Source organism: Pseudomonas sp. AP19, from assembly GCF_001728855.1.
In the GTDB taxonomy this organism is placed as follows: Bacteria; Pseudomonadota; Gammaproteobacteria; order Pseudomonadales; family Pseudomonadaceae; genus Aquipseudomonas; species Aquipseudomonas fluorescens.
On the sequence record NZ_LXJP01000011.1, the window covers coordinates 1 to 57671 of the forward strand.

Annotated in this window: 49 protein-coding genes, 2 tRNA genes and 2 pseudogenes (1 of these 53 running past the window's edge); 30 read left to right on the forward strand and 23 right to left on the reverse strand. The window is 60.3% G+C overall.

Annotation, left to right across the window (positions count from 1 at the left end):
* Window positions 1-130 precede the first annotated feature (130 nt).
* The 3 genes from A7D21_RS10485 to A7D21_RS10495 all read left to right on the forward strand — a co-directional run bounded on the left by A7D21_RS10485 (window position 131) and on the right by A7D21_RS10495 (window position 4832).
* Entirely contained in the window at window positions 131-1894 is a 1764-nt protein-coding gene (locus A7D21_RS10485; protein WP_069551668.1) for an ATP-binding protein, read from the forward strand.
* On the forward strand, window positions 1891-3216 hold the full coding sequence (locus A7D21_RS10490; protein WP_053257787.1) for a sigma-54 dependent transcriptional regulator: 1326 nt from the start codon (window positions 1891-1893) through the stop codon (window positions 3214-3216). Before A7D21_RS10485 ends, A7D21_RS10490 begins: the two co-directional genes overlap by 4 nt.
* Before the next feature lie 296 nt (window positions 3217-3512).
* On the forward strand, window positions 3513-4832 hold the full coding sequence (locus A7D21_RS10495; RefSeq protein WP_053257788.1) for an MFS transporter: 1320 nt from the start codon (window positions 3513-3515) through the stop codon (window positions 4830-4832).
* Between the two features lie 139 nt (window positions 4833-4971).
* On the opposite strand, the gene A7D21_RS10500 is transcribed toward A7D21_RS10495, so the two are convergent.
* Complete coding sequence (locus A7D21_RS10500) at window positions 4972-5727, reverse strand: hypothetical protein (RefSeq protein ID WP_053257789.1); 756 nt, start codon at window positions 5725-5727, stop codon at window positions 4972-4974.
* A gap of 192 nt (window positions 5728-5919) precedes the next feature.
* Here A7D21_RS10500 and A7D21_RS10505 point away from each other — a divergent pair, with 192 nt between their 5' ends.
* Window positions 5920-6552, forward strand: coding sequence for a flavin reductase family protein (locus A7D21_RS10505; protein WP_069551669.1), 633 nt, complete (start codon window positions 5920-5922; stop codon window positions 6550-6552).
* 126 nt (window positions 6553-6678) lie between these two features.
* Here A7D21_RS10505 and A7D21_RS10510 read toward each other — a convergent pair whose 3' ends face one another.
* The gene (locus tag A7D21_RS10510) at window positions 6679-6927 is read right to left on the reverse strand and encodes a hypothetical protein (protein WP_053257791.1); all 249 of its coding nucleotides are present in this window, start codon (window positions 6925-6927) and stop codon (window positions 6679-6681) included.
* Window positions 6928-6970: 43 nt separating this feature from the next.
* Complete coding sequence (locus tag A7D21_RS10515) at window positions 6971-7312, reverse strand: antibiotic biosynthesis monooxygenase family protein (RefSeq protein ID WP_053257792.1); 342 nt, start codon at window positions 7310-7312, stop codon at window positions 6971-6973.
* Window positions 7313-7640: 328 nt separating this feature from the next.
* Between A7D21_RS10515 and A7D21_RS10520 the strand changes: the two genes are divergently transcribed.
* A complete protein-coding gene (locus tag A7D21_RS10520) occupies window positions 7641-8570 on the forward strand; it encodes an AraC family transcriptional regulator (RefSeq protein ID WP_053257793.1) in 930 nt (309 codons plus the stop codon).
* A gap of 125 nt (window positions 8571-8695) precedes the next feature.
* On the opposite strand, the gene A7D21_RS10525 is transcribed toward A7D21_RS10520, so the two are convergent.
* The 4 genes from A7D21_RS10525 to edd form a co-directional block, all read right to left on the reverse strand.
* Window positions 8696-10165, reverse strand: a complete 1470-nt coding sequence (locus A7D21_RS10525) for an ATP-binding protein (protein WP_053257794.1) — start codon at window positions 10163-10165, stop codon at window positions 8696-8698.
* Window positions 10155-10889 carry a response regulator gene (locus A7D21_RS10530; RefSeq protein ID WP_053257795.1) on the reverse strand — a complete coding sequence of 245 codons (735 nt, stop codon included), beginning with the start codon at window positions 10887-10889 and terminating at the stop codon, window positions 10155-10157. Before A7D21_RS10530 ends, A7D21_RS10525 begins: the two co-directional genes overlap by 11 nt.
* Window positions 10890-11024: 135 nt before the next feature.
* Window positions 11025-11981 (reverse strand): glucokinase, encoded by a 957-nt coding sequence (locus A7D21_RS10535; protein WP_053257796.1) that lies wholly within the window; start codon window positions 11979-11981, stop codon window positions 11025-11027.
* The gene (gene edd / locus A7D21_RS10540) at window positions 11978-13804 is read right to left on the reverse strand and encodes a phosphogluconate dehydratase (RefSeq protein WP_069551670.1); all 1827 of its coding nucleotides are present in this window, start codon (window positions 13802-13804) and stop codon (window positions 11978-11980) included. Before edd ends, A7D21_RS10535 begins: the two co-directional genes overlap by 4 nt.
* Before the next feature lie 221 nt (window positions 13805-14025).
* Between edd and gap the strand changes: the two genes are divergently transcribed.
* The 8 genes and pseudogenes from gap to A7D21_RS36615 all read left to right on the forward strand — a co-directional run bounded on the left by gap (window position 14026) and on the right by A7D21_RS36615 (window position 23012).
* A complete protein-coding gene (gap, locus tag A7D21_RS10545; RefSeq protein WP_053257798.1) occupies window positions 14026-15027 on the forward strand; it encodes a type I glyceraldehyde-3-phosphate dehydrogenase in 1002 nt (333 codons plus the stop codon).
* Window positions 15028-15248: 221 nt separating this feature from the next.
* The gene (locus A7D21_RS10550; protein ID WP_053257799.1) at window positions 15249-15767 is read left to right on the forward strand and encodes an RNA polymerase sigma factor; all 519 of its coding nucleotides are present in this window, start codon (window positions 15249-15251) and stop codon (window positions 15765-15767) included.
* Between the two features lie 74 nt (window positions 15768-15841).
* Window positions 15842-16810 carry a FecR domain-containing protein gene (locus A7D21_RS10555; RefSeq protein ID WP_069551671.1) on the forward strand — a complete coding sequence of 323 codons (969 nt, stop codon included), beginning with the start codon at window positions 15842-15844 and terminating at the stop codon, window positions 16808-16810.
* A gap of 116 nt (window positions 16811-16926) precedes the next feature.
* A complete protein-coding gene (locus A7D21_RS10560) occupies window positions 16927-19491 on the forward strand; it encodes a TonB-dependent receptor (RefSeq protein ID WP_069551672.1) in 2565 nt (854 codons plus the stop codon).
* A 138-nt stretch (window positions 19492-19629) separates the two neighbouring features.
* Window positions 19630-20238, forward strand: coding sequence for a biliverdin-producing heme oxygenase (locus A7D21_RS10565; RefSeq protein ID WP_053257802.1), 609 nt, complete (start codon window positions 19630-19632; stop codon window positions 20236-20238).
* A 94-nt stretch (window positions 20239-20332) separates the two neighbouring features.
* Window positions 20333-20734, forward strand: a complete 402-nt coding sequence (locus A7D21_RS10570; RefSeq protein WP_053257803.1) for a YbaN family protein — start codon at window positions 20333-20335, stop codon at window positions 20732-20734.
* 280 nt (window positions 20735-21014) lie between these two features.
* Window positions 21015-22154, forward strand: a pseudogene (locus A7D21_RS36610) (HAMP domain-containing protein); the annotation flags it as partial.
* 102 nt (window positions 22155-22256) lie between these two features.
* On the forward strand, window positions 22257-23012 hold the full coding sequence (locus A7D21_RS36615) for a methyl-accepting chemotaxis protein (RefSeq protein ID WP_371850820.1): 756 nt from the start codon (window positions 22257-22259) through the stop codon (window positions 23010-23012).
* Between the two features lie 139 nt (window positions 23013-23151).
* Here A7D21_RS36615 and A7D21_RS10580 read toward each other — a convergent pair whose 3' ends face one another.
* A complete protein-coding gene (locus tag A7D21_RS10580) occupies window positions 23152-23715 on the reverse strand; it encodes an NAD(P)H nitroreductase (RefSeq protein WP_069551674.1) in 564 nt (187 codons plus the stop codon).
* Window positions 23716-23854: 139 nt separating this feature from the next.
* Here A7D21_RS10580 and A7D21_RS10585 point away from each other — a divergent pair, with 139 nt between their 5' ends.
* Genes A7D21_RS10585 through A7D21_RS10595 form a run of 3 tightly spaced genes read left to right on the forward strand, consistent with a single transcriptional unit; the run spans window position 23855 to window position 27490 of the window.
* Complete coding sequence (locus tag A7D21_RS10585; protein WP_069551675.1) at window positions 23855-25294, forward strand: di-heme oxidoredictase family protein; 1440 nt, start codon at window positions 23855-23857, stop codon at window positions 25292-25294.
* A gap of 31 nt (window positions 25295-25325) precedes the next feature.
* A complete protein-coding gene (locus tag A7D21_RS10590; protein ID WP_053257807.1) occupies window positions 25326-26390 on the forward strand; it encodes an imelysin family protein in 1065 nt (354 codons plus the stop codon).
* Between the two features lie 2 nt (window positions 26391-26392).
* Complete coding sequence (locus tag A7D21_RS10595; protein WP_053257808.1) at window positions 26393-27490, forward strand: DUF1513 domain-containing protein; 1098 nt, start codon at window positions 26393-26395, stop codon at window positions 27488-27490.
* A 140-nt stretch (window positions 27491-27630) separates the two neighbouring features.
* Here A7D21_RS10595 and A7D21_RS10600 read toward each other — a convergent pair whose 3' ends face one another.
* The 5 genes and pseudogenes from A7D21_RS10600 to colR form a co-directional block, all read right to left on the reverse strand.
* Window positions 27631-27858 (reverse strand): hypothetical protein, encoded by a 228-nt coding sequence (locus A7D21_RS10600; RefSeq protein WP_053257809.1) that lies wholly within the window; start codon window positions 27856-27858, stop codon window positions 27631-27633.
* A pseudogene (locus tag A7D21_RS10605) lies at window positions 27855-28574 on the reverse strand (lipopolysaccharide kinase InaA family protein). The gene A7D21_RS10600 and the pseudogene A7D21_RS10605 overlap by 4 nt, the downstream one beginning before the upstream one ends.
* 4 nt (window positions 28575-28578) lie before the next feature.
* Window positions 28579-29259 (reverse strand): class I SAM-dependent methyltransferase, encoded by a 681-nt coding sequence (locus A7D21_RS10610; protein WP_053257811.1) that lies wholly within the window; start codon window positions 29257-29259, stop codon window positions 28579-28581.
* 189 nt (window positions 29260-29448) lie between these two features.
* Window positions 29449-30729, reverse strand: a complete 1281-nt coding sequence (locus tag A7D21_RS10615; RefSeq protein ID WP_053257812.1) for a HAMP domain-containing sensor histidine kinase — start codon at window positions 30727-30729, stop codon at window positions 29449-29451.
* The gene (colR, locus tag A7D21_RS10620; protein ID WP_016975511.1) at window positions 30719-31402 is read right to left on the reverse strand and encodes a two-component system response regulator ColR; all 684 of its coding nucleotides are present in this window, start codon (window positions 31400-31402) and stop codon (window positions 30719-30721) included. Before colR ends, A7D21_RS10615 begins: the two co-directional genes overlap by 11 nt.
* Window positions 31403-31603: 201 nt before the next feature.
* Between colR and A7D21_RS10625 the strand changes: the two genes are divergently transcribed.
* From A7D21_RS10625 to A7D21_RS34295, 4 genes are all read left to right on the forward strand, one after another.
* Window positions 31604-33553 (forward strand): LTA synthase family protein, encoded by a 1950-nt coding sequence (locus A7D21_RS10625; RefSeq protein ID WP_069551676.1) that lies wholly within the window; start codon window positions 31604-31606, stop codon window positions 33551-33553.
* Between the two features lie 75 nt (window positions 33554-33628).
* Complete coding sequence (locus A7D21_RS10630) at window positions 33629-34327, forward strand: response regulator transcription factor (protein WP_069551677.1); 699 nt, start codon at window positions 33629-33631, stop codon at window positions 34325-34327.
* Window positions 34317-35615, forward strand: a complete 1299-nt coding sequence (locus A7D21_RS10635; RefSeq protein ID WP_069551678.1) for a sensor histidine kinase KdpD — start codon at window positions 34317-34319, stop codon at window positions 35613-35615. Before A7D21_RS10630 ends, A7D21_RS10635 begins: the two co-directional genes overlap by 11 nt.
* 83 nt (window positions 35616-35698) lie before the next feature.
* Window positions 35699-36076, forward strand: a complete 378-nt coding sequence (locus tag A7D21_RS34295) for a hypothetical protein (RefSeq protein WP_141718215.1) — start codon at window positions 35699-35701, stop codon at window positions 36074-36076.
* Between the two features lie 77 nt (window positions 36077-36153).
* Here A7D21_RS34295 and groL read toward each other — a convergent pair whose 3' ends face one another.
* The 5 genes from groL to A7D21_RS10660 form a co-directional block, all read right to left on the reverse strand.
* Window positions 36154-37800: a chaperonin GroEL gene (groL, locus tag A7D21_RS10640; RefSeq protein ID WP_053257816.1), complete on the reverse strand. Its 1647-nt coding sequence runs from the start codon at window positions 37798-37800 to the stop codon at window positions 36154-36156.
* 49 nt (window positions 37801-37849) lie between these two features.
* Window positions 37850-38146: a co-chaperone GroES gene (groES, locus tag A7D21_RS10645; RefSeq protein WP_017139748.1), complete on the reverse strand. Its 297-nt coding sequence runs from the start codon at window positions 38144-38146 to the stop codon at window positions 37850-37852.
* Between the two features lie 247 nt (window positions 38147-38393).
* Entirely contained in the window at window positions 38394-38870 is a 477-nt protein-coding gene (locus A7D21_RS10650; protein WP_053257817.1) for an FxsA family protein, read from the reverse strand.
* Window positions 38871-38936: 66 nt separating this feature from the next.
* Window positions 38937-39668 (reverse strand): HugZ family protein, encoded by a 732-nt coding sequence (locus tag A7D21_RS10655; protein ID WP_053257818.1) that lies wholly within the window; start codon window positions 39666-39668, stop codon window positions 38937-38939.
* Window positions 39669-39780: 112 nt separating this feature from the next.
* Window positions 39781-40788 (reverse strand): DUF481 domain-containing protein, encoded by a 1008-nt coding sequence (locus A7D21_RS10660; protein ID WP_069551679.1) that lies wholly within the window; start codon window positions 40786-40788, stop codon window positions 39781-39783.
* Between the two features lie 134 nt (window positions 40789-40922).
* Between A7D21_RS10660 and A7D21_RS10665 the strand changes: the two genes are divergently transcribed.
* The 4 genes from A7D21_RS10665 to A7D21_RS10680 all read left to right on the forward strand — a co-directional run bounded on the left by A7D21_RS10665 (window position 40923) and on the right by A7D21_RS10680 (window position 45681).
* Window positions 40923-41285, forward strand: a complete 363-nt coding sequence (locus tag A7D21_RS10665; RefSeq protein ID WP_053257820.1) for an MGMT family protein — start codon at window positions 40923-40925, stop codon at window positions 41283-41285.
* Window positions 41286-41328: 43 nt separating this feature from the next.
* Complete coding sequence (locus A7D21_RS10670) at window positions 41329-42861, forward strand: AmpG family muropeptide MFS transporter (RefSeq protein ID WP_053257821.1); 1533 nt, start codon at window positions 41329-41331, stop codon at window positions 42859-42861.
* Window positions 42862-42991: 130 nt separating this feature from the next.
* Entirely contained in the window at window positions 42992-44707 is a 1716-nt protein-coding gene (locus A7D21_RS10675; RefSeq protein ID WP_008433579.1) for a proline--tRNA ligase, read from the forward strand.
* Window positions 44708-44727: 20 nt separating this feature from the next.
* Window positions 44728-45681, forward strand: coding sequence for a hypothetical protein (locus A7D21_RS10680; protein WP_053257822.1), 954 nt, complete (start codon window positions 44728-44730; stop codon window positions 45679-45681).
* Between the two features lie 130 nt (window positions 45682-45811).
* Here the strand turns inward: A7D21_RS10680 and dinB are convergent, their stop codons facing one another.
* Window positions 45812-46870: a DNA polymerase IV gene (gene dinB / locus A7D21_RS10685; RefSeq protein WP_053257823.1), complete on the reverse strand. Its 1059-nt coding sequence runs from the start codon at window positions 46868-46870 to the stop codon at window positions 45812-45814.
* 280 nt (window positions 46871-47150) lie between these two features.
* Between dinB and A7D21_RS10690 the strand changes: the two genes are divergently transcribed.
* The 4 genes from A7D21_RS10690 to A7D21_RS10705 all read left to right on the forward strand — a co-directional run bounded on the left by A7D21_RS10690 (window position 47151) and on the right by A7D21_RS10705 (window position 51719).
* A tRNA-Met gene (locus tag A7D21_RS10690) sits at window positions 47151-47227 on the forward strand.
* A gap of 207 nt (window positions 47228-47434) precedes the next feature.
* Window positions 47435-47511: transfer RNA gene (locus A7D21_RS10695), tRNA-Met, on the forward strand.
* Between the two features lie 279 nt (window positions 47512-47790).
* Entirely contained in the window at window positions 47791-50433 is a 2643-nt protein-coding gene (gene mprF, locus A7D21_RS10700) for a bifunctional lysylphosphatidylglycerol flippase/synthetase MprF (RefSeq protein ID WP_053257824.1), read from the forward strand.
* Entirely contained in the window at window positions 50433-51719 is a 1287-nt protein-coding gene (locus A7D21_RS10705) for a virulence factor family protein (RefSeq protein ID WP_053257825.1), read from the forward strand. Before mprF ends, A7D21_RS10705 begins: the two co-directional genes overlap by 1 nt.
* A 137-nt stretch (window positions 51720-51856) precedes the next feature.
* Here A7D21_RS10705 and recJ read toward each other — a convergent pair whose 3' ends face one another.
* Together recJ and A7D21_RS10715 are read right to left on the reverse strand one after the other, a co-directional pair.
* Window positions 51857-53566: a single-stranded-DNA-specific exonuclease RecJ gene (recJ, locus tag A7D21_RS10710; protein ID WP_053257826.1), complete on the reverse strand. Its 1710-nt coding sequence runs from the start codon at window positions 53564-53566 to the stop codon at window positions 51857-51859.
* Between the two features lie 158 nt (window positions 53567-53724).
* Complete coding sequence (locus A7D21_RS10715) at window positions 53725-54267, reverse strand: YaeQ family protein (RefSeq protein WP_053257827.1); 543 nt, start codon at window positions 54265-54267, stop codon at window positions 53725-53727.
* Window positions 54268-54416: 149 nt separating this feature from the next.
* On the opposite strand from A7D21_RS10715, the gene A7D21_RS10720 reads away from it, so the two are divergent.
* Both A7D21_RS10720 and A7D21_RS10725 read left to right on the forward strand, forming a co-directional pair.
* Window positions 54417-55616, forward strand: coding sequence for a CaiB/BaiF CoA-transferase family protein (locus tag A7D21_RS10720; protein WP_069551680.1), 1200 nt, complete (start codon window positions 54417-54419; stop codon window positions 55614-55616).
* Window positions 55616-56500, forward strand: a complete 885-nt coding sequence (locus A7D21_RS10725; protein WP_053257829.1) for a TIGR02285 family protein — start codon at window positions 55616-55618, stop codon at window positions 56498-56500. The genes A7D21_RS10720 and A7D21_RS10725 overlap by 1 nt, the downstream gene beginning before the upstream one ends.
* A 169-nt stretch (window positions 56501-56669) precedes the next feature.
* Here the strand turns inward: A7D21_RS10725 and A7D21_RS10730 are convergent, their stop codons facing one another.
* Together A7D21_RS10730 and thrC are read right to left on the reverse strand one after the other, a co-directional pair.
* Window positions 56670-56954 carry a DUF3509 domain-containing protein gene (locus A7D21_RS10730; protein WP_053257830.1) on the reverse strand — a complete coding sequence of 95 codons (285 nt, stop codon included), beginning with the start codon at window positions 56952-56954 and terminating at the stop codon, window positions 56670-56672.
* A gap of 408 nt (window positions 56955-57362) precedes the next feature.
* A protein-coding gene (gene thrC / locus A7D21_RS10735; protein WP_069551681.1) for a threonine synthase crosses the window boundary here: on the reverse strand, window positions 57363-57671 show its final stretch. The gene runs 1101 nt beyond the window's last position; the window shows 309 of its 1410 coding nt (coding positions 1102-1410); the start codon falls outside the window, past its right edge; it ends in the stop codon at window positions 57363-57365.

The following is a 57671-nucleotide window of genomic DNA, read 5'->3' on the forward strand; positions in this document are numbered from 1 at the left end:
AGTCAATTTAACTGTCACTGAGACACCGCATTCGCGAGCAAGCCCGCTCCCACACAAGCCGCGCTCGCCACAAAATACAGTCCTACTCATGCTATGGTGCTTGCCCCTTACCGCGCCTGTTCATCACCGTATGATCGTGATCCCACGCCCCCTGCGCCTGACCTTCTACTCACTGTTGATCATCGCCGGTGCCGTGCTGGCCGCCGCCTTGGCCACCCGCCATGCCGAGCGCCAGGCCTTGGTGGATGATGCCGCTCGCGCCAATCAGCAACTGGCGCTGTATGCCAATTCCTTGCACACCCTGATCGAACGCTACCGCGCCCTGCCCGCCGTATTGGCGCTGGATTCGGAAATGATCAGCGCCCTGAAAGCCCCGCTGGACACCGCCACCCAGGACGTGCTCAACCGCAAGCTGGAACGCATCAACGGCGCCGCGCAGTCTTCCACCCTGGAACTGATGGACCGCACCGGCCTGGCCGTGGCAGCCAGTAACTGGAACCTGCCCAGCAGTTATGTCGGGCACAACTACGCGTTTCGCCCGTATTTCAGCCAGACCTTGAGCCAGGGCACCGGGCGTTTTTATGCGGTGGGGGTGACCACCGGCATTCCGGGTTACTTCCTCTCCAGCGCAGTGGTCGATGAACACGAACAGTTCCTTGGCGCGATGGTGGTGAAGCTGGAATTTCCCGAACTCGAACGCGAATGGGCCCAGGGCAATGACCTGCTGCTGGTCAGCGACGCACGCGGCATCGTGTTTATCGCCAATCAGCCGGGCTGGCGTTACCGCAACCTGCGTCCGTTGTCGGCCAGCGACCTCACTGAGCTCAAAGCCACCCGCCAATACGACAAGAAACAACTGCGGCCGCTGGACACCCAAACGCTGCAACGCTTTGACGAAAACAGCCACCTGATGCGCGTCAACGGTCCCGACGGCAGCGCCAACTACATCTGGGAATCCCTGCCGCTGAAGGCCGAAGGCTGGACCTTGCACCTATTGCGCAAGCCACAGTTCGCCTTTGAAGACCAACGCAATGCCGGGCTTGCCGCTGCCGGCTCCTGGCTGGCGCTGGTGTTTCTGGTGCTGTTCCTGACTCAACGCTGGCGCCTGGCCCGCTTGCGCCAACGCAGCCGCGAAGAGCTCGAACAGCTGGTAGAGGAGCGCACTCAGGCGCTGCGCACGGCGCAAGATGGCCTGGTGCAATCCGCCAAGCTGGCGGCACTGGGGCAGATGTCTGCCGCCCTCGCCCATGAAATCAACCAGCCGCTGACCGCCCAGCGCATGCAGTTGGCGACCTTGCGACTGCTGCTCGACCATGGCCGCGTGGACGATGCCTACAAGGCACTCACGCCGCTGGACGACATGCTCACGCGCATGGCCGCACTTACCGGCCACCTCAAGACGTTCGCCCGCAAAAGCCCCAGCGGCCTGCGCGAGAGATTGGACCTGGCGACAGTCGTCGACCAATCCTTGCACCTTCTCGACGCACGGTTGCGCGATGAAGCCATCGGTGTGGTGCTGGACCTGACCCGCCCGGCCTGGGTGCGCGGCGATGCGATCCGCCTGGAACAGGTGCTGATCAATCTGTTGCGCAACGCCCTCGACGCCATGGCAGACAAACCGCGCAAACGCCTGGAAATCCGCCTGCACGCCGACCAGCAACTGTGGCAATTGACCGTCAGCGACAGCGGCGGCGGGATTGCCGAAGCGCACTTGAACAGTGTCTTCGATCCGTTTTTTACCACCAAGCCTGTGGGGGATGGGCTTGGCCTCGGGCTGGCGGTGTCCTACGCCATCGTGCACGAACTCGGTGGGCGCCTGCTCGCCGGCAACCGTGGCGACGGCGCGGTGTTTACCCTGACCTTGCCGATTGTGCTGGAGACGCCTGACCTATGATAAATGCGGTGATTGTGGTCGATGACGAAGCCAGCATTCGCACGGCCGTCGAGCAGTGGCTGAGCCTGTCGGGGTTTGCCGTGCAGTTGTTCAGTCGCGCTGAAGAATGCCTGGCGCAATTGCCCAAGGACTTCCCCGGGGTGATCCTGAGCGACGTGCGCATGCCCGGGCTCAGCGGCCTGGAACTGTTGGCCGAAGTGCAGCGCCGCGATGCCGACTTGCCGGTGATCTTGCTCACCGGCCATGGCGATGTGCCGATGGCCGTGGAAGCCATGCGCGACGGTGCCTACGACTTTCTGGAAAAACCCTTCAGCCCGGATGCCTTGCTCAACAGCCTGCGCCGCGCGCTGGACAAACGCGGGCTGATCCTGGAAAACCGTCGCCTGCATCAACAGGCCGACCATCGGGCGCAGCTGGAATCCAGCCTGCTGGGCGTGTCGCGGAGTTTGCAGAACCTGCGGCGCCAGGTGCTCGACCTGGCCAGCTTGCCCGTCAACGTATTGATTCGTGGCGAGACTGGCAGCGGTAAGGAATTGGTCGCCCGCTGCCTGCATGATTGCGGCCCGCGCGCGAAAAAGCCGTTTGTAGCGCTCAACTGCGCGGCGATCCCCGAGCAGCTATTTGAGGCCGAGCTGTTCGGCCACGAAAGCGGCGCGTTCACCGGCGCCCAGGGCAAGCGCATCGGCAAGCTGGAATACGCCCACGGTGGCACGCTGTTCCTCGATGAAATCGAAAGCATGCCGCTGGCTCAGCAGGTGAAACTGCTGCGCGTATTGCAGGAACAGAAACTCGAGCGGCTGGGCTCCAATCAAAGTATCCACGTGGACTTGCGCATCATCGCCGCCACCAAGCCCGACCTGCTCGAAGAGGCCCGCGCCGGGCGTTTTCGCGAAGATTTGGCCTACCGCCTGAACGTAGCGCAACTGCGCCTGCCGCCGTTGCGCGAGCGCCGTGAAGATATTCCGCTACTGTTCGACCACTTTGCACACAGCGCCGCCGAGCGCCTGGGCCGCAGCGCACACCCCTTGAGCGGCGCGCAACTGGGGCGCCTGCTCAGCCATGACTGGCCGGGCAATGTGCGTGAGTTGGCCAACGTCGCCGAACGCCAGGTGCTGGGCCTTGGCGAACCGGAACCGGAAGGTATCGAGGCCGGGCAATCCCTGGCGGCGCAGCAGGAAGCCTTCGAAGCGCATTGCCTGAAAGCGGCGCTGGTACGCCACAAGGGTGATATCAAGGCGGTGCTGGCCGAGTTGCAACTGCCGCGTCGAACCCTCAATGAAAAGATGCAGCGGCATGGGTTGGTGCGGGATACGTTTCTGTAGGCTGAATTTTTTATTGCCTGGCAGGACGCCTTCGCGAGCAAGCCCGCTCCCACATTCGACCGCATCCCTCCAGTTGGAATGGGATCGAATGTGGGAGCGGGTTTGCTCGCGAAGGAGCCAGTAGCCATAAGCGGATTTCCGCTCATCACCCTCAAACCATAAGCGACTTTCCGCTCAGAAAATTCTTCAAACCCTTCTAAACCGGGCCTTCATCTATTTGGCACAGCTCCTGCTATAGCCCGAACCAGGCTGCGCTCGCGCTGCTCCACAAAAACAATTAGATGAAGGATCCTTCAATGGATAACTCCAACGCCCTGCCTCTGGGGTCGGCGGCTGCGCCGGCAAAAGAACGCAGTACTTCCAGCCGCATCAAATCGATTTTCAGTGGTTCGGTCGGCAACATGGTCGAGTGGTATGACTGGTACGTCTACGCCGCCTTCTCCTTGTACTTCGCTAAAGCCTTTTTCCCCAAAGGCGACACCACCGCCCAACTGCTCAACACCGCCGCGATCTTCGCCGTGGGCTTCCTGATGCGCCCGATCGGTGGCTGGCTGATGGGCCTGTATGCTGACCGCGCCGGACGTAAAGCCGCCTTGATGGCCTCGGTACTGTTGATGTGCTTCGGCTCGCTGATCATCGCGTTGAGCCCGGGCTATGAAACCATCGGCGTCGGCGCACCGATCCTGCTGGTGTTCGCACGCCTGCTGCAAGGTTTGTCGGTGGGTGGCGAATACGGCACCTCGGCCACTTACCTGAGTGAAATGGCGACCAAGGAACGACGCGGTTTCTTCTCCAGCTTCCAGTACGTGACGCTGATCTCCGGCCAGCTCATCGCTTTGGCGGTACTGATCGTGTTGCAACAAGTCCTGACGACCGAACAGTTGTATGACTGGGGCTGGCGTATCCCGTTCGCCATCGGCGCCCTGTGCGCAGTGGTCGCGCTGTACCTGCGTCGCGGCATGGAAGAAACCGAGTCGTTCAGCAAGAAGGAAAAAGCCAAGGAAAGCGCCATGCGCACCTTGATGCGCCACCCGAAAGAACTGATGACCGTGGTCGGCCTGACCATGGGCGGCACCCTGGCGTTCTACACCTACACCACCTACATGCAGAAATACCTGGTGAACACGGTCGGCATGAGCATTTCCGACTCCACCACCATTTCGGCGGCAACGCTGTTTCTGTTCATGTGCCTGCAACCGCTCGTCGGTGGGTTATCGGACAAGGTCGGCCGCCGGCCGATCCTGATCGCCTTCGGTATCCTCGGCACTCTGTTTACCGTACCGATCCTCACCACGCTGCACACCATCCAGACCTGGTGGGGCGCGTTTTTCCTGATCATGGCGGCGCTGATCATCGTCAGCGGCTACACCTCGATCAATGCGGTGGTGAAAGCCGAACTGTTCCCTACGGAAATCCGCGCCCTGGGCGTGGGCCTGCCATATGCACTGACCGTTTCGATTTTCGGCGGCACCGCTGAATACATCGCGCTGTGGTTCAAGAGCATCGGCATGGAGACCGGTTACTACTGGTATGTAACCGCGTGCATCGCGGTGTCGCTGGTGGTCTACGTGACCATGAAAGACACCCGCAAGCATTCGCGGATTACCACGGACTAAAGGCTGGGCGCAGTAAAAAATGTGGGCGCGGGCTTGCTCGCGAACGCGGTGGACCAGTCAGTATTTCCGTTGACTGAAACCCTGCATTCGCGAGCAAGCCCGCGCCCACATTTCGTTGCGTAGCGTTTCTTAAACAGTGTCAGGTCAACTCTACGGACTGCTGACGACCATACCGACGCTGCGCATACGACGCTCCGGCAATCATCACCACCAGTACCGCCGCCAACACCGCCGATGAACCGATGGTGCCGAAATCCAGCCCACCCTTTTCATGAGGTTTGGTGAGGAAGTCACCCAAGGTCGCACCAAACGGTCGGGTCAATACAAACGCCACCCAGAACAACAGCACCGACGAGATTTTGGTGAAGTATTTGAGTGCCACTACCACCGCAATAGCCGAGCCGATCAGCAAAGCGCCGCCAGCGAAACCCAACCCGGAATCATCCGCAAGGAAATCACCCAACGCGGTGCCCAAGGTGTTCGAGAACAGAATCGCCATCCAGTAAAACAGTTCGCCCCGAAAGGTCTGAACCTTGTTCACGTTCAGCGAATCACCGCTGACATGCCACAAGGCAAAGATGATCAACAGGATCGCGATCAGGATCATCGAGCCCGTCGCATAGCCAAGGCCCAGGGTACGGTCCATGAAATCCGACATGGTCGTGCCCGCCGTACTGGTGGACAGAATCACGATCCAGTACAGCACCGGGTTGTAGGTTTTCGACCAGAGTTGTGTGACCAGGGTGACGAGAAACACACTGATCAGGATCATCGAGCTGATGGCGTACCCGACATTCAGGGTCATCGACAGCAAATCCCCGGCGGTTTCGCCCAGGGTCGTTGCGCAGATTTTCATGACCCAGAACGCCAGGGTGATCTGAGGAAGTTTGTTCATGGTGCAGAAGGCTCCGAAGCTCAGTCTTTCAATGGGCCGACTTAGAGGGGTGTCGACCTGGCGCGCAGACTGAACGTGGCGCTGTGAAAAATAGGTGGGCACTAAATGAAAATTCCATCCAGCCGATGGAAATCCGCCGCCATGAATTGCAGTATGGCGCCTTCACCGAACCCAACAGCAGGAACCCCGGCCATGTCTGACGCTATCCACTTTTACGAACCCGCCAATGGCCACGGCCTGCCACACGACCCGTTCAATGCCATCGTCGGCCCACGGCCCATCGGCTGGATTTCCTCCCACGACAGCGAAGGCCGTCTGAACCTGGCGCCCTACAGTTTCTTCAATGCGTTCAACTACATCCCGCCGATCATTGGGTTTTCCAGCGTGGGCCGCAAAGACAGCCTGAATAACATCGAACAGACCGGCGAGTTTGTGTGGAACCTGGCCACCCGCCCGCTGGCCGAGCAGATGAACCAGAGTTGCGCAGCGGTATCGCCGGAAGTGAATGAGTTCGAACTGTCCGGCCTGACGCCGGTGGCCTCGAAAATCGTCGGCGTGCCGCGTGTGGGCGAGAGCCCGGTGTCGTTCGAATGCAAGGTGACGCAGATTATTCAGCTGCAGCGCGCCGACAAGCAGTTGGTGCCCAGCTGGCTGGTACTCGGCGAAGTGGTTGCCGTGCACATCGCCAAGTGGCTGCTCAAGGATGGGATTTACGACACCGCCGCCGCCGAGCCGATATTGCGTGGCGGTGGCCCGGCGGATTACTTCCAGTTGGGGCCGGAGGCCCTGTTCAAGATGTATCGCCCAGGCGCCACTGCGCGCTGATTGGAATGCAATAAAAATGCGGGAGCGGGCTTGCTCGCGAAAGCGGTGCGCCAGTCAATATTGCCAGTGACTGACGCTGTGCATTCGCGAGCAAACCCGCTCCCACATTTGGATCGGCCGTGTTGTTTAGTTGGCCGCTGTTTCCCAGCTCAGTTGACCTTCTTCGTCCACATCGACCAGCCGCACCAATTGCGCGGCAGCCGCATCGTCGGCGTCGGAGGCGGTTTTGAACGTCTGTCCATCAAGGATCTTGTGAAAACGCGGGGCGCCCATGCCATCCAGTGCCTTGACGGCAATGGCAGCGCTGTAGCCACCCTCTTCTTCACGCACCAAGGCGGAAACGGCTTCGTGGTGGGCAAACTCTTTACGTGCCATGTTGCAAATCCTGGCCAATGGGAAAGTCGGCCATTCTAAAGCACTAACCGGCCAGTTGCAGGTACTCGCCGTAGGCATGCGCAGCGGACGCCTCGGTAAAGGTCTGGAAGTCCATGCTGCGGACCACCCCGTCGTTCAACAGCTCGGTAAAGATCATCAGGGCCGGCGAACTGAAGTAGGCGCTCATCGCCTGCTCGCTGCTCCAGAAGCCCGAGACCAACCATACATCGGGATCGACCTGGGAATGCTGCAATGAAAACTGCAGGCAACCCTGAGCCTGACGGCCCGGTTCAATCAAACTGCTCAAGCGTGCACCGAGTTCGGTGCTGCACCCGGTGCGGGCGCGGATAAAGGCCATATGGCTCGCGGGAATTGGGGTGGACATGTTCGACTCTCCCGTTGAGAAGTGATGCTCGGCAACCACTGTGGGGGCGTGTTGCCACAGGATCAAAGATAGCGGCGCAGGCGTGGGCGTGGTTAGTCAATTCCTGCAGGCTTATTGCACAATCCTGCGAGAAGCGTAGATAAGACGTTTGGCGCCCGGGATTTATTCCATGCACAGGCTCAGTGTTTCAGGCAGATGACAGGCGTCGTGCTTGCCTGATTCACGACTTATCGCAGGATCAGGCAAGGATTGTGCAGAATCGACGTAACACCTTTTGAAAAGCCACCGCTAAGCTGAGCCCATCAAAGAAGCTTGTAGAGGACACCCCATGTCGTCGCCGCAACATACGTCCATTCCCCTCGATGCCGAGACGGAAAAACAGCGCGTCGAACTCGCCAGCATCGTGCACCGGCATACCTGGGAAGATGGCTCCTACGGCACAGCGGTCACCTCGTTGTTCCTGAACCGCCACAACACGCCGCGCGACTTCATGCCGGTGCTGGTCGAACCGGCGCTGTGCATTCTTGCCAGTGGCAGCAAGGAAGTGCGCCTGGCCGACGAGGTCTTTGCCTACGACCCGCTCAACTATTTGGTGTTTTCGGTTGCCATGCCGGTGGCCGGTCGGGTCATCGACGCGACGCCGCAAGACCCCAACCTGTCGGTGCGGATCAATATCGACCCGGCGCAACTCACGGCGCTGATTGCCGAGGCCGGGCCGATGGGCGTGCCGTCGCGGCCGACGTCTCGCGGCATGTACGTCGACCGTATTGATGCCCAGTTGCTGGATGCCGTGCTGCGCCTGGCGCGCTTGCTGGACACCCCCAAAGACATTGCGATGCTCGCACCGTTGATCAACCGCGAAATCCTCTACCGGTTGCTGCGTGGCCCGCAAGGCTACCGACTGTATGAAATTGCCGTGGCCAACAGTCAGAGCCATCGCGTAAGCCAGGCGATCACCTGGCTGAACGGCAACTATGAACAGCCGCTGCGTATTGATGAGCTGGCCAAGGAAGTGAACCTCAGCGTCTCGACCTTGCACCACCGCTTCAAGGCGATCACCGCCATGAGCCCGTTGCAATACCAGAAGCAGCTGCGTTTGCAGGAGGCGCGGCGGTTGATGATCGCCGAAGGGCTGGAGGCCTCGGCGGCGGGGTATCGGGTGGGGTATGAAAGCCCGTCGCAGTTCAGCCGCGAGTACAGCCGGTTGTTTGGGGCGCCGCCACTGAGAGATTTGGCCCGGTTGCGCCAGAGCATCTGACCCAGAGGCGTTCAAAATGTGGGAGCGGGCTTGCTCGCGAAAGCGGCGGACCAGTCAAAATTTTCGGTGACTGACACTCTGCATTCGCGAGCAAGCCCGCTCCCACATTTGATCCTCTGTGTGCTTTAGTCCAGGGTTCGCGGCAGCTGTAAGGTGACTCGCAAACCACCCTCGCGCAGGTTCTGCAAACTCACTTCACCGCCATGGCTATGGGCGATGTTGCGCGCGATACCCAGGCCCAAACCGTAGCCCTGCTGCTGGCCGGCCAAGCGAAAATGCGGTTCGAAGACTTGCTCCAGCCGCTGCTCCGGCACGCCTGGCCCTTCGTCATCAACGTGCAGAATGAATTCCGCGCCATCGTCCTCGATATGCAAGTGGGCGTTCTGCCCGTACTTCAACGCGTTGTCGATCAGGTTGCCGATGCAGCGTTTAAGCGCCAACGGTTTGCCCGGGTACGGCGCCAGGGCGCGGCCATGCTGGGTGATGCGGCCGTTGCCATTGGGCGCCAGGTACGGCTCGACCAGGCAATCGAGCACGTGATTGAGGTCGACCGGCTCGATGTTTTCATGGATATCAGTGTCTTTCACGCATTGCAGCGCGCCCTTGACCAACAACTCCAGCTCATCCAGGTCACGGCCGAATTTGTTTTGCAGGTTCTCGTCTTCGAGCAGTTCCACACGCAGGCGCAGGCGCGTAATCGGCGTGCGTAAATCGTGGGATATCGCACTGAATAATTGGCTGCGCTCGGTCAGGTAGCGGCTGATGCGTTCACGCATGGCATTGAACGCACGGCCCACTTCCACCACTTCGCTGCCGCCGCCTTCAGCCACCGGCTCCACATCCGCGCCCAGGGACATGTCCCGTGCCGCCCGCGCCAGGCGCTTGAGCGGCCGACTCTGCCAGTGCACCAGCAGGCCGATAAACAACAACAGAAAGCCGCTGGTCAATACGATGAACCACACCTGCTGCGAGGGCAGGCCTTGCTCTTCAAGGCTGGTGTAGGGCTCGGGCAACAGCGAGGCAATATACAACCACTCGCCCGGTGCGAGCTGGATCTGCGTGACCAACACGGGAGGGTTGACCGGTTCAAGCGTCAGCGCGTAATGCGCCCAGGAGCGCGGCAGTTCATCGAGCTTCAAACCGGCATTGAAAATACGCAGGTCCTCGGCGCTGACGAACTCCACCGAAATATGCACGTCGCTGCCCAGGGTCTGGCGCAGCACTTCATCCACCGCTTGCAATACCGCCTGCTTGCGCGGGGTCTGCGGCAATATCTGCATATCCAGCGGGCGGTCGTTGAGCGTCACCACAAAGCGGGTGCCACCCATGCTGCGCAGTTGATCAAGCACTAACGGGCGGTAGGCCACCGGCAACGAGCGGAAATAACTCACGCTGGCCGTCATCGAATGCGCCAGGCTGCGGGCGCTGGTGACCAGCCCTTCGAGCTGGGTGGCGCGCAATTGCGAGACCCAGATCACACTGGACAGCGCCTGGGCGAACAGCACCGCCAGCAAGGTCAGCAGCAACATCCGCCCCAACAGTGAGCGCGGTACCGGGAAGCGCCGGCGGCGCTCGGTCAACGGCTCAGTGGGCATTGCCGGCAACCACGCTGGCTGCCAGCTGATAACCGCTGCCGCGCACGGTGCGGATCAGCCTTGGAGGTTTTTCGGTGTCGCGCAGGCGTTGGCGCAGGCGGCTGACGGCCATGTCAACGATGCGGTCGAGCGGCATCAGATCGCGGCCGCGAGTGGCATTGCCGATGGTGTCGCGGTCGAGAATTTGTTGAGGGTGGTCGAGAAACAATTTAAGCAGGGCAAAATCGGCGCCCGAGAGAATCACCTCTTCACCGTCAACGTGAAACAGGCGATGGCTGATCATGTCCAGGCGCCATTCGTCGAACACCCACACATCGCCGCCGATGCTGCGTTCCTGGCCAAACTGGGCACGCCGCAGCAGGGCTTTGATCCGCGCTTGCAGCTCGCGAGGGCTGAAGGGTTTGCCGATGTAGTCGTCGGCGCCCAGCTCCAGGCCGATCACGCGGTCGGCTTCGTCGGAACTGGCGGTGAGCATGATGATCGGCACCTGCGCCTGGCGCGGGTGCTGGCGAATCCAGCGGCAGAGGCTGAAACCGTCTTCGTCCGGCAACATCACATCGAGGATGACCAGGTCGCACGGCGCCTCGTTCATGGCCTGGCGGAACCCCGCGCCATCCGGCACGCCACGTACCTGGAAGCCAGCGCGACTGAGGTAGGTTTGCAGCAATTCGCGGATTTCCTGGTCGTCGTCGACGAGGAGAATCGATTTACTGATTACGCTCACGGGGGCCTCCTTGTTGTTATGGCCAAGCTTAAGTCATTTGTTGCCCTTCGACCTATCGCGAGCAAGCCCGCTCCCACATTTGGAATGCATTTCAAAATGTGGGAGCGGGCTTGCTCGCGAAGAGGCCATCAGTACCTATGCAAAAGCCTGCTCCAGCGCCACGCCCGCCCCGGTCAACCCGGAATACGGCGCTGTCACCAGCCACACAGGAATACCGTCGAAGTAATCACTCATGCAGCCTTTATCGCGGAAACTCTTCGCAAAGCCGCTGTTGATAAAGAAGTCGGCAAACCGCGGAATCACCCCGCCCACGATGTACACGCCACCGCGCCCACCGGTGGTCAACACGTTGTTACCCGCCACCCGGCCGAGCCAGATACTGAACTGGTTCAACACTTCCATGGCCACCGGTTCGCCAGCCAGGCCGGCCGCGGTAATGGCTTCCGGGGTGTCCAGCACCGGCGTGTGCCCATCGACCGCGCAAATGGCGCGGTACACACGTGGCAGGCCGCCACCGCTCAAGGCGGTTTCGGCGCTGACATGCCCGATCTCATTGTAGATGTGCTGCCACAGCTGGGTTTCACGCGGGCTGCTCAGCGGCAGGTCAACATGACCGCCCTCCCCCGGCAGCGCTGCCCAGCGACCTTCACCAAAATCCAGCAAGGTGCCAACGCCCAGGCCAGTGCCCGGGCCGATCACCACAGCAGGGCGCAACGGCTCCGGCGTGCCTTCGCAGACCACACGGAATTCGTCGGGCTTGAGGCGAGTCATGCCCAGGGCCATTGCCGTGAAGTCATTGACCAGCAGCAGCTCGTCCACCTGCAAGGTTTTGCAAAATGCAGTTTTGCTCAGGCGCCAGTGATTGTTGGTGAATTTAAATTCATCGCCACTCACCGGCCCGGCGACCGACAGGCACACCGCGCCGATGTCCCCGCTTTCCAGGCCCTCTTCCTTGAGGTAGACCTTGATGGCCTCCTCAGGGCTCTGGTGATCCGCAGTGGCATGCACACGGATCGAATGCAGTTCCTGATCCCGCCACAACGCAAAACGGGCGTTGGTACCCCCGATATCACCGACCAGCGCTAGCTTCACTTAAGCGTCTCCAAGGCAGAGGTAAAGGCGCTGGCGCCTTGCTCTGCGGAGCTTGCAGCCATGCGCATAAATGCAAACAGTTCGCGACCGGCCCCCACGTTATTGCCCAACAGGCCCGTGGCAGGCGTGCGCGCTGCAAATTCTTCGGCGTCCACCTTAAGCTCCAGGGTGCCCTTCACGCCATCGACGCGAATGATATCGCCATCTTGCACGCGTGCCAGCGGCCCGCCGCTCTGGGCTTCGGGGTTGACATGAATCGCGGCGGGGATCTTACCCGACGCGCCGGACATACGCCCGTCTGTTACCAACGCCACTTTAAAGCCACGGTCCTGCAAGACGCCGAGGAACGGCGTCATTTTGTGCAGTTCCGGCATGCCGTTGGAGCGCGGGCCCTGGAAGCGCATCACCGCGACAAAGTCTTTTTCCAGTTGGCCGGCCTTGAACGCGTCGGCCAGATCCTGCTGATCCTGGAACACCACCGCCGGGGCTTCGACGATCTGGTGCTCCGGCGCCACGGCGGAGACTTTCATCACACCGCGCCCGAGGTTGCCTTCCATCACGCGCAGGCCGCCTTCCGGCGAAAACGCACGGGCCACGGGGCGCAGGATGGTTTCGTCGAGACTTTCGATCGGGCCGTCGCGCCAGATCAGCTCGCCATCGACCAGGAACGGTTCCTGGGTGTAACGGCTCAGGCCCTTGCCGGCCACGGTGTTGACATCTTCGTGCAGCAAACCGGCTTCGAGCAGTTCGCGGATCAGGAACGACATGCCGCCCGCTGCCTGGAAGTGGTTGATGTCGGCTTTGCCGTTTGGATACACGTGGGACAGGGTCGGTACCACCTCGGAGAGGTCGGCCATGTCCTGCCAGGTGAGGATGATGCCTGCCGACATGGCGATCGCCGGCATGTGCAGGGTGTGGTTGGTGGAACCGCCGGTGGCATTGAGCGCCACGATGGAGTTGACGATGGATTTCTCGTCGACGATCTCGCCGATCGGCGTGAAGCTGCCGTTGGCCTTGGTCAGGCGGGTGACCTGGTGCGCGGCTTCGCGGGTCAGCGCATCACGCAGCGGCGTGTACGGGTTGACGAACGAGGCGCCCGGCAAGTGCAGGCCCATGACTTCCATCAGCAATTGGTTGGTGTTGGCGGTGCCGTAGAAGGTGCAGGTGCCGGGGCTGTGGTAGGACTTCATCTCCGATTCCAGCAGTTCTTCGCGGCTGGCCTTGCCTTCGGCATAGCGCTGGCGCACATCGGCCTTCTGCTTGTTGGAAATGCCCGACGGCATCGGGCCGCCCGGTACGAAGATCATCGGCAGGTGACCGTAGCGCAACGCGCCCATCATCAGGCCCGGCACGATCTTGTCGCAGATGCCCAGCATCAGCGCCGCGTCGAACATGTTGTGGGACAACGCTACCGCCGTGGACATCGCGATGACTTCACGGCTCAGCAGGCTCAGCTCCATGCCGGGCTCACCTTGGGTCACGCCATCGCACATGGCGGGCGTGCCTCCGGCGAACTGGCCGACCGAACCGACTTCGCGCAGGGCTTTTTTGATTTGTTCAGGGAAGTGTTCGTACGGCTGATGCGCCGAGAGCATGTCGTTATATGAAGAAACAATTGCCACGTTGGCGGCATTCATCATGCGCAGACTATTTTTATCTTCAGTGCCGCAGCCGGCGACGCCGTGGGCAAAGTTGGCGCATTGCAGCTTACCGCGCATCGGGCCGTCGCTGGCGGCGCCGCGAATGAGCGCAAGGTAAGCCTCGCGGGTTGCACGACTGCGGGCGATAAGCCGTTCGGTGACCTCAATAACGCGGGGATGCATGTGTAGAACTCCAGGCTAACGGATGTGGCGACCTGCGTTCCTATGCTGATCAAACGCCCGCAGCGCATGGGATGGCCGGGTGTCGTTTGAATCATCGGACCAGTTGATTCAGGTCACTCGTTGTAGATTGAACAAAATATTGCCACTAAAAAGGCTTGTTTTCTATTTTTATGCGAATAATCTTGTAATTCTTACAACAAATCGACGACAGGCACTTTCCAATGACTCTTCGTATCGCAATCAATGGTTTTGGCCGTATCGGCCGTAATGTCCTGCGCGCACTGTATACCCAAGGCTATCGCCAGGATTTGCAGATCGTCGCCATCAACGATTTGGGCGACAGCTCGATCAACGCCCACCTGCTCAAATACGACACCGTGCATGGCACTTTCGAAGCAGAGGTCGCCCACGATCAGGAAAGCCTGACCGTCAATGGTGACCGGATTGCCGTCAGCGCCATTCGCAACCCGGCCGAGCTGCCATGGGCTGCGCACAAGATCGACGTAGTGTTCGAATGCACCGGTCTGTTTACCGACCGTGACAAGGCTGCCGCCCATATTACCGCCGGCGCGCGCAAGGTGATCATCTCGGCCCCGGCCAAAGGCGCCGATGCCACCGTGGTTTACGGTGTGAACCATGACATTTTGCGTCAATCCCACCAGATCATCTCCAACGCGTCGTGCACCACCAACTGCCTGGCGCCGGTCGCCCAGGTGCTGCACCGCGAGCTGGGTATTGAAAGCGGCCTGATGACCACCATTCACGCCTACACCAACGACCAGAACCTGACCGACGTCTACCACACCGACCCGTACCGTGCGCGCTCGGCGACCCAGAACATGATCCCGAGCAAAACCGGCGCCGCTGAAGCGGTAGGCCTGGTGCTGCCGGAACTCGCCGGCAAACTGACCGGGATGGCGGTGCGTGTGCCGGTGATCAACGTGTCCCTGGTGGACCTCACCGTGCAATTGAAAAAAGACGCCACGGCCGAGCAAGTCAACGCCCTGCTCAAAGAAGCCAGCCAGCACTCGAAAATTCTCGGTTACAACACGCTGCCGCTGGTTTCCAGCGATTTCAACCATAACCCGCTGTCGTCGATCTTCGATGCCAATCACACCAAAGTCAGCGGCAAATTGCTGAAAGTGCTGGCCTGGTATGACAACGAATGGGGCTTCTCCAACCGTATGCTGGATAACTGCCTGGCGCTCTGCAACGCCGAGTAAGGCTCGGCCTGTGTGGCAGCTGGCTTCTGCGGGAGCTGGCTTGCCTGCGATAGCATCACCTCGGTTTGACTGAAATACCCAGGTGCCTGCATCGCGGGCAAGCCCGCCTCCCACAAAAAACCCTTCCCCTATTTGATCGGTGCGGCTTCACAGCAATAGCCACTTGCCATTCGCCTTGATGATAAGCATTATCATTAACCGCCTATCGGTCTGGTATCACTGTGAGCCAATCTCGCTTCAACCAAGTCTTTCTCACCCAACGGGTGATTCTGCTACGCACGTTGCAGCGGATGGTGAATAACCCCAGCACCGCCGAAGACCTGTTGCAGGAAACCTACCTGCGTGTGACCCGCGCCCTCAGTGAGCGGCCGATCGACCACCTCGAACCCTTCGTCTATCAAACCGCGCGCAACCTTGCGTTGGATCATCTGCGCTCGCGCAGAATCCAGGCGCGCACGCTGCAGGAAGATGTCCCGCTGGACGTGCTGCAAAGCGTCGCCGCCCCGATCAGCACCCCCGAAGACGCGACGCAGGCGGAGCAACTGCTCGAACACTTGAGCGTCAGCCTCGGCCAGTTGAGCGCCCGCCAACAACAGATTTTCATCCTCAGCCGCCTGCACGGTTGCAGCTATCAGGAGATTGCCGATCAGTTGCAAGTGTCCTTGAGCACCGTGCAAAAGGAACTGAAATTGATCATGGCCATCTGTGTAGGTGTGGCCGAACGTCTGGATCAGCCTTAAGCTTCACCCGACAGAACTGTCGATCCAGGCTGCAGGAAAAATGAATAGAACGTGGCGAAGACCCGAGGAACACCGTGACGGCCCCGAATAAACTGCGTCCCCATGAGCTGGCTCATGAGGTGTTGCAAGACACGGCTATGGGCCAGGCCCTCGACTGGCTGATCGCCTTGCAATGCCCGCAACCCGGGCAGCGCGCCGAATTCGACGCGTGGCTGGCCAGCGACCCGGCGCACCCGCACGCCTTCAGCAAGGCCCAGGCCGCCTGGGGTGGTGCGCCGGTGTACAGCGCCGCTGTGGCGCTGGCCGCGCCGCGCAAGCCGACGGCCTGGCGCCGGATCAAACCCCATTGGAAACCGATAGCCACCGCTGCCGTGCTGCTGATCGGCCTGTTCAGCTTCAGCAACCTGCCTGTTCGCCTGCAAGCCGACCACCTCACGGTGGTTGGCGAACGCCAGCGTCTGCAGTTGGACGATGGCTCCAAAGTGCTGCTGAACACCAACTCGGCATTCTCCAGCAGCATCAAGGACCAGCAGCGCGTCGCCCGCCTTTACCAGGGCGAGGCGTTTTTTGAAGTGACGCCCAACCGCGGCCTGCCGTTGGAGATTGACGCAGGCCCCGTGCGTGCCCACGTGCGCGACACCGACTTCGCCGTGCGCTATCTCAACGGCGAGGCCCAGGTGCAGGTGCAGCGCGGTGATGTCGACCTGAGCAACACCTTCGATGATGCCCGCGTTCGCCTGAGCGCAGGCGAGAGCATCCGTATCGGCCCGAAGGGCTTTGGCCAACCCGCCAAGCTGGATGCCAGCAAGGAGCTGGCCTGGGTCCAGGGCCGGCTGGTGTTCGAAAACTGCCCGATGAGCGAAGTGCTCGCCGAGCTGCGCCGTTACTACCCGGGCTGGATCGTCAACAACAACGACAAGCTCGCAAGCACCGCCGTCACCGGCAACTACCGCCTCGATCAGCCCCTCGACGTGGTGCGCTCGCTGGCGCACATCACCTCGGCCAAGCTTTCGGAATACCCGGCGTTGGTGATCCTGAACTAAATGAGAATTATTTTTACTCGATAGCCACCGGCGGTACGTCTCGTTATAGCCAATGCAACTGATTCCTATTTGGTTCGGTTCGCAACTATAAGATTCGTATCTCCGGAGCGCTCTCGATGTACTCTCGTTTCAACCGCCGGTCCTCTTCGCCCGTCCTGTCCCTGCTGACCGCTGCCATCCTGCTGGCCAGTGCGCCGGCCATGGCCGCCACCGCCGCCGAACCTGCCGCGCGCAGTCACGGCCAATACAGTTTCAGCATTGAGCAACAACCGCTGGTTTCGGCATTGAATGCCTTTACCGCGGTAACCGGCTGGCAAATCGGCCTGCCCGCGGCGTTGGGCCAGGGCGTGTCATCCCCCGGCGTGCGCGGGGCACTGTCGCCGGAAAAAGCCCTGGACCGGCTGTTGGTGGGGACCAACCTGAGCTATCGCAAACTGGGCAATAACAGCATCGTCCTGGAGAAACGTGCGGCGGGCAGCGTGCTCAACCTGCAACAGGTGACCATCAGCGCCACCCGTAACGAGCAGGACGTCAGCAGCGTGCCAAGCACCGTCACTGTTCAGGATCGCCAGGCGCTGGACCGCCAGAACGTGAACACCCTCCGTGAACTGGTGCGCTACGAGCCCAACGTATCAGTCGGTGGCGCGGGCACCCGCGCCAGCAACGCGGGCTACAACATTCGCGGCATCGACGGCGACCGCATCCTCACTCAGGTAGACGGTGTGGAAGTGCCGGACAATTTCTTCAACGGCCCTTATGCCAAGACACGCCGCAACTACGTCGACCCGGAAATCGTCAAGCGCGTGGAAATTCTGCGTGGCCCGGCCTCGGCCCTGTACGGCAGCAGCGCCATCGGCGGCGCAGTGAGTTACTTCACCCTCGACCCGGACGACATCATCAAGCCCGGCCAGGACGTCGGCGCCCGCCTGAAAACCGGCTACAGCTCCGCCGACGACAGTTGGCTGACCTCCGGCACCGTCGCCGGCCGCGTGCAGGACGTCGACGGTTTACTGCACCTGAGCCAGCGCAATGGCCATGAAATGGAATCCTATGACGGCAACAACGCCACCGGCCTGGCGCGCACCGGCGCCAACCCTGAGGATGCACGCACCACCAATGTCCTGGCCAAGCTGGGCTGGAATTATGGCGATGACAATCGCCTGGGCCTGACGTATGAGAAGTTCAAGGATGATCGCGACGTCAACTTGAAGAACGCGGTAGGCGGACCGTTCACCGGCGGGCGAGGCTTCAACTTCTACCGCGCCCGCTCGGGCAACGACACCATCACCCGTGAGCGCTTTGGTATCGAAAACCGCTTCGCCCTCGACTCGCCGATTGCCGATCACATCAAGACCCGTCTCAACTACCAGATCGCCAAGACCGACCAGACCACCGCCGAAATCTACCAGCCATCGCGCCGTGTATTGCGCACCCGCGAAACCCTGTACGAAGAAAAACAATGGGTGTTCGACGCACAGTTGGACAAGGCGTTCAGCCTCGGCGAAACCGATCATCAGATGACGTACGGCACCACCTTGAAACAGCAGAAAGTCACCGGCTCCCGCGAAGGCGCCGCCAGCTGCCTGGCCATTGGCGGCGGTTGCACGGCCATCGGCGCGCCCAGCCCCTCAGCCGGCGACAGCGTGAAAAAGTCCAGCGACTTCCCGGACCCGACCATCAATACCTACTCGCTGTTTGTGCAGGATCAAATCACCTGGAACAAATGGACCTTCCTGCCCGCCCTGCGCTACGACTACACCCAGCTCAAACCCAAGCTGACCCAGGAATTCCTCAACACCGTCGACCCTAACCGGATCTACGATCACAGCAATGCGGAAAAAACCTGGCACCGTGTCACCCCTAAATTCGGCCTGACCTACGCGCTGACCGATCACTACACCTGGTTCGGCCAATACGCCGAAGGCTTCCGCACACCGTCGGCCAAAGCCTTGTATGGCCGCTTTGAAAACTTGAATGAAGGCTACACCGTCGAGCCCAACCCGAACCTCAAGCCTGAGAGCAGTAAAGGCGTGGAAACCGGGATTCGTGGCAACTTCGACGAAGGTTCGTTCGATATCGCTGTGTTTTACAACAAGTACCGCGACTTCATCGACGAGGACGCCTCGGTTGCCGGCGGCACCGTGCAACAGTTCGAAGCCAACAACATCAAGCACGCCACCATCAAGGGCATTGAAGCCAAAGGTCGATTGAACCTCGACGCCTTCGGCGCACCGCAAGGCCTCTACACCCAAGGCTCGGTTGGTTACACCTATGGCCGCAACGACGACAACGGCGAGCTGCTCAACAGCGTCAACCCGCTTAAAGGCGTATTCGGCCTGGGCTACGAGCAAACGCAATATGGCGCGCTGGTCAGCTGGACGTTGGTGAAGAAACAGAATCGGGTCGACAGCACCACCTTCCACGCGCCTGATGGCAGCACCAGTGCCCCCTTCAAAACACCTGGCTTCGGCATCGTCGACCTGACCGGCTACTACAAAGTCACCAACGACGTGACTATCAACGGCGGCCTCTACAACCTCACCGACAAGAAATACTGGAACTGGGATGACGTGCGCAGCTACGACGGCGTCGGCGAAGCCGGGGTTACAGCACCGGCCAACCTCGACCGCTTGACCCAGCCCGGGCGCAACTTTGCGATCAACCTGATCTGGGACATCTGACAATCCCCACCTTACCTCGCCACGATTAATCAGCGGCGAGGTGAGGATTTTTTACTGTGCCGCGTCTTCTTGTTCGTCTAGTTGATAACCGCTCTCTTTAGAGCACCCAGGCGCAACGCTTCTCAAGGACTTTTTTCGATGACCGCTTCCCCTACCGCAGAACGCCCAGGCCTGCGCTCCCAGCGCCTGAACCAAATCACTCACGCGCCGCATACCCAGCTCGATGCGCTGGTCAAAGCCCACGCTCCATTCGAAACCCAAGCCAACTTCGCCCGCTTCGTGGTCGCCCAATACCTGTTCCAATCAGAACTGGTAGCCCTGTACAACGACCCCGAATTGATCAAGATCGTCCCGGACCTGGCCGAGCGCTGCCGTGCCGACGCCGCCAGGCTGGACCTCGGTGACCTCGACACCGAAGTGCCCGCACCGGTTGCCGGCGCCGTGAAAAACCCGAGCAAGGCCGAGGCTCTGGGTTGGCTGTTCGTGTCCGAAGGTTCCAAGCTGGGCGCTGCGTTCTTGATCAAGCGCGCTGTGGGCCTGGGCCTCAGCGAGACCTTCGGGGCCCGCCACCTCGGCGAGCCGGCCGGTGGTCGCGCCGAAGGCTGGAAGCGTTTTACCCGCACCCTCGATGGCCTGGCGTTCAGCGCCGAAGAAGAAGCCGCGGTCGAAAAAGGTGCGATCGACGCGTTTGTGCGCTTCACCGTATTACTGGAACAGGCGTACGCTACGGCCCCTGAACTGGCGTAACACTCGAATTGAAATGCAATCAACGGTGGGAGCGGGCTTGCTCGCTCCCACCGTTGAATCTCATTTCATACTGACTTCTGTGATCACCCAACCCATGACCGGCAAAACTCAATCCACCTCAAAAATCGCGCAGCTCCTCTTCGGCCTGCTGGCCTACGTCAGCCTGGGCATTGGGCTGGTGGCGATTGTCATACCGGGTTTGCCCACCACTGAATTCATCCTGCTTGCCGCCTGGGCCGCGACCAAAAGCTCGCCGCGCTTGAGTGCCTGGCTGGAAAACCACCGGCTGTTCGGGCCGATCCTGTTCAACTGGCGCAACGGCAAGATCATCGCGCGCAGGGCCAAAGTCAGCGCCACGCTGAGCATGTTGGCATGTGCCGGCTTGATGCTGGTGATGCTCGATCACGGCTGGCCGATCTACCTGGCAATTGCCGGTATGGGCCTCGGTAACCTGTGGATCTGGTCACGCCCGGAACGGCTCGCAACGCCCGTATAACGTGGCGTTTAGTGTTTTACCGACCGCTCATCACCTTTCCCTCATGAAACATCTTGATGCGCCGATGTTCCGGACATAGCGCCAAATGGACTTGGCTCGCCCTGTTTGCATCCTGACAAGTCCATTCGCGAGTGAACCTATGTTCGACACCCTCTCCATCCGCCTGAAAATTGTGCTGCTGTCCGGCCTTTGCCTGTTGGGGGTGATTGCGCTGATCATCAGCATCAACCTGTACGAAACCAACCAAAATGATCAGTTGATCAGCGACTCAAGCTCGCGAATGCTCACCCAAAGTGTGCAACATCTGTTGCAAGCCAAGGCCGCCGAGCAAGCCTTGCAATTGCAGAAAACCTTTGGCGAAAATCTGGTGGTGGTCACCGCACTCGCCGATCAGGTCAAGGACCTGCGCACCCTCGCCAGCAAACGCTCGCTGGAACCGGGTGCGGTGCGTGAGGAGCTCAACCAAAGCCTGAAAACCGCGTTCGAGCGCAACAGCAAGGTGCTCGGTATTTGGCTGTCATTTGAACCCAACGGTCTGGACGGCAAGGACAGCGAGTTTGTCGACGATAAAGCCCGCGTCTCCAATGAAAAAGGCCGCTTCTCCAGCTACTGGAGCCGCGCTGGCGGCGAAGGCCTGAACACGGTGATGGTCGAAGACGACCTGAACAAGACCAGCCTCAACCTCAGCGGTACGCCCTACAACATCTGGTACACCTGCCCACGTGACACGCGCAACGTTTGTCTGCTTGACCCGTATTCCGATGAAGTGGCCGGCAAGCAGGTGCTGATGACCACTATCTCACTGCCGTTGATCGTCGACAGCAAAGTCATCGGTGTGATCGGCATCGATATCGCCCTCAACACCCTGCAAGCTACGACGGACGCAGCACAAAAAGAACTGTTCGACGGCGCCGCACACCTGGAGATTCTGTCCAGCACCGGCTTGATTGCAGCGTTCAGCGGCCAACCGGACAAGGTCGGCAAAAACCTGATCGACACCCTTGGCGCCGAAGGCAAAGACATCGTGCAATTGCTGGCCAGTGACACGCGCACGATCCGCGAACAGGACGACACGATCCGCGCCGTGTACCCGGTAAAACCGATTGCCGATGCAAAATCCTGGGGGGTGGTCATCAAGCTGCCCAAAGACGTGATGCTGGCCGATGCACTGAAACTGCAAGGGATACTCGACAAGGCCCAAAACGCCTCCACGCTCAAAGCCCTGCTGGTCGGCGCGGCCGCCGCGTTGCTCGGCTTGCTTTTGATCTGGCTGACCGCCACCGGCGTGACCCGCCCAATCAATACCGTCGCCGCCATGCTCAAGAACATCGCCAGCGGCGAAGGTGACCTCACCCAGCGCCTGAGCTATGCCAAGAAAGACGAATTGGGCGAGCTGGCAAACTGGTTCAACCGTTTCCTCGACAAGCTGCAGCCGACTATCGCGCAGATCAAGCAAAGCATCACCGAAGCACGTGGCACGGCTGATCAGTCTTCGGCCATCGCGCGCCAGACCAGCGAAGGCATGCAGGTGCAGTTCCGCGAAATCGATCAGGTCGCCACCGCCTCCAATGAAATGAGCGCCACCGCCCACGATGTGGCCAACAGCGCCTCCAACGCCGCCAGCGCGGCGCGTGGGGCCGATCAGTCGGCGCGTGAAGGCATGTCGATCATTGAACAGAGCACCCGTGATATCACCACCCTCGCCGACGAAGTCAGCAAAGCCGTGAGCGAAGTCGAGGCCCTGGCGGTGAACAGCGAGCAGATCGGCTCGGTGCTGGAAGTGATTCGCAGCATTGCCGAGCAGACCAACCTGCTGGCACTCAACGCCGCCATCGAAGCCGCGCGCGCCGGGGAAAGCGGACGTGGCTTTGCGGTAGTGGCCGACGAAGTGCGCAACCTGGCCAAACGTACCCAGGATTCGGTGGAGGAAATTCGCCTGGTGATCGAACGCATTCAGAGCGGAACGCGCGGCGTGGTGGCGACCATGCATTCCAGCCAGCACCAGGCCCAAAGCAACGCCGGGCAGATCCATCAAGCTGTGCAGGCATTAGGCAAGATCAGCGATGCGGTGACGGTGATCAGCGACATGAACCTGCAAATCGCCAGCGCCGCCGAACAACAGAGCGCGGTGGCCGAAGAGGTCAATCGCAACGTATCGGCAATCCGCACCGTGACCGAAACCCTCACCAGCCAGGCCACCGAGTCAGCGGCCATCAGCAGCCAACTGAACGCGTTAGCCAGCCAGCAGATGAAGTTGATGGATCAGTTCAAGGTGTAACGCCTGACTTGAAAATGATGATGAGCAAATGTGGGAGCGGGCTTGCTCGCGAATGCGGTGGATCAGTCAATACATCCAGTGACTGTCACACCGCATTCGCGAACAAGCCCGCTCCCACATAAAGCAGATCTGCGCTTTCTTACAGACCCGTCCAGGCTGTAACAAACGGCGTCAGGTCTTCTTTCGGCGCTGTGCGCGGCGGGTTCTGTGGGGTGCCCAGGTAGAGAAAGCCAATCACTTCCTCATCCGCCGTCAGCCCCAGGCCTTTGGCCACATGGGCCGAGTAGGACAACTCGCCGGTGCGCCACACCGCACCAATCCCCTGAGCGTACGCCGCCAACAGAATGCCGTGGGCCGCACAGGCAGCTGCCAGCAACTGTTCGGACTTCGGCACTTTGAAGTGGTCTTGCAAGCGGGCAATCACCACAACGACCAGCGGGGCGCGCAATGGGCCGTTCTGGGCCTTGTCGATGGCGGCTTGCGGCGCGTCGGCGTCCTGCAGTCGCGCGGCTTCGGCCAGCAGTGTGCCCATTTGCTCACGGGCCGCGCCTTCCACGGTCAGGAAACGCCATGGGCGCAGTTGGCCATGGTCGGGCGCGCGCATGGCGGCGGCGAACAGCACATCGCGCTGCGCCTGGGTCGGTGCCGGTTCCAGCAAACGCGGCACGGAAACACGGTTGAGCAAAGCGTCGAGAGCCTGCATTGGCCACCTCCAGATAAAAATGTGCGGCCATTCTAGCGGTAATGAATCGGATTCGACCAAACGATAATTGCTCTTATTCAATCCGCCTTGCCCTGTTAGACTTTGCGGCCTCATTTTCCGCCTTCGTTCAGGAAATTCGATGTTCCGTTCGCTTCTTCACCTGTCCGCAATAGTGTTGGCCTTGAGCCTGACTGCTTGCGATGACGCCCCACGCTTCATCAAGGCGCAGCCCGGTGAAGCGCGAGCCGGCGGCGCGGCGACGGTGAACAAGCGTGACCAGAACGCGTTTTCCCTGCCCTCGGCCAACCTTGCTCCCAGCCGCCGCCTGGATTTCAGCGTCGGCAACAGCTTCTTTCGCAGCCCCTGGGTGATTGCGCCCTCTACCACCACCGCACGCGATGGCCTCGGCCCACTGTTTAACACCAACGCCTGCCAGAACTGCCATATCAAGGACGGCCGTGGTCACCCGCCGCTGCCCGATGCGCCGAATGCGGTGTCGATGCTGGTGCGCTTGTCGATCCCCGCGCCCAGCTCAGACCTGCCGGCCTACGCCAAGCTCATTGAACAGCTCGGCGTGGTGCCCGAGCCGGTGTACGGCGGACAACTGCAAGACATGGCCGTGCCGGGCGTAGTCCCCGAAGGCAAAGTGCGGGTCGACTACACGCCCGTCAACGTGACATTCAAGGACGGCACGCGGGTCGAGTTGCGCAAGCCCGCCCTGCAAATCACCCAGCTCGGCTACGGCCCGATGCACCCGGAGACACTGTTCTCGGCGCGAATCGCCCCGCCGATGATCGGCCTGGGCCTGCTCGAAGCAATCAGCGACGCCGACATTCTGAAAAACACCGACCCGAAGACCGCCGACAAAGAAGCCATCGTCGGCCGAGCCAACCAGGTCTGGGATGATGCCCGGCACACCACGGTCCTCGGGCGGTTTGGCTGGAAAGCCGGGCAACCCAACCTCAATCAACAGAATGTTCACGCGTTCTCCGGTGACATGGGCCTCACCACGTCGCTAAGACCCTTCGATGACTGCACCGAGACCCAAGTCGCCTGCAAGCAGGCCCCTAACGGCAATGGCCCTGATGGCGAGCCGGAAGTCAGCGATAACATCCTGCGCCTGGTGCTGTTCTACACCCGCAACCTGGCCGTGCCGATACGCCGTGACGTCAACACACCGCAGGTGCTGGCCGGTAAAAACCTGTTCTACCAGGCCGGTTGTCAGGGTTGCCATAAGCCGACGTTCACCACCGCCGCCAACGCTGCCGAACCCGAACTGGCCAACCAAATCATTCGCCCCTACAGCGACCTGCTGTTACACGACATGGGCGACGGCCTGGCCGACCACCGCAGCGAATTCAAGGCCAGTGGCCGCGACTGGCGCACGCCGCCGTTGTGGGGCATTGGCCTGACGCAAACCGTCAGCGGCCACACGCAGTTTTTGCATGACGGCCGCGCCCGCAACCTGCTTGAAGCCGTGCTCTGGCACGGCGGCGAAGCGCAGGCGGCGCAGCAGCATGTGTTGTCCTTTAATGCCGAGCAGCGGGCTGCGTTGCTGGCGTTCCTGAATTCTCTATAAGCTTTGCCCCATTGACCGAAGGGAGCTCGACATGTTTCGTCCCAAGTTGTTGTTCACCAGCCTGGCCGCCCTCGCGCTCGGCGCCTGCTCGCCGCAGGACCCGCAAGCCGTGACTTCGGCGGCCATCGCCAAGCAAGTAATCCTGCCGACCTACAGCCGCTGGGTTGAAGCTGACCGCCAACTGGCCGTCAGCGCCCTCGCCTACTGCCAGGGCAAGGAAAGCCTGGAGACCGCGCGTGCCGACTTTCTCCACGCGCAAAAGGCCTGGGCCGAGTTGCAACCGCTGCTGATCGGCCCACTGGCCGAGGGCAACCGTTCGTGGCAGGTGCAGTTCTGGCCGGACAAGAAAAACCTGGTGGGTCGCCAGGTTGAGCAACTGGTCACCGCCCAGCCGCAGATCGATGCCGCCGCCCTGGCCAAGTCCAGTGTCGTGGTGCAGGGCCTGTCGGCCTACGAATACATCCTCTACGACGCACGGACTGACGTCGCCGACGAAACCCAGAAAGCCCGCTACTGCCCGCTGCTGGTCGCCATCGGCGAGCGCCAGAAGGCCCTGGCCGAAGAGATCCTGGCCAGTTGGAACAGCACCGACGGCATGCTTGCGCAGATGACCAAATTTCCGAACCAGCGCTACGCTGATTCCCACGAAGCCATCGCCGACCTGCTGCGCGCGCAAGTGACTGCGCTGGACACCCTGAAGAAAAAACTCGGCACGCCGATGGGTCGCCAGACCAAGGGCATCGCGCAACCGTTCCAGGCCGATGCCTGGCGCAGCCAGTCTTCCCTGCAAAGCCTGCAGGCCAGCCTCGCGGCGGCTCAGACCGTGTGGGTCGGGGTCGACAACAAAGGCCTGCGTGGCCTGCTGCCGTCGGAGCAGAAGCCGTTGGCCGACAAGATCGACGCCGCCTATGCCGCGTCGCTGAAACTGTTCGCCGGCAACCCGCGCACCCTCAATGAACTGTTGGCCGACGATGCCGGGCGCCAGCAGCTCGACGCGATCTATGACAGCCTCAACGTCGTCCACCGCCTGCATGAAGGCGAGTTGGCCAAAGCGCTGGGCATCCAACTGGGCTTTAACGCCAACGACGGTGACTGATGATGCTCAGGCGACAGGCTTTGGCGGTGGGCAGCGTGCTGCTCAGTGCGATCACGTTGGGTGGCTGGACGCTGTTCAGGCAAAAGGACAAAGGCCCGCTGCTGCTGTCGGCGCGCGATGATGCGGACGGCAGGCACTACGCCGTAGGCTATCGCCTGGACGGCAAGCAGGTGTTTGCCACTCAGGTCGGCCAGCGCTGCCACGACATCATCAACCACCCGACGCTGTCGATTGCACTGTTCGTCGCCCGTCGCCCGGGCACCGAAAGTTACCTGATCGACCTGCGTGATGGCGCGCTGCTGCAAACCATCACGTCGAATGCCCATCGGCACTTTTATGGCCATGCGGTCATTCACAAAAGCGGCAACTGGCTGTACGCAACCGAGAACGACACCTCCGATCCGGGCCGCGGCCTGCTGGGCGTGTACACGTTCGAAGGTGAGCGACTGGTCCACAGCGGCGAAATTTCCACCCACGGTATCGGCCCGCATCAGGTGTCATGGATGCCCGACGGCGAAACCCTGGTGGTGGCCAACGGCGGCATTCGTACCGAAGCCGAAAGCCGTGTGGAGATGAACCTCAACGCCATGGAGCCGAGCCTGGTGTTGATGCGCCGCGACGGCAGCCTGATCAGCAAGGAAACCCTCGGCCAGCAGATGAACAGCGTGCGGCACATGGGGATTGCCAGCGATGGCACCATCCTCACCGGGCAGCAGTTCATGGGGCCGTCCCAGGAGCGTTCCGAGTTGCTCGCGATCAAGCGTCCGGGGCAGCCGTTCGTGGCGTTCCCGGTGGCCGATGAGCAATTGCAGGCGATGGGGCACTACACCGCGAGTGTCGCAGTGCACAGCGAACTGCGCCTGGTCGCGTTGACAGCGCCACGGGGCAACCGCTTTTTTATCTGGGACATGGACAGCGGCGAGCTGCGTCTGGATGGGCCTTTGCCGGACTGTGCAGGCGTGGGCGCGGTGGCGGATGGGTTCGTTGTCACGTCAGGCCAGGGGCGCTGCCGCTTCTACGATTGCCGCCAGCAGCAGTTGGTCGCCACGCCGCTGGAATTGCCGGCCGGGCTTTGGGATAACCATCTGCACCTGATCTGATCGCCGTCATGGCAGCGTTCCTGGCGCCGATTTTTAAACGATCTGGAACAGTAACGCGCAGGCTCCTCGGCACCTGTCTGCAGCTGCTACAACGTAAAAGGCCCCGCAGTGCGGGGCCTTTTACGTTGGCTGTGATGTATTCAACTCTGCGGTCTCATCCCTTGGGACATCCCGAACATGAATAACAGCAAATCATGATCAGGCTTGACCGCCACACTGGCCTTGGCAACACGTGGTAACAGACATTGCCCGCTACCCTGCACCGCGCTCAGCACTTGTGTGCGAGGTTGTTCCCACGCAGCCAGCGCCAGGGCTGCAATGCCCAACGCGCCGACCAGGAACAAACCTCGTGCTATTTCTAGCTTCATCTGGTTAAACCCTTGATAGCGCTGCCAAACGCCGTCTCGTAAAAGTAGCTGAGTTTTTCCCAGTCGGTACTGCTCCACGACGAATGGCGCCGCAGTTGCAGCATGTCATGGGACGCCGCCCGATAAGCGGTCAAACGCTGGCGGCACTTTTCGAAATCCAGCAGCGCCACTTCCACATTGGCCGAGTCGCCCTAGCCGGTTACCCGTACAAAGATGTGTTTGATGTACAGGCAGCCATGCTGCCAGCGGCCCTTGTGCATTCTCGCCAGGGTGCCCGCCAACTCTTTGAGCACGCGCTCGTGGACCAACTCGCCGTACTGCTCGCGGCCACCGGCGGCGTACCAGTTTTCGATCTCGTCGAAACCGTCCAATGACGCAGTCACCAACAGCGCCTTCCACTGGTGCTCCGGGTCACGGCGCGCGCCGCAAAACACCAGTTCCGGAACACGCACATCCAACGAGCGCAGGCCCATCAGGGCATCGCGCTCGCGCAACACGGTCGGGCGACCAAACGGGTGGAGCCAACTGCGGTAGATATGCCCGGTCTGGCGCTTGCTGTAGAGCAAGCGGCCGTTAGCGCTGATCACCCGTTGCACGCCACTTTCCCCCCCACGTCGACGATTGGGTTCCTCGACCCACTCGCCCCGTTGGCGCCAGAAATAATCAAATCGCTCTTCGGGAGCTACGTGACTGCCTGATACGCACTCAACTGCCATCCTGTTACCTCTTACGCAATACATATACTCGCCACATGGCGTAGAGCGGCATGAAGTCCAGGGACTCCTGAACCCGGAAACCGGCCTGCTCAAACTCTGCCTCAACAGTAGCAGCCGGTAACACAAACCGGTTTTGATAACCTTCCTGCTCACCTTTCTCGCGACGTTTCGCTTCGAGGCGCTTGCGTTTCCAGGCCTTGAAATTGCCATCTACCCACAGCGAAACGATCACGCTGTCGCGGGTAACGCGTTGAAATTCCTTCAATATTGCCAGTCTGTGCGCCGCGTCACCGATATGGTGCAGCAAGCGCATACAGAAAATACTGTCGACTGAATTATCCGGTAAATCAATATCGAACGCAGAAGTCTGCAAAGGCCGTACCCGTTTCACCACTTCCGCCGGTTGGGCGATGGTGGCGACGTTCAACATCGACGCCGAATTGTCGGCCCCGATAATCACCCGGTTGGGCTTTTCCGCCAGTAACGGCCAGAAACGTCCAGCCCCGCAGGGCAGGTCCAACACCAGGCCTGGCTCGCCGGCCATGGCCAACGCGCCGCGCGCCAATTGCTCGTCGCGTTTGTGGGACAACCGGCGAGCCAGATTGTCCTGATGTTTGAGCAAATATTCCTGCGCGTGCTGATCGTCGTACTTTTCAGAAAAATCGAGCTTGATCGGGGTAGACATCAACGGATCTCCAGTAGCTGATGCCGACAACCTTAAGCAGCGAAGTGTGACTATCAGGTCAACCCGTTGTGAAAAACTTGTCCTGTCCAGCCCCATACATTTCAAGACTTTACAGACACAATCAGTGGCATGGGGCCATCTTCGCCGAAAAGCGGGGTAGCTGCCGCAGGATAGCGGCAGGCGGGGGGCTTAGGGTTTGACCGGGCTCAATTGGACCTGAAAGCGGCAGCCATGGGGCTCCATGGTGCTCAGGCTGACGCTCCAGCCCTGGCTCTCGCAGATGCGTTGCACCAGCGACAAGCCTAACCCCAGGCCTTCACCGCGCTTTTCACTGCCGCGCACAAAAGGCTCGAACATCGCTTCACGCTTGTCTTCAGGAATGCCCACGCCGGAGTCTTCCACCACAAAGCCACTGGGTTCGAGTGTGAGGCGGATAAAGCCCCGTTCGGTGTAGTGCAACGCGTTGCGCAGCAGGTTGCCCATCACCGCATGCAAGAAGGTGGTGTTGTAGCGGGTATCCAGCGGATTGCCCGGCAGGTAGATCAATTCGAGGCCTTTGTGCTCGATGGGCTCGCGCCAGATGCCGAGCAAATCTTCGGCGACCTGGGTCAGGTTGACCTGGGGCGACATGGCCGCATCATCGTGTTTGGCACGGGCCAGCATCAGGAAGGTTTGCACCAGCTCGCGCATTTCTTCGCAGGCTCGGGCAATGCGCAGCACCTGATTGCGGCCGCGCTGATCAATGGCGGGGTTTTCCAACAGCAGTTCACACGAACTGGCCAACACCATCAGCGGGGTGCGCAATTCGTGGCTGACATCGCTGGTAAACAGTTGCTCACGGGACAATGCCTGCCGCAACCGCCCCAGCGTCGCGTCGAAGGCCACCGCCAGCTCACCGACTTCATCGGCGGCGTAATCCGGCGCCAGGGGCGGTGCCAGCCCCAGCAACTGGTCACGATGACGAACCTGGCGCGCCAAACGCACCACGGGCGCCATCACCTTGCGGGCAAGCACCCAACCAAGGAATACCGCCAGCGCCAGGCTGAGTACAAAACCCACCAGCACGACGGCGAACAGGACGCGCTCGCGCTCTTCGAAATCGCTCTGGTCTTGCAGCAGCACATAGCGCCGACCATCGACCACTTCGACCATGGCGTGGTACGACAGCGACTCGCGAAACACCTCATGAAAGCCGGGTTCCAGATGGCGCAGATCCTTGGGCAGTTCGAAATCCCCGGGCCCACCGCTGAAATAGAACAGTTGATCCGGCTCTGGGCGATGGCTCCAGTCCTCGACACTGTCCATCAGCAACAGGCGCTGCAGGTCACCGCCCAGGCCGGCCGAAATCAGTTTTTCTTCCACCAGGTGCACGGTTGCAACGATGCCCATGGCGAACGCCCCCGCCACCAGTGCGCTCATCAAGGCAAAGGCGATGATGATCCGTTGGGCGAGGCTTTGCTTAAACTCCATCACGCCCCTCGGCCAGGCGATAACCCACACCGTGCACGGTTTGCAGCAACGGCTTTGCGAAGGGTTTATCGATCACTTGGCGCAATTGGTGAACGTGGCTGCGCAGGCTGTCGCTGTCCGGGCAGTCGTCGCCCCACAGGGCTTCTTCGAGAATTTCTCGACGCAACACGTGCGGGCTCTTTTGCATCAGCACCGCGAGCAGTTTCAGGCCCACCGGGTTGAGCTTGAGCAGGCGCCCTTCGCGGGTCACTTCCAGGGTATCAAGATCGTAATGCAGGTCGGCCACTTGCAGCGCGCGACGCCCGCCGCCTTGGGCACGGCGCAGAACCGCTTCGATGCGCGCGGCCAATTCCGATAGGGCAAACGGTTTGAGCAGGTAATCATCGGCGCCGGATTTAAAGCCCTGCAGCCGGTCATCCAACTGGTCGCGCGCGGTGAGCATAATCACCGGCGTATCGCGGCGAGCGTCTTCTCGCAGGCGTTTGCACAAGGTGTAGCCATCGATGCCAGGCAGCATGATGTCGAGCACGATGAGGTCGTAATGTTCGGTGGCGGCCAGATGCAGGCCCGACAAACCATCCTGCGCACAGTCTACGGTATAGCCTTTTAGCCCCAGGTAATCGGCCAGATTGGCCAGAATATCGCGGTTGTCTTCAACCAATAAAATTCGCATGGGCAGTGTCTCCGTACGCGGTAACGGCCGTGTTGGCTCGCGCAGCTTAAGGCCAAGCGCGGCTCAGGGATAGACCTGGACGCTACGTCGATATAGGTTTTCAACCAATTGTACAAACCAACAAGTTTTTCACTATAGCTTCACACACCGGCTACAGTGGCAGGTCGAATATCGGCGTCCATTGATATAAGGAATATGGACATGGGGTTTTTAAACACCGCGCCGATGCGCTTTCTGCTGCTCGTAACCGGCGCATGGCTGGTGATTTTCCTACTGACGCGCAGTGTGCTGCTGATCACGCATTTGGATGAAGTCGGTGGCAACCTGCTACCGGTGTTTGGCGTCGGCTTGCTGTATGACCTCGCGTTCCTGGCCTATGCCGCTTTGCCGCTGGGCCTGTATCTGCTGCTCTGCCCGCCCGCGCTGTGGCGCCGCCGTGGCCATCGCTGGTTCCTGCAGGCGGTGCTGACCGTCAGCCTGTTCGCCATGCTGTTTACGTCAGTGGCCGAGTGGCTGTTCTGGGATGAGTTCGGCGTACGCTTCAACTTTATCGCCGTCGATTACCTGGTGTATTCCAATGAGGTGATGAACAACCTGCTGGAGTCTTACCCGATCGGCAAGCTGCTCAGCCTGTTGGCGATGCTCGCGATTGTACTGAGCCTGGCCTTGCGCAAGCCGTTCAACAGCGCAATGAGCGCGCCTCTGCCGCCCCTGCGTGGGCGCGTGTTGAATGCCCTGGGCCTGCTGGTGGTTGCCGGTCTCTGCGTGCAATTGATCAGTCAGGACAGCCCACGCGCCTCGGGTGGCAATGCTTACAAGAATGAACTGGCGAGCAACGGCCCGTATCAGTTTTTTGCCGCGTTCCGTAACAACGAGCTGGATTACACCCAGTTCTATAAAAGCCTGCCCACCGAGGTGGTCGCCAAGCAATTGCGGGCTGAACTCAGCGAGCCGAATGCGCGCTTCGTCGGCACCGACCCGCTGGACATCCGCCGCGCAATCACCAACCCCGGCACGTTGCGCAAACCCAACATCGTGCTGGTGACCATCGAAAGCTTCAGCGCCAAATACATGGGCAGCAATGGCGACGACCGTAACCTCACCCCCAACCTCGATATGTTGCGTAGACACAGCCTGTACTTCAATAACTTCTATGCCACCGGCACCCGCACGGACCGTGGCCTGGAGGCGATCACCCTGGCCATTCCACCGACGCCCGGCCGTTCAATCGTCAAGCGCATCGGCCGTGAGAGCGGTTTCGCCAGCCTTGGCCAACAACTCGGGGCCATCGGTTACGACAGTGTCTTTGTCTACGGCGGACGCGGTTACTTCGACAATATGAACGCGTTTTTCAGCGGCAACGGTTATCGGGTCGTGGACCAGAGCAGCGTGGCGGAATCGGAAATCTCGTTCAAAAATGCCTGGGGCATGGCCGATGAAGACCTCTACCGGCAAACCCTGAAACTGGCCGATGCCGACTATGCCAGGCAGCAGCCCTTCCTGCTGCAACTGATGACCACGTCCAACCATCGCCCTTATACCTATCCGGAAGGCCGCATCGATATCAAGTCCGGCAACGGCCGTGACGGCGCGGTGAAATACACCGACCACGCCATCGGTGAGTTCCTCGACGCGGCCCGCCAGAAGCCGTGGTTTGATAACACGATTTTCGTGTTCGTCGCCGATCACACCGCCGGCAGCGCAGGCAAGGAAGACTTGCCTATCGCCAACTACCAGATCCCGCTGTTCATCTACGCACCGAAGCTGATCGAGGCTCGGGAAACCGCGCAACTGGCCAGCCAGATCGACTTGGCCCCCACGTTGCTGGGGTTGATCAACCTGAGCTACGAATCCACCTTCTTCGGCCGTAACCTGTTGCAAGACAGCCCGCTGCCACCGCGCGTGGTGGTCGGCAACTATCAGCACCTGGGGTTGTTTGATGGCAAGGACCTGGCAATCCTCAGCCCGCGCCAAGGCCTGCGTCGCCACGATCAGGCCCTGGGCGAGAGCCAGGAGTTACGTGTGGGCACGGATGATCCATTGATCCAGCGCGCAATTACTTACTACCAGGCCGCCAGTTATGGTTTCACACAGCAACTTTTGAGCTGGAAAGCGCCCAAGGACGCAGCGCCTGCCATCAGCGTGCGCTGACCCCCTCGTGAGCCCTTGCCTCCCCATGGCAAGGGCGTAACACTTGCGTCCATTCTCCGGCGATGGCGCCCTTTCATGTCCGACACCCTGCTGCTGATTGAAGACGACCGCCCACTGGCTGCACTGACGGCCGAATTCCTGCGTGCCGAAGGCTTTACCGTAGCGGTTGAGCACCGTGGCGATCGCGCTGCACAGCGCATTCTTGACGAACAACCGGCGCTGCTGATCCTCGATGTGATGTTGCCGGGCATCGACGGGTTCACCTTGTGCCGACAGATTCGCGATCAGTACCCGGGGCTCATCCTGATGATGACCGCGCTGGATGAAAACGCCGAGCAACTGACCGGCTTCAACGTCGGCGCGGATGACTATGTGGTCAAGCCGGTCGACCCGCTGCTGTTGCTGGCCAGAATCCGCTCGTTGCTGCGTCGCCACCCTCAAGCCCCGCGCGCTCATTACCAGTGGGGCACCTTTCGGCTGGACCTCAACAGCCATTTCGCCTGGCTCGATGAGACCCCTTTGCAGTTCTCGGTTGCCGAGTTCGAATTGCTGGCGATTTTCGCGCGCCATTGCGGGGTATTGCTGACGCGGGAAAAACTCCTGCAGAGCCTGCGCGGCCTGGAATACGACGGGCTCAACCGTTCCATCGACATGCGTGTGTCGCGCTTGCGTAAAAAGCTGATGAGCCTGGAATGCCCGGTGACTATCCAGACCATCACGGCCCAGGGCTATCTGTTCGTCGAAAGTGCCCAGGAGGCCCGACATGTTGACTAAGGTGCGGCCCTGGATGGTGGCCGTGGCGGGCACGGGCTGGGCGAGTTTGACGTTTTATCTGTTGTGGCTGTGCGCCAACGCCTCGGTGTTTGTCGGCGAAGACAGCTTTTTGCGCCTGATGGCCGGGCCGGCCTACCTGGTGGCCGAACAGCTCAAAGCCGTGCCGGCCGACCAACGTGAAGCGCGCATGGACATCCTGCGCGCGCACTTCCAGTACCCGGTGAATCTGATCTCGCTGGACGAGGTCGAATTGCCGCCGGAAGCGTTGGTCATGCTGGAGCATCAACAACCGGCACTGAGCAGCGACGAAGACATCAGCTACTTCCCGCTGGATGACGACACCATCATTCAATTCGGCCCAATGTGGGGCAGTGCCGAGGTCAAGGATCTGCTCAAATTCCCGGTTTACTGGATCACCGCCGCTGTAGCAGGCCTGCCGGTGCTACTGCTACTCGGGATCGGTTTACGCCTGCACCGCCGTCGCCGCACCGACCTGAACACCCTCAAGACCTGCCTTGGCACGCTGGCACGTACCCCGAATGTGATGTTGCCTGCCATGGGCAAGGAATGGACGCCGTTGCTGATGACCTTGCAACAGCACGCGCGGGACATCAGCGCCATGAACGAGCGCCACCGTGAAGTCTCCCAGGCCGTGTCCCACGAACTGCGTACGCCATTGGCGCGCATGCGTTTTGCCTTGACGCTTCTGGGTAAAAGCGAAGACCCGCTCACCCGTACACGCCTTCAGGAACGCTTGCTCACCGATGTCGAAGAGCTCGAAGCCCTGGTTCGCGCCAGCCTCGCCTTTGCGCGCCTGGCAGGTGCACCGACCGACCTGCAACATGAGCCAATCAACCTGCGTGACTGGCTGCACCAGGAGTTTGCCTTGCTCGACGGGCACCATCGCCGGTTGAGCCTGGAAACCGAGCCCGCCCACCTTGAGCTGATCGGCGACCGTGCCCTGTTGCACCTTATCGTGCGCAACCTGTTAAGCAATGCCATCACCTACGCACGCGATCAAGTGTGCGTCAGTGCCACTTACCACGGTCAACAGCACCTGGTGCTGCATGTGGATGATGATGGCCCCGGGGTATTGGCGGAGAACCGCGACAAGATCTTCGAGCCCTTCGTGCGCCTTGCCTTGGGGGGCGATGAGCCCACGGGCTCCGGCCTTGGCCTGGCACTGGCCAAACGCGCGACCCAGTGGCACCACGGTGAATTGTCGGTATCGCGCAGCCCTTTGGGCGGCGCACGCCTGAGCCTTATTCTGCCGCTGAGGCCGCTGTAACCTGCGTGTTACAGCCTGTGACAGTGAAGCCTTCGGATTGCTCGTAACCTCGCCACCTGAATCCCAGGTTGGAGAGCTCTTTCATGCATCCCCGTAAGAAGCATTTGTCCACGTTGGTGCTGTCGCTGTGCATCGTTACCGGCACACTCTTGCCCGACCATGCGTCGGCCTCGCGCCTGGCGGTTACCGACTCGCCATCGTCCCGGTTCGAAGACAAACACGCAGGCGATCACCCCGCAACGACGGCACGTCCGCCAACACCGCAGGGGTTGGTCGTCACGCCTCGGCCTGGGAGGCGGCCCAGGCCCACCGCCGCTGAAAAACTCGCGCACCTGCCTGTCCCTCGCCCACTCGACGAAGTTGCTGCACCGCAACCCCTGGCACTTATGCCGACTGCCCAACTGACCCTGGCGCGGGGAATGACCTTCAGAAAGCTGTTGCGACGACGCACCCTCGGCTGATCCATCCTCAAGCCCCATAAAAAAACCCCGCCTGCATCGCTGCAGGCGGGGTTTTTTATTAGCCGGGTAAGGCTGGCTTACATCATGCCGCCCATGCCACCCATGCCGCCCATGTCTGGCATACCGCCGCCAGTCGAGCCTTCTTTCTTCGGTGCATCAGCGATGGCCGCTTCAGTGGTCAGGATCAGACCGCCGATGGAGGCTGCTGCTTGCAACGCCGAACGAGTCACCTTGGTAGGGTCCAGGATGCCCATTTCGATCATGTCGCCGTAGACGCCCGTTGCAGCGTTGTAACCGTAGTTACCTTTGCCGTTCTTGACTTCGTTGACCACAACGCTTGGCTCGTCGCCGGAGTTGGCAGCGATCTGACGCAGCGGTGCTTCAACAGCGCGACGCAGTACAGCGATACCGACGTTCTGGTCAGCGTTGTCGCCCTTAAGGTCAACCAAAGCTTCCAGAGCACGGATCAGCGCAACGCCACCGCCAGGTACCACGCCTTCTTCAACGGCTGCACGGGTTGCGTGCAGGGCGTCTTCAACGCGGGCTTTCTTCTCTTTCATTTCAACTTCGGAACCGGCGCCAACCTTGATCACTGCAACGCCGCCGGACAGCTTGGCCAGACGCTCTTGCAGTTTTTCACGGTCGTAGTCCGAGGAAGTTTCGACAACCTGGGCACGGATCTGAGTGATGCGCGCCTGGATGTCCTGCTCTACGCCAGCACCGTCAACGATGATGGTGTTTTCCTTGGAGATGGTCACACGCTTGGCGCTGCCCAGGTTTTCCAGGGTGGCGCTTTCCAGGCTCAGGCCGATCTCTTCGGAGATAACGGTACCGCCAGTCAGAACAGCGATGTCCTGCAGCATGGCCTTGCGACGGTCGCCGAAGCCAGGCGCCTTGACGGCTGCGACTTTAACGATGCCACGCATGTTGTTCACAACCAGCGTCGCCAGGGCTTCGCCTTCAACGTCTTCGGAAACGATCAGCAGCGGACGGCCGGCTTTGGCAACGGCTTCCAGTACTGGCAGCATTTCGCGGATGTTGGAGATCTTTTTGTCGACCAGCAGGATCAGCGGGCTGTCCAGCTCGGCAACCATGGTTTCTGGCTTGTTGACGAAGTACGGGGACAGGTAGCCACGGTCGAACTGCATGCCTTCTACAACCGACAGTTCGTTTTCCAGGCCAGTGCCTTCTTCAACGGTGATCACGCCTTCTTTACCGACTTTTTCCATGGCTTCGGCAATGATGTCGCCGATGGAGCTGTCGGAGTTGGCGGAGATGGTGCCTACCTGAGCGATAGCCTTGGTGTCAGCGCATGGCTTGGACAGGTTTTTCAGCTCGGCAACAACAGCGATGGTCGCTTTGTCGATGCCGCGCTTGAGGTCCATCGGGTTCATGCCGGCAGCGACGGCTTTGTAGCCTTCGTTGACGATTGCCTGAGCCAGAACGGTAGCGGTGGTGGTGCCGTCGCCTGCGTCATCGTTGGCACGGGAGGCAACGTCTTTGACCAGCTGCGCGCCCATGTTTTCGAAACGGTCTTCCAGTTCGATTTCTTTTGCTACCGAAACGCCGTCCTTGGTGATGGTCGGAGCGCCGAAGCTCTTCTCGATGATCACGTTACGGCCTTTAGGGCCCAGGGTCGCTTTTACTGCGTCAGCCAGGACGTTGACACCGGTGAGCATTTTCTTACGGGCGGAATCGCCGAATTTAACTTCTTTAGCAGCCATGATCGATATTCCTTAAATACTTTGTAGTAACGGGAAAATGAGCGGGGAATCAGTCTTCCAGAACGGCGAGAATCTCGTTCTCAGCCATGACCAGCAGGTCTTCGCCGTCGACTTTCACAGTGTTGCTGCCGGAGTAAGGGCCGAAAACAACCTTGTCACCCACTTTTACGGCCAGCTCACGTACTTGACCGTTTTCCAGCGTCTTGCCCGGGCCAGCAGCGAGAATCACACCGTGGTTGGCTTTTTCAGCAGCCGAACCTGGCAGAACGATACCGCCGGCGGTTTTCTTTTCTTCTTCGCTGCGACGGATTACGACGCGGTCGTGCAGAGGACGAAGCTTGCTCATTGTCGATCTCTCCTAATTGTGTTTTTCATCGGCCGGTATCGGTACCGGCGGGTTGTATTCCGGCTGTGCCGGTCGCGCCTCGCCAAGCAAGACGCGGAAGTCTGTCTGGTGTCGCCACCAGAAACCTTGCGGTGACCGTTACATAAGGGCGCATAAGCTTATTACAAGGGGCCGCCGCGGAAATTTTTTGCGTGTGCCGGGCGGTAAACGCAACACGGCACCCGAAGGTGCCGTGCCGATTAAGCCGTTATTTGCTGTCGCGGTGCTCGAACTCACCCTCGATCACATCACCTTCACGCCCCAACGGTTGGCGCGGAGCCGGGCCGCCACGCGGTTGCAGGTCGTCGGCGAACGCACGCTGACGAATCGCAGCCTCTTCGGCACGCTGGCGCATCTTGCCGGCCAGCAGCTTGCGGGTGAACGGCAGCAGCATGACCAGGCCCACCACATCGCTGATGAAACCCGGCAGGATCAACAAGCCACCGGCCAAAGCCATCATCAGGCCTTCGAGCATGGTCTGAGCGGGCAATTCGCCACGGTTCAGGCTTTCACGGGCACGTAACGCGGTCGCCAGGCCGGCAACGCGCAGCACCAGGACGCCGAGCATCGAGCCTGCAATTATCAGCAACAGTGCCGGGAAGAACCCGATCGCACTGCTGACTTGAACGAATACGAACAGCTCCAACACCGGAAACAGCAGAAAGAGCAATAAAAAAGGGCGCATCAAATGGTTCCTCAACGCAAGAATGCCTTGCCAGTTCACCTTAGATGACGTCGCCGTTTCGTGAATTCAAGCGTCGGCGGGTTCTTTTTTCGGCCAAACCTCGGCGTGAGCCAATGAAACCAAGGCTTCGCGTACTTGTGTCGGAGTGTTGCAAGACGCTGCGAAAGGCAGCCAATGCAGAGACTGACCGATGCGCAGGTGCATGCCTTCGCTGTCGATACCGGCCAACTGTGCAGGTTCATGCGCAGGCAGGCCGGCGAGTTCGACGTAATGCGCAATGGCCTTGGTGTGGTCGCTGTTCATGTGCTCGATCATGCTGCGCTCGGTCTTGCCGGCGAACGGGTTGGCCAGGGTCAACTGATCGACCCAGTGAATCGCGCCAAACCCGCCGATGTAACGGTGACGCACGGGCTTAAGCACCCAGAAGTCGAAATCGTGGGCCTTGTGATAGTTGGCCGAATCCGGGAAATAGCGGTAATAGCGCTCGGCAGCCGCTTCAATCGCAACCTCATCCTCAAGCTTTTCAGCTTCGGCCAGGTAGGTCAGGCGCCCTACTGCTTGTATATCATCGGCCTCGCGCTCACCCACCAGCAGCGAACACTTGGGATCTTTCTGCAGGTTGTGGGTGTGCTGGGCGATACGGCTGATCAGGATAATCGGGCGGCCCTGCTCGTCGAGGCAATAGGGCACGACCGAGCCGAAGGGAAACCCGGGCATGGCTTTGGATAATGTGGAGAGAGCCCCACGGTATTCCTTGAGCAACAGCTCTCGGGCGTTCTTGGCAACCTGCGCGCTCACTGTATGACTCCTCGGGTGTTCAGCCGCCCACAGCGCATGACGTCTATGGGAATGAATCTCAACACAAGGTAATCAATATCCGCGCAGGTTGCCAGAGTGACCGATGCAGCTTTTACCAGGCCACGCCGAACCCGGCGGTGTAGCGGGTCTTGTCCAGGCTGCTCTGGGATTCGCCATTGATGATGTCGCGCTCAGCCTTGAGGTTGAGCGAAGCCCATTCAGTGACTTTGTAACGCAGCCCCATTTCTGCATCCAGGGAGTATTCGGACGGCCCGGCAAGTGGTTTGCCCAACTCACCATTGGTGAAGAACTCCACGGTCTTGCCCACCAGGTAGCGGTTGTAGCTCCACTTCATGGCCAGGGAATAGAAGTTGGTCTTGCCGCCGTCGGCATATTGATAATCCGTGCGGTTAACCAGCGAACCGAGGGAGAACGCGCCCAGCTCATCGTCCCAGAACTGGTAGCCAGGGCCGGTACCGACGGTGCGTTGGCGGGACAAGTCTTCCACTTCGTCGCGTTTGTAAGTCAGTCGGCCCTGCCAGAACCAATGCTCGGTAATAAAGCGGTCCAAGTCATATTCCAGCGCCCAGTTATCGGTGGTGGTCACGTCATCCTGGAATTCGCGGTTGTATTCACCCTTCGCGGTATGGCGCCACTGGCCGTGACGGGCCGAGGTCTTGAAGTCGACGTCGTAGTCGTTGGTGTCTTTGTCGGCGCGTTTGTAGTCCAGCGCCAGGTCGACGTTGCCCTTCCACACCAGGTCTTCGATGACCGGCTTGGGCTTGATGATTTGCTGGATGCTGGCCAAGTCCACGGTCTTGGGCGCCTCACCATTGGCGAGAACGACCTTGCCGTCCTCCGCCGCTTTCAGAGACTTGGCTTTCTCACCGCTGTAGGCGTCCTGCTTGACCAGCAGCTCCTGATCACTTTCCAGGGTTTTGACTTGTTTCCAATCCACCGGAATCGCCCCCGCGTAGCTGGTCTGAATCAGCAGCTTGCCACCGTCGAAGACTTTGATCTTGCCGGTCAGGCGGTCACCGTTTTTCAACCAGACAGTGTCGGCGAGCAAGGGCGTGGAGGCGCTGAAAACAGCAATGCACAGCAGGGTTCTGGACAACATAAGCGGATTCGGAGCTCAGGGTTGGCGAAAAAAGAGGCGCTATCGTGTTAGATAGGTACGACTGACTCAAGGATTTATGATGAGTTCAATGCTCACAGCCCTGTTTTGAGATGTTTCTGACAAAGACCCCGACGATGCCCACAGCGAATTTACCTGCCGATCCCCCCCAAAGCCCGGCCGACATGCGGCGCACGGCGTTGTACCTGACCTTGGCGCAAGTGCCCGAAGGTTGCGTGGTGAGTTATGGCGAGTTGGCGCACCTGGCCGGCCTGGGCCGCGCCGCGCGCTGGGTCGGGCGTACGCTCAGCCAACTGCCCGAGGACACCCGGTTACCCTGGCACCGGGTTTTGGGTGCCGGTGGTCGGATAAGTCTGCCGGTGGGCAGTGCATCAGGCGATGAACAACGTGCGCGTTTACGCAGCGAAGGCGTCAGTATCCTGAACAATCGCGTTGATATTCAGCGTCATGGCTGGCGCCCGGTAGAGCACAGCGGTTAGAGTGCGCGCTTTGTTTCCGCAAATCTGAGGCAGACTCCAGCCCATGCCCCGTAAAACCTGGCGCGCCGCGCTCGCCGCCTATGCCAGCCCCTCGACGTTAGTGCTGTTGTTGCTCGGCTTTGCCGCCGGCTTGCCTTACATGTTGGTGTTTTCGACGCTTTCTGTGTGGTTGCGCGAGGCCGGCGTGGCCCGCGAGACCATCGGCTATGCGAGCCTGATCGGCCTGGCCTATGCCTTTAAATGGGTCTGGTCGCCGCTGCTCGACCAATGGCGCCTGCCGCTGCTCGGCAAACTCGGACGTCGTCGCTCCTGGCTGGTACTTGCCCAAACGCTGGTGATCCTCGGGTTGATCGGCATGGGTTTCTGCGACCCACAGAAACACCTGTCCTGGCTGATCGCTATTGCCGTCATTGTTGCTTTCGCTTCGGCCACCCAAGACATCGCGGTAGACGCTTATCGCCTGGAAATTGCCGATGACAGCCGCCAGGCCGCTCTGGCCGCCAGCTACATGTCCGGTTATCGCATCGCCGCCCTGCTGGCCACGGCCGGTGCGTTGTTCTTTGCCGAAGGCTTCGGTTCGACCGGCTTCAACTATAAGCACTCGGCTTGGACCGGCACTTATGTGCTGTTCGGCGTGCTGATGATCCCGGCACTGCTGACCACCTTCTTCATGCGTGAACCCGATGTGCCACTGCGCACCCAGTTGCAGGCCGGCCGCTACAGCTTCGCGCACCAATTGATCTCGGTGTTCGTGCTGATCGTACTGCTGGTGTCGGTCCCCGCGATGTTCACCCAGCTGTACAACACGGATTTCGCCAGTGTGCTGTTCCACGGCGTGAGCCTGTGGGAGCTGCTGATGGAAGACCGCGCCTTCCTGCGCGCCATCCTGTACATCATCCTCACGACCCTGTGCCTCTCAGCCATGGGCCGGCGTGGCTTGGCGCCGGTGCTGACGCCGATCAATGATTTTATCCTGCGCTACCGCTGGCAGGCGCTGCTGCTGCTCGGGCTGATTGCGACCTATCGCATGTCCGATACGGTGATGGGCGTGATGGCCAACGTGTTCTACATCGACCAGGGCTTTACCAAGGACCAGATTGCGGGGGTCAGCAAGATCTTCGGCCTGATCATGACCCTGCTCGGCGCCGGTATGGGCGGCCTGCTGATTGTGCGGTTCGGTATCCTGCCGATCCTGTTCATCGGCGGCGTATGCTCGGCGGCGACCAACCTGTTGTTCGTGATGCTCGCCGACATGGGCCCGGACCTGCAGATGCTGATTTTCACGATTTCCCTGGATAACTTCAGCTCGGGCCTGGCCACTTCGGCGTTTGTCGCCTACCTGTCGAGCCTGACCAACCTCAAGTTCTCTGCCACCCAATATGCGTTGCTCAGCTCCATCATGCTGCTGCTGCCGCGTCTGATTGGTGGCTATTCGGGCGTGATGGTCGAGAAGTTCGGTTACCACAACTTCTTCATCATCACCTGCCTGCTGGGTGTGCCGACGCTGTTCCTGATTGCCTTGCACTGGTTTCAGGAAAGTCGGCGGGCTCGTTTGAGCCCTTCACAGGAAGACTGACACCGCTCGGTCACTGCGGGAGCGAGCGCGCTCCCACATCCCCCTCTGCATTCTGATACCTGTACTCCAGCAGTTTGCGCCCGTACAATCCCAAGTCATTTCAAGTCCAAGCAACCGACAACGGCCTACCATGCGTACCAGTCAATATTTGCTCGCCACACAGAAAGAAACGCCTTCCGACGCGGTCGTGATCAGCCATCAGCTGATGCTGCGCGCGGGCATGATCCGCAAACTGGCCTCCGGCCTGTACACCTGGCTGCCCATGGGCTTGAAGGTGATGCGCAAGGTCGAAGCGATCGTTCGCGAAGAAATGAACGCCGCCGGCTCTCTGGAAGTGTTGATGCCAAGTACCCAACCGGCTGAGTTGTGGCAGGAATCCGGGCGCTGGGAAGAGTACGGCCCTGAGTTGTTGCGCTTCAAGGACCGTCACGGCCGTGATTTCTGCGCCGGCCCGACCCACGAAGAAGTCATCACCGACCTGATGCGCAACGAGCTGAGCAGCTACAAACAGCTGCCGCTGAACCTGTATCAGATCCAGACCAAATTCCGTGACGAAATCCGCCCACGCTTCGGCTTGATGCGTGGCCGCGAATTCATCATGAAGGACGCCTATTCGTTCCACGCAGACCAAGCGTCGCTGCAGGTCACCTACGACCGCATGCACACCGCCTACTGCAACGTGTTTACCCGCCTGGGCCTGAAATTCCGCCCGGTTGAAGCAGACAACGGCTCCATCGGTGGCGCCGGCTCCCACGAGTTCCATGTACTGGCCGAGTCCGGCGAAGACGACATCGTGTTCAGCAACGGCTCCGACTACGCGGCGAACATCGAAAAAGCCGAAGCCGTACCGCGCGAAACGTCCCGCCCTGCGCCAAGCGAAGAGCTGCGCCTGGTCGATACGCCAGAAACCAAGACCATCGCGGCCCTGGTGGAAAAATTCAATCTGCCGATTGAAAAGACCATCAAGACCCTGATCGTGCGCGCCGAAGAAGAAGGCAAGCTGATCGCCCTGGTCATTCGTGGCGACCACGAGCTCAACGAAATCAAGGCAGCCCAGCAGCCAGGCGTTGCCAGCCCGCTGGTGATGGCCACCGACGCTGAGCTGCGTGACGCCATCGGCGCCGGTGCCGGCTCCCTGGGCCCGCTGAACCTGCCGCTGCCGATCATCATCGACCGCTCGGTCGAGCTGATGAGCGACTTCGGTATCGGCGCGAACATCGACGACAAGCATTACTTCGGCGTGAACTGGGAGCGTGACCTGCCGGTGCCGACCGTGGCCGACCTGCGTAACGTGGTAGCCGGTGACCCAAGCCCGGATGGCAAGGGCACCCTGGAAATCAAGCGCGGCATTGAAGTCGGGCACATCTTCCAGCTGGGCAACAAGTACAGCAAGGCGATGAAGTGCGAAGTGCTGGGCGAGAACGGCAAGCCGATCACCCTGGAAATGGGGTGCTACGGCATTGGCGTGTCCCGTGTGGTTGCCGCTGCGATCGAGCAGAACAACGACGAGAAAGGCATCATCTGGAGCGACGCCCTGGCACCGTTCCAGGTTGCCCTGGTACCGCTGCGCTATGAAACCGAGCAAGTACGCGAAGCCACCGACAAACTGTATGCCGAACTGACGGCCGCCGGTTTTGAAGTGTTGCTCGATGACCGGGACAAGAAAACCAGCCCGGGCATCAAGTTCGCCGACATGGAACTGATTGGCATCCCGCACCGGATCGTGGTCAGTGACCGCGGCCTGGCCGATGGCAATCTGGAATACAAGAGCCGGACCGAAGCCGAAGCCCAACCGTTGCCGGTGGCTGACGTGCTGTCTTTCCTTCAGGCGCGTATTCGTCGCTGAAAACCAGATCAAGAGAAGTCATGTTCAAGCGAAACACCAGAGCCCTGGGGGGCGCCGCCTTGTGCGGCGCCCTGCTGGTCAGCGGCTGCGCCAACCAGATGTCGCAACGCAGTGAGCACGAGGAGCGGGTCGAGCGTAAGTTGCTCGATCACAGCCTGCAAATCGATGTAGGCGAACCCAAAGTATTGGAACTTCCACAACGCCGGGTTCGCATTCACGAGCAAAAGACCTTCGAGGTCACCGAATTCGAAGTCACCCGCCGTTACGATCGCTACACCCCCTACCAACCCTGGCGCAAACTCTATGAGATGCCCCTGGGCGCGGTCGCCCTGGTGGCGGGCGCGGGCGCCAACGTGGCGAATATCTTCGCCCTTGGCAACTTGCCTACCAGCATGACGCGCGATTGGCTGACGTATGGCGTGGACGGCATCAACCCGTTCATGAACGTGCAATCCCATGGCCGTGCGCAACAGAACCTGGCCGGTATCGATGAGGTCCAGCGCGACAAGCGCACGGAGTATTCGAGCCTGCCCTGGAGCGAGCGTCCGGTACAGGTCACCGCCGGCAAGCAAACCCATGAGCTGACCACCGACCGCGACGGCGTATTGCGCCTGAACCTGTTGGACAGCCCCTTTGCCGAGCAGGACCTGAACCGCATCACCACCTTGAAGATCAGCGTGGAGGATGGCCAGGACGACGCGCATTCGGACTCCACCCTGGCGATCAGCAATACCTTGCGTGGCAAGTTGCTGGAAGCTCATGGCCTGATCTACGACGATCTGGAAGACGATGAAGTCAACCAGTGGGTGCACCGGGTCAAGCGCCTGTCGGAACTGGGCCTGGAAGAAGAAGCCAGCGAACTGGAACAAAGCCTGATCGAACTGACCCGCAACGATCCCGAGTTGCAGCAGGAGTTTCTGCAGGCGCTGACCAAGGATGCGGGGCGGCTTGTCGCAGATCCTGGGGCACGCTGAGATTCTGAAAACGCTATAGATCTAAATGTGGGAGCGGGCTTGCTCGCGAATGCGCAGTGTCAGTTGATACATTCATCACTGATACACCGTATTCGCGAGCAAGCCCGCTCCCACATTTGGTTTCCGGTTTCTACCAGGGAAATTGAAGCTGCTCGTTGCCGCTGCTCAGGTCCAGCAACCGCACCCCAATCCCCAACAACCGCACCGGCTTGCCGCCGCGATTGAACGCCTGGCTCAACAGCTGTTGATAACTTTCCAGGTCCCGCCCTGCCCCGGCCTGCTCCAGCGTGGTCTGGGTAAAGTCATGAAACTTCACTTTGACGAACGGCTTGCCCGCGCGGTAACTGCTGTCGATGCGCGCCATGCGCCCGGCCAGGGTTTCCATCAGCTCGGGAAGTTTCGCCAAACAACTTGAGAGATCCGGCAGATCTACATCGTAGGTATTTTCCACACTGATGGATTGCCGGCGGCTGTCGTTCTGCACCACGCGGTCATCAATCCCACGGGCCAGGCTCCAAAGCCGCTCGCCAAAGCTGCCGAATTCGCGCACCAGTGACAGCTTGTTCCACTCGCGTAATTGCAGGCAGTCTTCAATGCCCAGGCGCGCCAGCTTATCGGCCGTGACTTTGCCGACGCCGTGCAATTTGTTCACCGGCAACTGGGAGACAAAGTCTTCGATCTGATCCGGCGTAATCACAAACAGGCCGTTGGGCTTTTTCCAGTCGCTGGCGATCTTGGCTAAAAACTTGTTGGGCGCAACGCCCGCAGACACGGTGATGTGCAACTGGTTGGAGACACGACGGCGAATATCCTGAGCGATACGTGTGGCGCTGCCGCCAAAATGCGGGCTGTCGGAGACATCAAGATAGGCTTCGTCCAGCGACAGTGGCTCGATCAGGTCGGTGTAATCACGAAAGATCGTCTGGATTTCCTTGGACGCTTCTTTATAAGCATCCATGCGCGGCTTGACGATGGTCAGGTCCGGGCACAGCTTCAAGGCGTGGCGCGACGACATGGCCGAGCGAACGCCATACGCCCGCGCCTCGTAGTTGCAGGTTGCGATCACCCCTCGTCTATCCGCCGAGCCGCCGACCGCCAGAGGCTTTTGTGCCAGGCTCGGGTCGTCGCGCATCTCGATGGCGGCGTAGAAGCAATCACAGTCGACGTGGATGATTTTGCGCTGCGTCATATAAACAGAAGGTGTAATCCAACGGATGGCCAGTATCGCACTCACCCCTGTATATAGCACCAGTAGTTTGAATCTTCCGCGCGAGCGGTAGGAAAACGTACAGATGAATTTATTTTTTCAATCGAAATCAGGCTACCGATAGAGCCGAAACCCTTGGCCACACTGGCCCGGAGGCATTTCCCCCCCTGCCTTGGAGAGCTAACCGATTGAACCACAAGCGCTTTTCTTCAATTCACGGGTTGACACGCCTGCGTTCCTCTGTAGAATGCCGACACACAGACGCGGGATGGAGCAGTCTGGTAGCTCGTCGGGCTCATAACCCGAAGGTCGTCGGTTCAAATCCGGCTCCCGCAACCAAACATCAAAAAAGGCTACTCGAAAGAGTGGCCTTTTTTGTGCGCCTCTGTTTTACCCATGTATGAAAATTGTAAGACAAAAAACTCTTTCTCCATCGCGCACTTACCGCGCATGAGCAACACGCTGCGGTTATTTCACACTTATTTGACCCATCGGCCGATTAACGGTTGACACCCCGCCGCTGGGCTGTAGAATGCCGGCCACAGACGCGGGATGGAGCAGTCTGGTAGCTCGTCGGGCTCATAACCCGAAGGTCGTCGGTTCAAATCCGGCTCCCGCAACCAAACATCAAGAAAGGCCACTCGAAAGAGTGGCCTTTTTTGTATCCGGTTAAAAAGTTCTTCTGAAACAATGGCATGGCATCTTTCATGAAACCGGATACGGTTTGCAGAGTCCATGTCACTGCAAGCTATGCTCAGTACTCAAGCACGACCCTCTACGACCAATGGCCGCATTCGCCCCACCCGGCGATAAGCGTTAATATTTGTAATTATTTTGTCCATAGGGATTGGTAACTTGGCTGGATACCCCCATCCTGTCGCGCACAATCCACGAGGTGATTGATGCGCGCCAACTCGTCTGAACCACAAGACACCGTCACAGCGGAACAACCGATTACTCCCACCCGTTTGCGTTGGCTGGATCTGTTGAGCAAATACCGTCAACCCATCGGGCTGGCCGTCACTCTATTGCTGTTCGCAATTGCCCTGATCGCCTGCCGACACCTGCTGTTGGAACTGGACCTGTACGCACTCCACGACTCGATCCTGGAGGTGCCCAAGCCGGCACTGCTGGGCGCGTTTGCGGCGGCGGTCGCCGGTTTCATCATTCTGTTGGGTTATGAGTTTTCCGGCGCCCGTTATGCCGGGGTGCAACTGCCTGCCAAGACCTTGGCCCTGGGTGGTTTCACCGCCTTTGCGATTGGCAATGCCATAGGCCTGTCGATGCTTTCCGGCGGCTCGGTGCGTTACCGCTTATATGCACGCCATGGCATCGGGGCATCGGAAGTTGCCCACATGACCGTATTCGCCAGTCTGGCCCTGGGCACTGCCCTGCCGCCGCTGGCCGCACTGGCCACGCTGAGTAACTTGCCGGCGGCGTCCACCTACCTGCATTTGTCGCAAGGTTTGCTCGGCAGCATTGCTGGCGCGGTCCTGCTGTTGTCGGTCGCACTGTGCATCGGCATTTATCGTCGCCGCCTGCCGGAACAACCTTACCCGGACAACCTGCTGGTCAAGGCGGGGCGCCGCACGCTGCGCCTGCCGGGCCGGCGCCTGACCTTCCTGCAGTTGATCATCACCGCACTCGACGTGGCAGCTGCCGCCACGGTCCTCTATATGTTGCTGCCGGAAGCACCGCCGTTCGGTCCCTTCCTGCTGGTGTATCTGTTGGCCCTGGCCGCCGGCGTACTCAGCCATGTGCCGGGCGGTGTGGGTGTATTCGAAGCGATTCTGCTCGCCGCCTTCGCCGACAAGCTCGGTGCCGCGCCATTGGCCGCCGCCCTGTTGCTGTACCGGATGATCTACGTGGTCCTGCCGCTGCTGATCGCCTGCGTGTTCCTGCTGGTCAACGAAGCTCAGCGCCTGTTCCAGACCCAGCAGAGCCTGCGGGTTGCATCCGGCCTGGCCGCGCCCGTGCTGGCCGTACTGGTTTTTTTGTCAGGCGTGGTCCTGCTGTTTTCCGGCGCAACGCCGGAAATCGACACACGCCTGGAAAACATCGGCTTTCTGATTCCCCACCGCCTGATTGATGCCTCGCACTTTGGCGCCAGCCTGATCGGCGTGCTGTGCCTGTTGCTCGCCCAGGGCCTGCGTCGGCGTTTGTCGGCTGCGTGGATGCTGACCATGGTGCTGCTGCTGACCGGCGCCCTGCTCTCGCTGCTCAAAGGCTTTGACTGGGAAGAAGCCAGCCTGATGATCATGACGGCGGTGCTGCTGGCGATCTTCCGTCGCTCGTTCTACCGCGCGAGCCGCCTCACCGAGTTGCCGTTCTCGCCGTTGTACCTGGTGGCCAGCGTTTGCGTGCTGGGCGCCTCGATCTGGCTGCTGCTGTTTGCCTATCAAGACGTGCCGTACAGCCATCAACTGTGGTGGCAGTTCACCCTGGATGCCAACGCCCCTCGCGGCCTGCGCTCATTGCTCGGTGCGGCAGTGTTGCTAGTGATCGTCTCGTTGACCTGGCTGCTGCGCACTGCGCGACCAGTGATCCACCTGCCGACACCCGACGAACTGGCGCGCGCCAGCAAGATTCTGATGGCCTCGTCCCAACCCGACGGCGGCCTGGCGCTGACCGGCGACAAGGCGCTGCTGTTCCACCCTAACGACGAAGCCTTCCTGATGTACGCCCGCCGTGGGCGCAGCCTGGTGGCCTTGTATGACCCGATCGGCCCGACGCAACCCCGCGCCGAGATGATCTGGCAGTTCCGCGACCTGTGCGACATCCATCACGCCCGCCCGGTGTTCTACCAGGTCCGCGCCGAGAACCTGCCGTACTACATGGATATCGGCCTCACCGCGATCAAGCTGGGCGAAGAAGCCCGCGTCGACCTGAAACGCTTTGACCTGGAAGCCAAGGGCAAAGAGATGAAGGATTTGCGCTACACCTGGAACCGCGGCACCCGGGACGGCTTGTCCCTGGAGATCTGCGAACCGGGCCAGGCGCCGATGGATGAACTCAAAGTCATCTCGGATGCCTGGCTGACCGGCAAGAACGTCCGGGAAAAAGGCTTTTCCCTGGGCCGTTTCAGCGACGACTACCTCAAGCACTTTCGCATCGCGATCATTCGCTTCGAAGGGCGCCCGGTGGCCTTCGCCAACCTGCTCGAGACCTACAACCATGACCTGGCCAGTCTCGACCTGATGCGTGCGCACCCGGACGCACCGAAGCTGACCATGGAGTTTATGATGGTCGGCCTGATTCAACATTATAAGAACCACGACTACGCCCGCTTCAGCCTCGGCATGGTGCCGTTGTCGGGCCTGCAACCACGCCGTGGCGCCCCGCTGACCCAACGCCTGGGCTCAATGGTGTTCCGCCGTGGCGAGCAACTGTATAACTTCCAAGGTTTGCGCCGCTTCAAAGACAAGTTCCAGCCTGACTGGGAACCCCGTTACATGGCCGTGCCCGCAGGACTTGATCCGCTGGTGGCACTGGCCGATACCGCCGCCCTGATTGCGGGCGGCTTGACTGGATTGGTGAAACGCTGATGATTCGACGCTCCTGGCGGTATGTATTGGCCTTTGTAGTGCTGCTCGCCCTGATCGCAGGCGGCGGCTTTTGGTTCTGGAACCGCCCTGCTCCGCAACCGACCCTGGAACAACTGCCACAGGCTGATGGCACGGTCATGACTCGCGTGACCCCCCACGGCTCGGCAAAAGCCCGTGTGGCGGTCGCGGTGATGGCCGATGAAACCCTGACCGACAGCCAGCTGATTGCCCTGAGCCAAGGCGGTGCTGCACAAATCGTTCAAGTGATCCTGCCCAAGGATGACTGCAAGTTGCAGGAACAAGCCCTGCAGAGCGCCCTGAGCCAGCTTAAAGGCCCGGCGACCCTGGTCAGCGGCATCGGCCCTGGCGCTGCGCTCGCCTGGCGTTGGTTGGCCGCACAGAACGATGACAAAGCCAACGCCATCTCCGTCGGCTTCACCCTGGTACAGGAAACTTGCAAGGACCCGCTGCCGAAGACCTCCGCCCATGGCAACTGGCTGGTGGCCTGGAACGACAACCCCGACGATGAAAGCGCCAGTTTCGTGCGCGACACCCCGCGCGCAACCACCAGCATCAGCGACTACGACATTCACTACCCGCAAGTGCTGAACAACGAACTGCGCAAGCAGTTGGTCGGTTCGGACAACGGCGGCCTGGCGATTCCCGTGGTCGAAGTCCCGGCTGGCCAAGCCAAGGACACCGTCACCCTGTTCCTCTCCGGTGACGGTGGCTGGCGTGACCTGGACCGCGACGTGGCGGGTGAAATGGCCAAGATCGGCTACCCGGTGGTCGGCATCGACACACTGCGCTACTACTGGCAGCACAAGACCCCGGAACAAAGCGCCAAGGACCTCACCGAGCTGATGCAGCATTACCGGCAGAAGTGGGGCACCAAGCGTTTCGTACTGACCGGCTACTCGTTCGGCGCCGACGTACTGCCCGCCATCTACAACCGCATGCCGGAGAACGAACAGCAGCGTGTCGACGCAATCATCCTGCTCGCCTTCGCACGCACCGGCAGCTTTGAAATCGAAGTGGAAGGCTGGTTGGGCAACGCCGGCAAAGAGGCCGCTACCGGCCCGGAAATGGCCAAGCTGCCGGCTGACAAAGTGGTGTGCATCTACGGTGCCGAAGAAGTCAACGAGAGTGGCTGCACCGACAAGACCGCGGTGGGCGAAGCGGTGAAGCTGCCGGGCGGTCATCACTTTGATGAGAACTACCCGGCACTGGCCCAGCGTTTGGTGGACATCATCGTCAAGCACCAGGCCAAGGATAAAGCCGAGTAATCCCGCGCTGTACGCGGATCAACCCTGTGGGAGCGGGCTTGCGCGCGAAAGCGGTGGATCAGTCACAACACCTTTGACTGACACGCCGTATTCGCGAGCAAACCCGCTCCCACATTGGTTTATGGCGTTGGTAAAAACTAGCGCGGCTCGATATGCGCAATCATCAGTTGCACGGTTTCCTGACCACGGAATTCGTTCACGTCCAGTTTGTAGGCCAATTCCACCCACCGCACCGTCGGGTTAGGCCAGACGTCTCGGTCCACGCCAAACGCAATGCCATCGAGCTTCACTGACCCGCACTCGCTCTTGAGCACCACTTTGAGGTGCCGCTCGCCTACCACGCGCTGTTCTACCAGCTGAAACACGCCGTGAAACAGCGGCTCAGGAAAGTGCTGGCCCCATGGCCCGGCATGCCGCAATGCACGCGCCAGTTCGAGGTGAAACTCTTCAACCGCCAAAGTACCGTCGGACAACAGCCGCCCGGTGAGGTCTTCTTCGCGCAGTTGCCGACGCACTTCAGCGTCAAACGCCTCGGCAAACAGCGGGAAATTCGCCTCGGGCAACGTCAAGCCGGCGGCCATCGCATGGCCGCCGTATTTGGTGATGAGGTTGGGATGCTGGCTCGCGACGACCGCCAGCGCATCGCGGATGTGAAAACCCTGCACAGAGCGCCCTGAGCCCTTGAGCAGGCCATCACCGGCGTCGGCGAAGGCGATGGTCGGGCGGAAATACCGCTCTTTCATGCGCGACGCCAAAATGCCGATGACGCCCTGGTGCCATTCCGGGTCGAACAGGCACAAACCGTAGGGCATCGATTCCACCGGCAAGTCCTTGAGCTGGGCGAGCGCCTCACGCTGCATGCCCTGCTCGATGGATTTGCGGTCCTGGTTCATGCCATCCAGTTGCGCCGCCATTTCCCGTGCCGCGGCGAAGTCGCGGGTGAGCAGGCATTCGATGCCCAGGCTCATATCATCCAGGCGCCCGGCGGCATTCAGCCGTGGCCCGAGGATAAAACCAAGGTCAGTCGAGGTGATGCGGGCATGGTCGCGCTTGGCGACCTCAAGGATCGCCTTGATCCCCGGCCGGGCGCGACCGGCGCGAATCCGCTCCAGCCCCTGATGGACCAGGATGCGGTTGTTGGCGTCCAGCGGCACCACGTCGGCGACGCTGCCCAGGGCGACCAGGTCGAGCAACTCACCGATGTTCGGCTGCGGCGTGTTGTCGTACCAGCCCAGGCTGCGTAAACGCGCGCGCAAGGCCATCAACACATAAAATATTACGCCGACGCCTGCCAGCGCCTTGCTCGGGAACTCACAGCCGGGCTGGTTCGGGTTGACGATCGCATCCGCCGCCGGCAATTCATCGCCGGGCAAGTGGTGGTCAGTCACCAACACCTTCAACCCCGCCGCCTTGGCCGCCGCCACGCCTTCGACACTGGAGATGCCGTTATCCACGGTAATCAGCAACTGGGGCGTGCGCTGCAGCGCCACCGCGACGATTTCCGGGGTCAGGCCATAACCGTATTCAAAGCGGTTGGGGACCAGGTAGTCGACATGCGCCGCACCGAGCAAACGCAGGCCCAGGGTGCCCACGGTGCTGGCCGTCGCGCCGTCGGCGTCGAAGTCACCGACGATCAGGATGCGCTGGCGCTGCTCCAGGGCGGTCACCAGCAGGTCCACCGCCGCGTCGATGCCCTTGAGCTGCTGGTAGGGAATCAACCGCGCCAGGCTCTTGTCCAGTTCGGCTTCCGACTGCACCCCGCGCGCGGCGTAGAGACGGGTCAACAGCGGTGGCAATTCACCGAGAAACGGCAGGACAGCAGGCAACGGGCGAGGATCAATACGCATGGGGTGACGGAAGCTTCTCTTCTGGTACAACGGTTAAACACAGGTATTAACAACGAGAGCGATCAACGGTGAGCGCTGGTTTACCGGCGATGCCGCCACCTTGCCAAATCAGTTACGCAGCGCGGATGCTTTCGCGAGCAAGCCAGCACCCAGACGTTTTAACCGCGCTCACCGACCAACCATTCCAACTGCACTTCATGCTGGCCACGATCATCGGTCACGAAGATCGTGCCTTCGCTGATCATCACGTCCCACTTGATAACGCGCGGCATGTCCTTGGCCAGGGTCTCGAGGACTTCCTGAGGCACCGCGGCGATGTGTACGTTCTTCAGGTTTTTGGCCACCGGCACCACTTTGCCTTCCCACACACGCAGGCTGCCATAGGCCAGCAAGCTGGTGCGTTCGGTACGGCGCGAACACCAGGTGAGACGGTCGGCGTCAGGCTGGCCGACCTCAATCCAGTGAAGAACACGGTCATCCAGGCTTTTTTCCCACAGGGCTGGCTCGTCTACATCTGACAGACCACGGCCGAACGACAATTGCTCGTTGTACCAAAGGGCGTAGGCCAGCAGGCGCACGGTCATGCGTTCTTCGGTTTCCGAAGGATGGCGGGCGATGGTCTGTTTGACGCTCTCATACACCGAACGATCAAGGTCGGTGAGGTTGAGTTCGAATTTGTAGGTCGTGGACGGCTGGGCCATGAACGGGCTTCTAAAGACAGGGAAAGGCGGCCAGTCTAACCGATGGTGCAGCCATTCAACGAATACTGCGGTGCATCATCCTTATCCCTGGGCCGCTCGCCTATGTTAAAAGGCATCACACCACCGTTTAACGCTGGATAAGGATCCTCATGACGTTTAATGCCAAACCGCTGGCCGGTCTGAAAGTCATCGAACTGGGCACCTTGATTGCCGGCCCGTTTGCGTCTCGCATCTGCGCCGAATTCGGTGCCGAGGTGATCAAGGTCGAATCCCCGGACGGCGGCGACCCGCTGCGCAAATGGCGCAAGCTGTATGAAGGCACCTCACTGTGGTGGTTCGTGCAGGCGCGCAACAAGCAGTCGCTGACCCTGAACCTCAAGCACCCGGAAGGTTTGGCCATCCTTAAACAGTTGCTGGCGGATGCCGACATCCTGATTGAGAATTTCCGCCCCGGGGTCCTGGAAAAACTCGGCCTGAGCTGGGAAACCCTGCACGCGCTGAACCCGAAATTGGTGATGGTGCGGCTCTCGGGTTTTGGCCAGACCGGCCCGATGAAAGACCAGCCGGGGTTCGGCGCGGTGGGCGAATCCATGGGCGGCTTGCGCTATATCACCGGTTTCGAAGACCGCCCGCCGGTACGCACGGGGATCTCCATCGGCGACTCGATTGCGGCTTTGTGGGCCGTCATCGGTGCGCTGATGGCGCTGCGTCATCGCGAAGTCAACGGTGGGCTCGGCCAAGTCGTGGATGTGGCGCTGTACGAAGCCATCTTCGCGATGATGGAAAGCATGATTCCGGAATTTGACGTGTTCGGGTTTATTCGCGAGCGCACCGGCAACATCATGCCTGGCATTACGCCGTCATCAATTCATACCACCGCCGACGGCAAGCATGTGCAGATTGGCGCCAATGGCGATGCAATCTTCAAGCGCTTCATGAGCGCCATCGGCCGCGACGATCTGGCCAATGACCCACAGCTGGCGAGCAATGACGGACGCGATAACCGTCGTGATGAGCTGTACGGCGTGATTGATCGCTGGGTCAATTCGCTGCCGTTGGACCGCGTGGTTGAGCAATTGAACAAGGCCGAGGTGCCCGCCAGCCGTATCTACAGCGCCGAAGACATGCTGGGCGACCCGCAGTTTCTGGCGCGGGAAATGTTTCTCGACGCTCAGTTGCCCGGCGGCAAGGGCTTCAAGATGCCGGGGATCGTGCCCAAGCTGTCGCACACACCGGGGAGCTGTGAGTGGGTCGGGCCGCAGTTGGGCGAACACAACAGTACCGTCCTCAATGAACTGGGTTACGACGCCGCAGCCATCACCCGTTTACGTGAGGTTGGCGCGATCTGATGGCTCGCCCGTACCCGTGCCGGTTTATTCGTCTGTGCCTGATGAGCGTGTTGCTCGGCGTGTGGCCGCTCGCGGCGCATGCCGAGGACACGCTGATCTGGCTGTTGCGCGACCTGCCGCCCATCACCATCTTTGAAGGGCCTCAGAAAGGTCAGGGAATACTGGATGAGTTGCTGCCGGTACTCGCCAAAAAACTGCCGCAGTATCGCCACACGGTGATGCACGTGAACCGCGCTCGCGGCATTCAAATGCTGCGCTCGCCGTCCCTGACCTGCGATCCCGCACTGCTGTGGACGCCGGAACGCGCGAAGTACGTGGTATTTTCGGCCCAGGCATTCGTCTCGGTCAGCAACGGGGTGACGATCCAACGCAGCCAGCAGGAAGCCATGGCACCCTTCATTGCCGAGGGCCAATTTGATCTGCAAGCCTTTCTCGAATCCCCTAAAGCGCGCATTGGCGCTACCGCCGAACGCAGCTACGGCCCGACCATCGACGAACAGCTCAAGCACGCCGCGCCCCACACCCTGGCATTGCATTATGGCAACGACGCCCTTGGCAGCCTGTTGCAAATGCAGCGCCTTGGGCGGCTGGAGGCGGTGCTGGGTTACCCGCCGGAAATCCGCTATCACGCCCGGCAACAGGGGATTGCTGCCCACGACCTGATGTTCTATCCCATCAAGGGTTCAGCGCGTTATCAGCGCACGCACATCGGTTGTTCGGATACGCCACAAGGCCGTCAGGCCATACAGCTAATCAATCAGGCGATACGGGATATCCCACAGGAGCAGCTGCAGCAATCCTACGCATCATGGCTGGACCCGGTGATGCGCGCGCAGTATTTGTTGGACAACCCGAGTTTTTTCCACGACACCCCTGAGCCCTGACAAATCGCAGGCAAAAGAAACCCCGAGCAGTGGGGAGACAACTCGGGGTTAAACGTGGCCTACAAAGACCAGTACAGCAAGCCACAAACACCGGAGCACAATGTTTGCTCTTGCTGTTATGAAATCTGACCGGGCATGCCGTAGGAAGTTTCCATCATTAAACAATTCTTCATGCGAGGGCGCCGCCACGGGTTTGGGCTGCATTGCGCAATGCTGCAATAACCGAGGGTTCCAACCGCCCTTCAGCGATTTTCAGATCGCGTAGTAAACAATCCACCACATCCACCAGTGCACGCTTATCAGTCAATTGCGCCCGATCAACTTCACGCTCGACGACAATAGCGCCAGCAGGGTTCTTCACGGTCACCAGACACTCGCCCTGAAGGCCCGAGGTGGTCAATGTAACCTGATAAGGGCTCAGTGCTTCTTCGAGCAATAGGCTGATACTTTCCATCTCGATCACCACTCAATCATTCGAATAAGGTTCGAAAAACAAAAATGTCATTAAGGTGCTGACATTCAAGTGACCCGTGCTCAAAGCAGAAAGTTCGACCTTTTGTGTCGACTCCTGCACGAGTCAAGCGAGCATGCACGGCAAAGATGACAGAGAGAAAACACCCACCCACAGGCTGGCCCCTCTGGAATATCCTCGGAGCCTGCCTTGCAGGCCCGGTTTGAACAGCCACGGCGCGCCGTGCTGGTCGTGCGCCAACCAGGCTCAGGTCATCGGCACTGGTGCCTGGGTAGCGCAGCGATTGAATGCCCTTGAATGTGTCGGTTGAGCGCCCGCGCACGTGGGCTCGCCAGAATGAAAAAGCCCGTCACAAAGACGGGCTTGACCTACCGCGCAGCACCCTGTGGATCAGAGCGGCTTACCGCGGTTGCCGTGCTGGCTGACAAACGCCTGCATGGCGTTCAGATCGTTCGGCAACACCGTGCAGCGCTCTTCACGCTCGAACAGGTCAGCCAGATGCTCTGGCAACTCCAGCGCTTTGCCAACACCGGCCTTCTCCACCGCTTCCGGGAATTTGACCGGGTGAGCAGTGCCCAGAATCACCATTGGGATGTCCAGGCTGCGACGGCATTCGCGTGCGGCCTTCACACCGATGGCGGTGTGTGGGTCGAGCAGTTCGCCGGTCTGGGCGTAGACCTCAGCGATGGTTTCACAGGT

Bases quoted from the DNA above. Each gene is read 5' to 3' on its own strand.
- A7D21_RS10635 (WP_069551678.1), top strand. From the start codon at position 34,317: ATGTTGACTAAGGTGCGGCCCTGGATGGTGGCCGTGGCGGGCACGGGC.
- A7D21_RS10600 (WP_053257809.1), bottom strand. From the start codon at position 27,858: ATGAAGCTAGAAATAGCACGAGGTTTGTTCCTGGTCGGCGCGTTGGGC.
- A7D21_RS10590 (WP_053257807.1), top strand. From the start codon at position 25,326: ATGTTTCGTCCCAAGTTGTTGTTCACCAGCCTGGCCGCCCTCGCGCTC.
- A7D21_RS10660 (WP_069551679.1), bottom strand. From the start codon at position 40,788: ATGTTGTCCAGAACCCTGCTGTGCATTGCTGTTTTCAGCGCCTCCACG.
- gap (WP_053257798.1), top strand. From the start codon at position 14,026: ATGACTCTTCGTATCGCAATCAATGGTTTTGGCCGTATCGGCCGTAAT.
- recJ (WP_053257826.1), bottom strand. From the start codon at position 53,566: ATGCGTATTGATCCTCGCCCGTTGCCTGCTGTCCTGCCGTTTCTCGGT.
- A7D21_RS10615 (WP_053257812.1), bottom strand. From the start codon at position 30,729: ATGGAGTTTAAGCAAAGCCTCGCCCAACGGATCATCATCGCCTTTGCC.
- A7D21_RS10630 (WP_069551677.1), top strand. From the start codon at position 33,629: ATGTCCGACACCCTGCTGCTGATTGAAGACGACCGCCCACTGGCTGCA.
- A7D21_RS10670 (WP_053257821.1), top strand. From the start codon at position 41,329: ATGCCCCGTAAAACCTGGCGCGCCGCGCTCGCCGCCTATGCCAGCCCC.
- A7D21_RS10665 (WP_053257820.1), top strand. From the start codon at position 40,923: ATGCCCACAGCGAATTTACCTGCCGATCCCCCCCAAAGCCCGGCCGAC.
- A7D21_RS10650 (WP_053257817.1), bottom strand. From the start codon at position 38,870: ATGCGCCCTTTTTTATTGCTCTTTCTGCTGTTTCCGGTGTTGGAGCTG.
- A7D21_RS10730 (WP_053257830.1), bottom strand. From the start codon at position 56,954: ATGGAAAGTATCAGCCTATTGCTCGAAGAAGCACTGAGCCCTTATCAG.
- A7D21_RS10680 (WP_053257822.1), top strand. From the start codon at position 44,728: ATGTTCAAGCGAAACACCAGAGCCCTGGGGGGCGCCGCCTTGTGCGGC.
- A7D21_RS10715 (WP_053257827.1), bottom strand. From the start codon at position 54,267: ATGGCCCAGCCGTCCACGACCTACAAATTCGAACTCAACCTCACCGAC.
- A7D21_RS10705 (WP_053257825.1), top strand. From the start codon at position 50,433: ATGATTCGACGCTCCTGGCGGTATGTATTGGCCTTTGTAGTGCTGCTC.
- A7D21_RS10720 (WP_069551680.1), top strand. From the start codon at position 54,417: ATGACGTTTAATGCCAAACCGCTGGCCGGTCTGAAAGTCATCGAACTG.
- A7D21_RS10570 (WP_053257803.1), top strand. From the start codon at position 20,333: ATGACCGGCAAAACTCAATCCACCTCAAAAATCGCGCAGCTCCTCTTC.
- groL (WP_053257816.1), bottom strand. From the start codon at position 37,800: ATGGCTGCTAAAGAAGTTAAATTCGGCGATTCCGCCCGTAAGAAAATG.
- A7D21_RS10515 (WP_053257792.1), bottom strand. From the start codon at position 7,312: ATGTCCACCCCAATTCCCGCGAGCCATATGGCCTTTATCCGCGCCCGC.
- A7D21_RS10580 (WP_069551674.1), bottom strand. From the start codon at position 23,715: ATGCAGGCTCTCGACGCTTTGCTCAACCGTGTTTCCGTGCCGCGTTTG.
- A7D21_RS10595 (WP_053257808.1), top strand. From the start codon at position 26,393: ATGCTCAGGCGACAGGCTTTGGCGGTGGGCAGCGTGCTGCTCAGTGCG.
- A7D21_RS10485 (WP_069551668.1), top strand. From the start codon at position 131: ATGATCGTGATCCCACGCCCCCTGCGCCTGACCTTCTACTCACTGTTG.
- mprF (WP_053257824.1), top strand. From the start codon at position 47,791: ATGCGCGCCAACTCGTCTGAACCACAAGACACCGTCACAGCGGAACAA.
- A7D21_RS10610 (WP_053257811.1), bottom strand. From the start codon at position 29,259: ATGTCTACCCCGATCAAGCTCGATTTTTCTGAAAAGTACGACGATCAG.
- colR (WP_016975511.1), bottom strand. From the start codon at position 31,402: ATGCGAATTTTATTGGTTGAAGACAACCGCGATATTCTGGCCAATCTG.
- A7D21_RS10675 (WP_008433579.1), top strand. From the start codon at position 42,992: ATGCGTACCAGTCAATATTTGCTCGCCACACAGAAAGAAACGCCTTCC.
- dinB (WP_053257823.1), bottom strand. From the start codon at position 46,870: ATGACGCAGCGCAAAATCATCCACGTCGACTGTGATTGCTTCTACGCC.
- A7D21_RS10510 (WP_053257791.1), bottom strand. From the start codon at position 6,927: ATGGCACGTAAAGAGTTTGCCCACCACGAAGCCGTTTCCGCCTTGGTG.
- A7D21_RS10490 (WP_053257787.1), top strand. From the start codon at position 1,891: ATGATAAATGCGGTGATTGTGGTCGATGACGAAGCCAGCATTCGCACG.
- A7D21_RS34295 (WP_141718215.1), top strand. From the start codon at position 35,699: ATGCATCCCCGTAAGAAGCATTTGTCCACGTTGGTGCTGTCGCTGTGC.
- A7D21_RS10525 (WP_053257794.1), bottom strand. From the start codon at position 10,165: ATGCCCACTGAGCCGTTGACCGAGCGCCGCCGGCGCTTCCCGGTACCG.
- A7D21_RS10560 (WP_069551672.1), top strand. From the start codon at position 16,927: ATGTACTCTCGTTTCAACCGCCGGTCCTCTTCGCCCGTCCTGTCCCTG.
- A7D21_RS10585 (WP_069551675.1), top strand. From the start codon at position 23,855: ATGTTCCGTTCGCTTCTTCACCTGTCCGCAATAGTGTTGGCCTTGAGC.
- groES (WP_017139748.1), bottom strand. From the start codon at position 38,146: ATGAGCAAGCTTCGTCCTCTGCACGACCGCGTCGTAATCCGTCGCAGC.
- A7D21_RS10505 (WP_069551669.1), top strand. From the start codon at position 5,920: ATGTCTGACGCTATCCACTTTTACGAACCCGCCAATGGCCACGGCCTG.
- A7D21_RS10500 (WP_053257789.1), bottom strand. From the start codon at position 5,727: ATGAACAAACTTCCTCAGATCACCCTGGCGTTCTGGGTCATGAAAATC.
- A7D21_RS10725 (WP_053257829.1), top strand. From the start codon at position 55,616: ATGGCTCGCCCGTACCCGTGCCGGTTTATTCGTCTGTGCCTGATGAGC.
- A7D21_RS10565 (WP_053257802.1), top strand. From the start codon at position 19,630: ATGACCGCTTCCCCTACCGCAGAACGCCCAGGCCTGCGCTCCCAGCGC.
- edd (WP_069551670.1), bottom strand. From the start codon at position 13,804: ATGCATCCCCGCGTTATTGAGGTCACCGAACGGCTTATCGCCCGCAGT.
- A7D21_RS10520 (WP_053257793.1), top strand. From the start codon at position 7,641: ATGTCGTCGCCGCAACATACGTCCATTCCCCTCGATGCCGAGACGGAA.
- A7D21_RS10625 (WP_069551676.1), top strand. From the start codon at position 31,604: ATGGGGTTTTTAAACACCGCGCCGATGCGCTTTCTGCTGCTCGTAACC.
- A7D21_RS10495 (WP_053257788.1), top strand. From the start codon at position 3,513: ATGGATAACTCCAACGCCCTGCCTCTGGGGTCGGCGGCTGCGCCGGCA.
- A7D21_RS36615 (WP_371850820.1), top strand. From the start codon at position 22,257: ATGCAGGTGCAGTTCCGCGAAATCGATCAGGTCGCCACCGCCTCCAAT.